Below are 56,250 nucleotides of genomic sequence, written 5' to 3'. Positions count from 1 at the left end.
GTCCGGCACCGCCTCCAGCGGGTCGCCGTGCGGGATTCCGGGCGCCGGCGGCCAGATCAGCGGCCCCTGCCAGTAGTCCAGTTCCAGGAACCGGGTCGAGCCCACGACCCGGTTGTCGGCCGTACTCACGGTGGCGTACGGCATCGACCGGCCCGCCGCCTGGTCGGCGAGGGCGCGCCCGATGTACTCCCGGGCGGCTTCCAGGCCGTGCGGGACGGGGGTGAAGGCGTAGGTCGTACGGTCCTCGGCGCCGGCTGCGGCAAGGGCCGCGGCGTGGTGTTCGGCGAGGGGCTCCAGCCGCACGGTGCGGCCGTAGAGGGTGACGGGTACGGGCACGGATCCTTCGGTCCTTCGGCTGTCGTCGGGGGCCCCGTGCCGGGTTCGCGGCGCGTGGGCAGTGGTCGTTCGCCCCGGCCCCGGACAACGGCCGCCCGGGCGCGCTACGCCAGAGGCTCGGGCGTGCGGCGGGTCGGCAGCCCGGAGGCGGGCAGCGCGGTGCCGGTACGGACACGGGTCGACGGACCGATCCGGCGGGATGAGCGACGGGACAGTGTGCGTCCGCGAGATGGCCGAGAGAGAAACGAGATCACGAAGCGAAGCAGGCGGCCAGATGAAGGCAAGGTGCGCAAGGGATGGCTGGCCGCGCAACGGACCGGGGCGTGGCCCACGACGTGACAGACGGCGTGGCGCGACGACGCGACGATGCGAGGCAGCGAGAGGACGATACCCGCCAGAAGGCGGTGCGTCACTTCGCGGCGCGCCAACGGGGGCGCGCGGGTCCTTTCGGCACGCCGAGACGCCCCGTCATATTACCGTTCGACCCTCCCGGCACGTCCACGACCAGCGGCTTTTCCACGAGGTGAGAGGATTTGCGAGACGGAGTGAAGACGCGTGCGCGGACGGGAATTCCGGCGAGCCGTCGCACGCTGGACTGATCAGATCCGAAAGCATTCCGAGACGACAAGACGGAACGGGGTTGGGTGCGCTGTGCGTGAGCCCAAGGAGCTGTACGAGCTGGAACCGCAGGGCGTGACCGCCCTGGCGGCGGCGCGCGCCGCCGCGGAGGCCGGTACCGGCCTGGTGCTGCTGTACCACTTCGAGGGTTTCATGGACGCCGGCGAGGCGGGCGGCCAGGTGGTGGCACACCTGCTGGAGCACGGTTCGCCGCAGGTGGTCGCCAGGTTCGACCACGACCGGCTGGTCGATTACCGGGCCCGTCGCCCCGCAATGACCTTCGACAAGGAGAGCTGGACGGACTACGAACCGCCGGAGATCCTCCTGCAACTGGTGCGCGACTCCGTCGGTGCGCCGTTCCTGGTGCTCACCGGCCCCGAGCCGGACACCGAGTGGGAGCTGTTCGCCGCCGCCGTCCGGGATCTGGTGGAGCGCTTCGAGATCCGCCTGGCCCTCTCCTTCCACGGCATCCCGATGGGCGTGCCGCACACCCGGCCGGTCAGCATCACCCCGCACGGGAACCGGATCGACCTGGCGGCCGGCCACCCCAAGTGGTTCGACCAGGCGCAGGTCCCGGGAAGCGCGCAGGCCTTGGTCGAGTACCGGCTCGCCGAGTCCGGCCACGACGTGCTGGGCTTCGCCGCGCACGTCCCGCACTACATCGCCCGCTCCGCGTACCCGGCCGCCGCCGTGGTGATCCTTGAGGCCGTGCAGTCCGCAACCGGCCTCGTCGTGCCGGGCAGCGAACTGCGCGCCCGGGTCAACGAGGTCTACGCCGAGATCGAGGACCAACTCTCCCAGGGCGACGGCGAACTGCGCTCCGCGATCCAGGGCATGGAGAGCCAGTACGACGCGGTCTCCGGTGCGGCCGACCGCGAGAGCCTGCTCGCCGAGACCACCGACCTGCCCTCGGCCGACGAGCTGGGGCGCCGTTTCGAGGAGTTCCTCGCCGAGCACGAGCGCGGCGCGGAGTAGGTGCGCCGCCGCCTGCTGGCCGCCACCGCCGCGGTGCTGATCGGCACCGCGGCGTGCAGTGCCACCGAGACCTCGCCGAAGCCGCGCCCCGACCGGTCGGTATCGCCCAGCCCCTCCGCCACGCCCATCACCGGGCCGTACGTGGCGCTCGGGGACTCCTACACCTCCGGCCTGCGCATCCCGCCGCAGGGCGGCTCACCGCTGGGCTGCGGCCGGTCCGGCGTCAACTACCCGTCCCTGGTGGCCCGGCAGCTCGGCCTGCAGGACTTCACCGACGTCAGCTGCAGCGGTGCCCGGACGGGAGACCTGACGGCCGCCCAACGGACCGACAACGGCACCAACCCGCCACAGCTGGACGCGCTCGGCCCGACGACCCGCCTGGTCACGCTCGGCGTGGGCGGGAACGACGCCGGATTCCTCGACGTCCTGGGCCGCTGCGCACTGGAGAACGTCAAGCACAGCCTGATCGGCGGCGGCAGCGACGCGCCCTGCCGCAGCTACTACACCACCGGCTCCGGGCGGGGCGAGGTCCAGCGGAAGATGCAGGACACCGGGGAGCGGCTCGCCGCCTCCCTCGGCGAGGTGAAGCGGCGGGCACCGGAGGCCAAGGTCCTGCTGATCGGTTACCCGGCGCTGCTGCCGCAGGACCCGACACGGTGCGCCGAGACCCTGGGCAACGGCATCGCGGCGGCCGACGTCGGATTCGTCACTGAGCAGGAGCAGCAGCTGAATGCCATGCTCCGCCAACGGGCCGAGGCGGCCGGCGTGACCTTCGTCGACACCTACAGCTCGTCCACCGGGCACGACATGTGCGAGGCGGAGGGCACCCGCTGGATCGAACCCCTCGGTGCGTCGGGCGGCCTGGCCCCGATCCATCCGAACGCACAGGGCCAGCAGGGCATGGCCACCGCCGTCCTGGCGTCCCTGCAGCAACGGCACTGACCCGTTCTGCGCCCGGCCCCCGCCAGGCCCGCGGAGCGCAGGGGCGCGTGCGGCGCCCGCGCGCCCGATCGGATCCGAGAGCCCCATACCAGGTCACGAGCCCGGATGAGGGCAGGATCGGCGATCCCGCAGGTGATTCCCGAAGAACCGGGTACGACGGGGTGCCGGAGTGCGTACCCTGCACGCAGAGGGGCTGATTCGAAGATCCGCTCCGAGTCCGGCCGGGGAGCTGGCATGGCAGTTGACGTGCGGGTGAGGGGCCGTGCCGCCCACTCCGTGGTGCTGCGCGAACTGCTCCTGCTCTGGCAGGCGGCCCGCCAAACCGGCGGTCGGACGATCACGCGGAAACACCTGGCCAGGCTGGGCGGAATCAACCCGTCCACCCTCAGCGGCTGGCTGTCCGGACGCTCCGTGCCCCGCGAGATCGATCGGCTCGTCATCGTGGCGGGGGAGTTGGCCCGCGCCGCCGGTCTCCCGGTGCGCCGGGCCCGCTACTGGGCCGCCCTGTTGGAGACCGACCGGGCCCACCGCAACAGGCGTGCGACAGCCTCGGGCCGGTCCGCGCGGAGGACGGCAACGGGTGCGCCGCCGGCCGGAGCGGCCCCGGCCGACGGCAGCGGACAGCCCACCGGGCGTCGGCGTGCGGGCGGCGGAGGACCGGCCGGCCCTCGGGCGGTGCACCGCTACTCCTCGGGCCCGCCCGCAGCCAGGGCGTTGGTCGACGCGGCACTGGACACCCTGCGCCTCGGTCACCGTCCGGCCCTGCCTGCCGCGCTACTGACGGCCGCCGCCCCGCACTACTTGACGGCACGTGAGCGCGCCATCCTCGGAGCGGCGTGGGCGGCCGAGGCGTGGGCGTACCTCCGGGCCGAGGCTCCGGAGATCGGCGGTGCCCTGGTGACCAGCAGCCGGACGTCGGCCGGCCCCGCCTCGGGCGCCGAGGTGCGGCTCGCCCCGGCGCTGGTCCGCGAGCTGAGGTCGGAGCGGGAGGGCCGCGCCGTGCCCGCCGGCCTGTGGGAGTGTCTGACGCGGTACGCCCACCCCTCCGACCGGCCCGCCCTCGCCCACGCCGCGTCGGTCCGCGGGCTCGACCGGGTCGCGCTCGATCTCTGCACCTCGGCGGCCGCAGCGGGCCACCACACCGCACTGCTGGACGCCGCCGAGCTGCTCGCCGGGACGGGCCGGACGGCGGAGGCCGTTGAGCGTTGCGGCGCGGCAGCCGAGCTCGGAGTGCCGGGGGCGCTGACGCGGGCAGCCGAACTGCTGGAGCGTGACCGGCAGTACCGGCAGGCCGTCGCCTGGTACGACCGGGCCGGCCGGGCCGGGGACGCCGAAGCGCTCTGCCGGTCCGCCGAACTCCTCGGCCGCACCGGCGAGATCGACGCGGCGCTGCGACGTTTCGACGCGGCCGCCGATGCGGGTCACCCGGCCGCCCATTACCGGGCCGGGCAGTTGCTCGCGGGGCTCGGCCGCGCGGACGAGGCCTTCGCCCGGTTCGAGTGGGCGGCGGTCGACGGACATCCGGCGGCACCCGCCGCCTGCGCCAGGGTCTGCGCGGAGGCCGGGAGAACGGACCAGGCCATCGCCTGGTGGGAACGCGCGTGGGAACAGGGGGTCACCACGGTGCACGAAGCAGCAGAGATGTGGGAGACAGCAGGCCAGGTCGACCGGGCGGCGGCGTGCTACGAACGGGCCGCAGTGGCCTGCGACGAGACGGCCTGGCACGAGGCCGCGGCACTGTTCGCCAGACACGGCTAGTACGGTGACCTGCCCTGGTACGCGCACATCGGCGACCACCAGGCCCTGCGGGAGCGCGCCGAACAGTGCGAGCGGGACGGCGACCCGGAGGGAGCACTGCACTGGTATCGAAAGGCGGCGGAGGCCGGCTGCGAGTCGGCCCTGTTCCAGGCGGCCGACATGCTGGAACGGAGCGGCGACAGCACTCGGGCCGTGCACTGGTACGAGCTCGCTGCCCACCGGGGCGACACCTACGCGATGCGCGAACTCGGCCGACTGCTGGCCGCACTCGGCCGGTCGCAGGAGTCCGTCAGCTGGTACCGCGCCGCCGTCCGGGCCGGTGACCGGCACGTGCTGCCCGAGACCGTCCGCGTGGTCGAGCAGCTCGACCGGCGGTCTGCCACCGTCGCCGACCACCCGCACCCCCGTCCACTTCTGCTCGCCGCACCGGCCGAACGCGCCGACACCGGTGCGCCGGTGCCACGGCTCGCCGCGCAGCAGGCCTCCACAGGCGCCGAGCTGCTGCGCGATGCGGTGGAGCTGTTGAAGGACGGCGGTCGGTACTTCGAAGCGGACCTGCTGCTGCGCTCGGCGGACCGTCCCGAGCCGGCCCGGCTGCGCGATGCGTCCCGGATGCTGTCCGATTCGGTGACCACGGACGAGGCCGTCGCGTGGGTGCAGCGGTTCGCCGACACCGGGGACCAGCAGGCACCGTCCGAGGCGGCCGAGATGCTGGAGAACCGGGGCCGGACCGACGAGGCGCTCGACTGGTATGCGCGGGCCGCCGACGCCGGCGACCGGGGTGCCCTGCTCGCGGCCGCCCGGATGCTGGCCGACTGCCGCCAGATCGAGCGTGCCCTGGACTGGTACCGGCGGGCCGCGGAAGCGGGCGTGCCGGCGGCACACCGTGAGTCGGTGATGCTGCGTCAGCAGACCGAGGCGGACGAAGCGGAAGCCACCCGCCGGAGCGGCGAGCGGGGACTGCGGTCCCTGCCCGGCGCGTCCGGTGCACCTGTCACGTCCGCCGCGCCCGGTGCACCCGCTGCGCCGGAGGCCGATGGTCGCCACCCCGAAGGCGCGGAGCCCGCACCCGTCGTACCTGCACCCGTCGTACCTGTACCGGCCCGCCGCGTACGCGTCCCGCGCCAGTCGGTCGCTCCTACCCGGACCGAGCACTGACCGACCGGGGATACCGGCCGGTGGGCGTCGCCGAGGGTCACCCCGGCGACGTACAGCAGGAGCAGGAGCGTCAGGGCGCGTCGGCAGGAGCCGGGCACAGGTCCTCGGTGTCGAGGACGCGGCGTTCGGTGGGCAGGTCGCGGACGCGGCGCATGGGGGAGCACCAGAGGATCAGCGCGGCCAGCGGTACGCCGATGGTCATCAGCCACATCGCGGGGCGCACGCCCAGCTGGGTGCCGAGGAAGCCGGCCAGTACGGCGCCGAGCGGGATGGAGCCGAAGTTGAGCACCGCGCTGCTGGCGGAGAGCCGTCCGAGCAGTTCCGGCGGGCAGTAGCGCTGCTGGAAGGTCGACTTGATGACGTTGCCCGCGACCACGCCGGCGGAGGCGCCGAAGCCGCCGATCAGGTACCAGGCCAGTCCGAGGCCGCGGCCGGTGAGCGGGATGAGGACGGTCAGGGCGGGCAGGACGAGTTCGAGCATCAGCATGGCGCGCGAGGTGCCGAGCCGGGCGGCGACCCGGCGGGCGAAGGCCGCGCCGAGGATGCCGCCGGTGGAGGCCAGGCCCACCAGCAGGCCGACGGTGCCCTCGCCGATGCCGACCTCGCGGATCAGGAAGACCACCAGCAGGGCCTGGTAACCCGTCAGCACCAGGTTGGAGGCGGCGCCGAACAGGGCGAAGGTGCGGAACCAGACGTCGGAGACGAGCAGCCGCAGGCCTTCGCCGATCTCCTTGCGCAGCGCCCGGCGGGGGCGGTCGGCGCGGCCGGTCTCGCGGTGGCCGATCCGCGCGGTGCACCAGAGCGAGAGCAGGAACGTCGCGGTGTTGGCGAGCAGCCCGTTGACCGGGCCGGCGAGCTGGGCGAGCAGGCCGCCGCTGCCGAGGCCGACGATGCCCGCAGCGGAGGCGCTGCCGTGCAGTTTGGCGTTGCCCTCGGGCTGGTCCGCGGGGTCGAGCAGCTGCGGCAGGTACGCGGTGTACGCGGTCTGGAAGAACACCCCGGCGGCCCCGGCGAGCAGCGCCACGGTCAGCAGGTGCCACAGGGTGAGCGTCCCGGCGAGGGCGGCCAGCGGGACGGTCGCGTACAGGACCAGCGAGAGGGCGGTCGAGATGAGCATGATCGGGCGGGAGCGCAGCCGGTCCACCCACACCCCGGCGGGCAGGCCGATCAGCAGCCAGGGCAGCCACCCGGCCGCGCCGAGCAGGCCGACCTGGAAGGTGCTCGCGTGCAGGGTGCTGACCGCGATCAGCGGCAGGGCCAGGCCGGTGACGGCGGATCCGTACTTGTTGGCGGTCTCGCCGATCCACAGCAGCCGGAAGTCGCGGTGGCGTCGCAGCAGTCCGGCGGGCCGGCGGGCGATCGGGTCGGTGGCGGGCTCCGGGTGGAGGGTCCCGGTGGTGGAGGGGTCCGCGACCGGCTCGGCGGGGCGGGAGTCGGCGGAGGTGGTCGACGTCATGGCCGGTCGGGTTCCTTTCGGGGCAGTACCTGGATCTGGACGATGGCCGGTCGCGCTTCGGGGTCGGGGGCGGCGGTCGGGTCGGGGGTGTGGCGGGCGACGACTTCGGCGAGTTCGTCGCCGAGGGCCTTGAGCTGGGTGGGCGTCAGGCGCAGGTTGCTCCAGTCGCTGACCAGGCCCACGTTGCGCCAGTCGCCCTCCCACTCGGCGGTCAGCGCGTCCGCGACCAGCTGGTACTGGCGGCGCAGGTTCTCCGCCAGGTAGACGGAGGCCGCCGCCTTGGTGCTGGGGTCCTGGGTGAACTCGGTGGCGGTCAGCGTGATCGTGCCGCGCACCGGGCGCCACCAGCGCTCCCGCTTGGTGCCGCGGCCGGTCTCCTCCTCGATGAACCCGTGTTCCGCGAGGTGGCGCAGGTGCCAGCTGATGGTGCCGGTGGACTCGCCGGTGCGCTCGGCGAGCCGGGCGGAGGTCGAGGGGCCGTGCAGCCGGAGTTCGTCCAGCAGCCGCATTCGCAGCGGATGGGCCAGCCCGCGCAGGCTGTTGGCGTCGAGTTGGCGTCGCGGGGTCTCGTCCTCCGGTGCGGGGGTGGTGGCGGGGTGTTCTTCGGGGCGGTGCTCGTTCATGAGGGCAACACTAGAGTGCAGAGACTTCTCTGCATAGACCTCTTTGCAGAGGAGTCTCTGCATTTTGCTCGGGCGGTGGCCGGCGTTCGCGCGGCGCACGTCCGAATGTCCGTCATCCGGCGTACGGTGGCGGACATATGAAGACCACCACTCCGTACGATCCGCAGTCCGAGGCACGCTGGGTGCCCGAGCCCGACAAGCGGCCCGGCCGCACCGCCTTCCAACGCGACCGCGCCCGGGTGCTGCACTCGGCCGCGCTGCGCCGTCTGGCGGGGACGACCCAGGTGGTCGCCCCGATGCGCAGGGACTTCCCGCGCACCCGGCTCACCCACTCGCTGGAGTGCGCGCAGGTCGGCCGGGAGCTGGGTGCGGCGCTCGGCTGCGATCCGGATCTGGTGGAGACCGCCTGCCTGGCGCACGACATCGGCCACCCGCCGTTCGGCCACACCGGCGAGGAGGCGCTCGACCAGGCCGCCGAGGCCTGCGGCGGGTTCGAGGGCAATGCCCAGTCGCTGCGCATCCTGACCAGGCTGGAGCCCAAGCGCTTCGCCCCGCTCGACGAACCCGAGGTCCGGCTCGCCCCCTGGCCCGGCCGCAGCGTCGGCCTCAACCTGTCCAGGGCCGCCCTGGACGCCGCCACCAAGTACCCGTGGGCCCGCGGCGGCCACCCCACCGACCCGGCCTCCACCAAGTACGGCGTCTACGGCGACGACCTGCCGGTCTTCCGCTGGATGCGCACCGGCGCCCCGGACGGCCGCAAGTGCTTCGAGGCCACGGTGATGGACTGGTCCGACGACGTCGCGTACTCCACCCACGACGTGGAGGACGGCCTGCAGGCCGGCCACATCGACCCGGCGGCGCTGCGTGCCCCGCAGGAGCGGGCCGAGCTGTTCCGGATCGCCGAGCGGTTCGCCCCGGAGACCGGGCCGGAGGAATTCGGCGCCGCCCTCGACCGCCTCCAGGCCGAGGACTGGTGGCCCACCGCGTACGACGGCACCGCCCGCGCCCGGGCCGGTCTCAAGGACCTCACCAGCCAGCTGATCGGTCGCTTCTGCCTGGCCGCCGAGCAGGAGACCCGGGCCCGCTACGGCCCCGGCCCGCTCACCCGGTACGCCGCCGAACTGGTCGTCCCGCGCGGCGTCCGGCTGGAGTGCGCGGTGCTCAAGGCGGTCGCCGTCCAGTACGTGATGCAGCGCGACGAGCAGGCCCAGCTCCGCTCCCGCCAGCGCGTGGTGATCGCCGAACTCGCCGACGCCCTGCTGCGCACCGCCCCGGACGGGCTGGACCCGGTGTTCGCCGCCCAGTACGCGGAGGCCGAGGACGACCGCGCCGCGCTGCGCACCGTGATCGACCAGATCGCCACCCTGACCGACGCCTCCGCGCTCGCCCTGCACGCCAAGCTGATCGGCTGAGCCCACGGATTGTCCGGCCCGCTCCCGTAGACTTTCCCAGTGGCCGGGAGGATCAGGGACGAGGATGTGCAGGCGGTGCGTGCCGCCCTGCCGATCGACGCCGTGGTCGGCGACTACGTGCAGCTGGCCAGTGGCGGCGGCGCCCAGCTGAAGGGCGTGTGCCCGTTCCACGACGAGAAGTCCGCGTCGTTCTACGTGCACCCGGGCAAGAACGTCTTCCACTGCTTCGGCTGCGGCGAGTCCGGCGACACGATCACCTTCCTGATGAAGATCGAGCACTGCTCGTTCGCGGAGGCGGTCGAGCGGATGGCCGCCCAGGCAGGCATCACCCTGCGTTACGAGGAGGGCGGCTACAGTCCGCGCCACCAGCAGGGCGAGCGGACCAGGCTGGTCGAGGCGCACAAGGTCGCCGCCGCCTGGTTCGAGGAGCAGCTGGCCACCCCGGAGGCGGAGATCGGCCGCCGTTTCCTCGCCGAGCGCGGCTTCGACGAGGCCGCCGCCAAGCACTTCGGGGTGGGCTACGCTCCGGTCGGCTGGGAGCACCTGGTGCGTTTCCTGCGCGGCCGCGGCTTCACCGACAAGGAGATCTCGGTCGGCGGCCTGGCCTCGCAGGGCCAGCGCGGCGGCCTGATCGACCGCTTCCGCGGCCGCCTGGTCTGGCCGATCCGGGACAGCTCGGGCGACGTGGTCGGCTTCGGCGCCCGCCGGCTGCGCGAGGACGACAACGGCCCGAAGTACCTGAACACCCCCGAGACGCCGATCTACAAGAAGTCGAACGTCCTGTACGGCATCGACCTGGCCCGCAAGGAGATCGCCAAGTCCGGCCGGGCGGTGGTGGTCGAGGGCTACACCGACGTGATGGCCTGTCACCTGGCGGGCGTCACCACGGCAGTGGCCACCTGCGGCACCGCGTTCGGCGAGGACCACATCAAGATCATCCGTCGGCTGCTGATGGACACCTCCACCTACCGCGGTGAGACGGTCTTCACCTTCGACGGTGACGCCGCCGGACAGAAGGCCGCCCTGCGGGCCTTCGAGGACGACCAGAAGTTCGCGGCCCGCACCTCCATCGCCATCACCCCGGGCGGCATGGACCCGTGCGAACTGCGCCTCGCCCAGGGCGACGAAGCGGTCCGCGACCTGGTGGGGAACCCCGTCCCGCTGTTCGAGTTCGCGCTCCGCTCGGCGGTCGCCCGACACCGGGTGGACACCGCCGAGGGCCGCGCCGCCGCGCTCGAAGAGGCCGCCGGGATCATCGTCAAGATCAAGGACCGCTCGATCCAGCACGAGTACGCCGTCCAGCTGGCCGGCATGGTCGGCATCCTGGACGAGCAGTTCGTGGTCCGCCGGATCTCCCAACTCGCCCGCTGGCAGCGGGAGAACCAGCAGAACGGCCAGCGCCGGCCGCTGCGCCGCGCCGAACCCGCCGGGCAGCAGCCGGCCGGTCCGGAGCGTCCGACGTTCCGGCTCAACCCGCGCGACCCGGCCCAGTTCGTCGAACGCGAACTGCTCAAACTCGCCCTCCAGCACCCCGAGTTGGTCAGCCCGGCCTTCGACCAGTACGGCGAGGACGAGTTCCCCACCCCGCCCTACCGGGCCGTCCGCCGAGCCATCGGCCAGACCGGCGGCGCCGCGTACGGCGCGAGCCTGCCGGACTTCACCGCCGCCGTCCGCGAGGCCAGCCCGGACGACCAGGTCCGCAGCCTGGTCACCGAGCTGACCGTGGAGCCGATCCGGTCCCGCCGCAAGGCCGACGAGCTGTACGCGGGGGAGTTCCTGGTGAAGCTGCGCATGCAGGCCGTGGACCGCCGCGTCGACGAGGTCCGCGCCCACCTGCGGCGGCTGGGCGACCGGGCCACCGCCGAGGAACTGCACCCGGTGCAGAGCGAGTTGTGGGCTCTTCAGCAGTACGGGCAGCAGCTGCGTTCGCGCGGCGCGACCGCCCTCTGACCGCCGCCTGACCGCCCGTCACTCCCCGGGCCGCCCCCGCCTGCCCGGTGGCACCCGCGCGTGCGCCGGGTGCCACCCGTCCGGCTCGCGGCCGCCCGCAGGTGCCCGGGCGCGCCGCGCTGGGTATCCCCTTCGGTGTGGCGCGGCAACCCCCAGGCCGCGCGCGGTCCCTGGAGGGATGCCCGTGGAGCTCTCAGTCGCCCGCCCGCACCGCACCGCCCCCGCCCGGGACGCCGCGATCCCGGTCCAGCCCGGCTCGCAACTCCCCACCGGGGCCGAGCCCGTGGCCGAAGCCCCCGCCGCCGGAACGGCCCCCGTATCCGAAGCCCCCGCGCCCGAAGCCCCCACGCCCGCGCCCGAGGCCGCCGACCGGCCCGAGAGCGAGCCCACCGCCGAGGACCTCGTCGACGAGCCCCCGGAGGCGCCCCTGGACGAGGGCGCCGGCCCGGCCGCCGACCTGCTGCGGCAGTACCTGCGCGAGATCGGCCGCATCCGGCTGCTGACCGCCGCCGAGGAGGTCGAGCTGGCCTGCCAGATCGAGGCCGGCCTGTTCGCCGAGGAGGCGCTCTACCGCACCGACCCGGACGGCGACGGGCGGCTCGCGGACGACCTGGACCGCCTGGTGGTGCTCGGCCGGATCGCCAAGCGCCGCCTGATCGAGGCCAACCTGCGGCTGGTGGTCTCGGTCGCCAAGCGCTACGTCGGGCGCGGCCTGACCCTGCTCGACCTGGTCCAGGAGGGCAACCTCGGCCTGATCAGAGCGGTGGAGAAGTTCGACTACGCCCGCGGCTACAAGTTCTCCACCTACGCGACCTGGTGGATCCGGCAGGCGATGAGCCGCGCCCTCGCCGACCAGGCCCGCACCATCCGCGTCCCGGTGCACGTGGTCGAGCTGATCAACCGGGTGCTGCGGGTGCAGCGCGCCCTGCTGCAGGAGCGCGGCGTGGAGCCGACCGCAGCCGAGGTCGGGCTGGTGCTCCAGCTGCCCCCGGAGCGGATCCGGGAGGTCCTCAAGCTGGCCCAGGAGCCGGTCTCGCTGCACACCCCGGTCGGCGAGGAGGACGACGTGGCCCTCGGCGACCTGATCGAGGACGCCGACGCCGCCTCCCCGCCGGAGAGCGCCGCCTTCCTGCTGCTGCGCGAGCACCTGGAGGCGGTGCTGGCCACCCTCGGCGAACGCGAACGCCAGGTGGTCCAGCTCCGCTACGGCCTCGACGACGGCCGCCCCCGCACCCTGGAGGAGATCGGCCACCTGTTCGGCGTGACCAGGGAGCGGATCCGGCAGATCGAGGCGAAGACCCTCCGCAAGCTCCGCGAGCACGCCTTCGCCGACCAGCTCCGCGGCTACCTGGACTGACCTGCCGCCCGACCGGCCGTCAGTGGTGGAAGCCGCTGCGCTGCGGCATGCCCAGCTCGCTGAGCGGCGCGGGCTGGCGCTCCAGCTCGGGCAGCAGCCGTCGCAGGTCGTTGAGCAACAGGTCCGCCAAGTCCCGGGTGAACCCGTTGCGGCACACCACCCGCAGCACCGCCAGGTCGGTCCGCCCCTCCGGGAAGGTGTACGCGGGCACCTGCCAGCCGCGTTCGCGCAGCCGCCGCGAGACGTCGAACACGTCGAACGAGCCGCCCTCGACCGTGGTGAAGGCGAACACCGGCAGCTGGTCGCCCTTGGTGATCAGCCGGAACGGGCCGAGCTTCCCGATCTGCTCGGCCAGGTACTCGGCGACGTCCCGGCAGGCCTGCTGCACTGCGCGGAACCCGGCGTGCCCGAGCCGCAGGAAGGCGTAGTACTGGGCGACCACCTCCGCGCCCGGCCGGGAGAAGTTCAGCGCGAAGGTCGGCATCTCGCCGCCCAGGTAGTTGACCTTGAACACCAGCTCCTCGGGCAGCGCCTCGCCGTCCCGCCACAGCGCCCACCCCACCCCCGGGTACACCAGCCCGTACTTGTGGCCGGAGGTGTTGATCGACGCCACCCGGGGCAGCCGGAAGTCCCACTTCAGGTCCGGGTCCAGGAACGGCGCGACCATGCCGCCGGACGCACCGTCCACGTGCACCGGAATGTCGAGCCCGGTGCGCTGCTGGAGGTCGTCCAGCGCGGCGCAGATCTCGGCGATCGGCTCGTAGGAGCCGTCGAAGGTGGAGCCGAGGATGCCGACCACGCCGATGGTGTTCTCGTCGCAGTGCGCGACGGCCTGGTCGGCGGTCAGGTGGAAGCGGTCGCCCTCCATCGGGACGAGCCGCGCCTCGACCTCCCAGAAGTTGCAGAACTTCTCCCAGCAGACCTGCACGTTGATGCCCATCACCAGGTTGGGCCGCGCCCCGGCCGCGTACCGGTCGGCGTTGCGCCGCATCCAGCGCCGCTTGAGCGCCATCCCGGCGAGCATGCAGGCCTCGCTGGAGCCGGTGGTCGAACAGCCCACCGCGGCACCGGGATCGGGCGCGTGCCACAGGTCGGCGAGGATCGCCACGCAGCGCCGCTCCAGTTCGGCGGTCTGCGGGTACTCGTCCTTGTCGATCATGTTCTTGTCGCTGCACTCGGCCATCAGCCGGTCCGCGTACTCGTCCATCTGCGTGGTGACGAAGGTCGCCAGGTTGAGCTTGGCGTTGCCGTCCAGCATCAGTTCGTCGTGGATCAGCTGGTACGCGATGGAGGACGGGATCGGCATCCGGGGCAGCCGGTGCAGCGGCGGGGCGACCTGCATCGCGCCCACCGGATCGGTCAGCACGTGCAGTGGGCTGAACGGCAGCCGGCGGTCGTCCTGCCCGTGTGCCTGTCCCTTGTGCAACGCCATGACGGAACGTCCCTCCACTCGTGGAGCCCCCACGCTGCCATCCCTTACGGGCCGACGCACCCTCAACAGCCGCTCGACGGACGGCTCCGGACGCCCGGTCAGACGCTCGCGGCGGTCTCCGGGTGGTACTGCTCGCGCATCGCCGCGTACTGCTGGCGCACCGCGTTGCCGACCGCCAGGTCGTGCTCCTGGTCGGGGGCGAGCAGGGTGACGTCCGGCAGTTCCCACTGCGGGGGCTCGGCCGTCCCGGCGAGTGCCCAGGCCGCCTGGCGGGCCGCGCCGCGCGCCGCGTGGTCGCCGCGCGGCGGTATGACCACGGGCAGCCCGAACACCAGCGGGGCTGTCTGCTGCACGGCGGGCAGCCGACCGGCCGTCCCCAGCAGGAACACCCGGTTCACCGCGACGCCGTGGCCGCGCAGCACGTCCAGCGCCTCGGCCAGGTTGCACAGCATGCCCTCGACCGCGGCCCGCGCCACGTGCTGCGGCGCCATCGACTCGGCCCGCAGCCCGGTCAGCGTGCCGGCCGCCTGCGGCAGCTTCGGGGTGCGCTCGCCGTCCAGGTACGGCAGGAAGACCATCCCGTACGCGCCCGGCGAGGACTGCAGGGCCAGCTCCGACAGACCCTCCAGGTCGGTGCCGAGCATCGCCGCGGTGGAACGCAGCACCTGCGCGGCGTTCAGCGTCGCCACCATCGGCAGGTGCCGGCCGGTGGCGTCCGCGAACGAGGACACCAGGCCGGACGGGTCGACGACCGCCCGGTCGTGCACCGCGAAGATCGTGCCGTTGCCGCCCAGCGACACCACCGCGTCGCCCGGGCCCAGCCCGAGGCCCAGCGAGGCCGCCATGTTCTCCCCGGTGCCGGCCGAGATCAGCAGCCCCTCCGGGGTGTGCCCGGCAGGCTCGGCCGGGCCGAGCACGTCCGGGACCTTCAGCTCGTGGCCGAGCGCCAGCTTGATCAGGTCCTGCCGGTACTCGCCGGTGATCGGCGACCAGTAGCCGGTGCCGGAGGCGTCGCCGCGGTCCGTGGTGCGCCGCCGGGTGCCGCCCAGCAACTGCGAGACCAGCCAGTCGTGCGGCAGCAGCACCTCGGCGATCCGCTGCGCCGACACCGGTTCGAACTCGGCCAGCCAGCGCAGCTTGGCGATGGTGTACGCCGGGCCGGGGACGGCGCCGATCGCCTCCACCCAGGGCTCCGCGCCGCCCAGCGCGTCCAGCAGCGCGGCCGCCGAGCCCGCCGACCGCGGGTCGTTCCAGAGCAGCGCGGGCCGCACCAGGACACCGCCGGCGTCCAGGCCGATCAGACCGTGCTGCTGGGCGGACACCCCGATCGCGCGGACGCCCTCCAGCAGGCCCCCGGCGGCGGCGTCGCCGAGCGAGTGCAGCCAGCTCTGCGGGTCGACCTCGGTGGAGCGGGCGTCGTCGCCCTCGGGCAGCGGATGGGGAGCGCGGCCCTGCCGCAGCACGGCGCCGGTGTCGGCATCGCACGCGACGATCCGGGTGCGAGTGGTGGAGCTGTCGATGCCCGCGACGATGGCCATGCCGAGATCATGCCGCAGTCGACGGTCGGGGCGGGCCCGACTGCCGCAAGTGTTGCCCAGTCGGTACCGGAACCAGCCCCGCCGCCGACCCTCCGTGCCTGGTCGGGGGCGTTCCGTGCCCGGCCGGAGACGTTCGGTGCGATGTTCGCGCGATGCGCTTTGCGATGCCCTTTTGCGATGCTCCGTGCGCTCAGGGGCGGACGGTGCCCCAGCCGTCGTCCTCGCCGTGGTGCTTGGCGAAGTACGGGACGCGCTCGGTCAGCGCGTTCGGCAGCTTCTCGCCGACCTTGTCGGCGACCGCCCCGGCGGCCTTCCCGGCCACCGCGCCCGCCTGCTGCTTGGCCTTGCCGGCCGCGTCCTGCACCCGCGGGTTCTCCCGCAGCTGCCGGGCCGCACCGGCCAGCTGGTCGTACCGCTCACGCCCGGCCCGGGTACCGAGGACGTACCCGATCCCGATGCCAACGATCAACGACACCTTCCACATGCCCTGGTTCCACCCTTCGTCGCCGCGCGATTGTGTGCCGCGTCTACCCGTCCGGCCGGGCCGTGAACCGCCCTGCCGGTGGCGGGTCCGGGCCAGCCGGAACCGCCGTGCACCAGCATCCCCGTCCGTACCGTGAGGCGCGCGCGGGGCACGCCGGACCGGCCCGGGGCCGAGGTGGGGGAGGCTGCTGCCGAAAGCGATTGGCGGAACACCCCCCTGAGTGCGCTAATGTATGTCCCGCAGCGAGCACCGTGGGCCCGGGGAGATCCGGAGACCGGGGTGAGCGAGGCGAAGAACGATCCTCCATAGCTCAATTGGCAGAGCAGCCGACTGTTAATCGGCAGGTTATTGGTTCGAGTCCAATTGGAGGAGCGCGGTCCCCCATAGCTCAATTGGCAGAGCAGCCGACTGTTAATCGGCAGGTTATTGGTTCGAGTCCAATTGGGGGAGCTTCACCGGAATTCGCGGTGATCAGTACAGAGCGAAGGCCCTTCGGTGAGACCGAGGGGCCTTCGTGTTTCTTCCCGCGGCCGAGCCCTCCACAGGGCCTGCGGTTCCTCTGCAGGGCCGTGGCCGCAGGGGCTCAGCCGCCGGCCTGCCGGTAGAGGTCCGCGAGGCGGCTGCCGAAGGCCACGCTGTAGGAGATCTCCGGGCTGTCGCCGCCCTGCTGGTAACCCCCTATGACGCCGACGACCTGACCCTGCCCGGTCACCCAGGGGCTGCCGCTGGTGCCGTCGGTGAATCCGGCGCAGTCGAAACGCTGCTGGGTATTGCTGCGCGAGGTGGTGCGGCCCTGGCAGGTGATCGGGGACACGGCGCTGTTGGGATATCCGGTGACGGTGACGTCCAGGCCGAAGCCGAGACCGGTGGCGAGGGTGTAGGCGCCCATCGCGTCCTCGACCTGCCGACCGTTCAGCGTGCCGACCGTGAGGAACGCCACGTCGTACCCCTCGTTCTCGTCGGGCCCCCACCGCGGGTCCACCAGCACCCCGGTGACGGGCCAACTTCCGTACGGGGCGCGCTGGTCGCGGTAGCCCGGGGCGAACACCAGGCCGTCGATGGGCGTGCCGTGCGGGGCCGCGCAGTGGGCGGCGGTGATCAGCAGGTTGCGGCCCCGGCTGTGCACCACGGCGGCCGTGCAGGCCCGCATGCCGTCGGTGTCGTCCAGGAACAGCGGCCCGATCCGGTTGCCCACGGCGTCCGCCGGCGCGGGATGCGCGGTCGGACGGTTGTCGGCGGGCGTGGCGGAATCGCAACCGGTCGCCGCCGCCAGCAGGAGCAGGAGTGCGCAGGCCGCAGCGGCCGGGCCACGGCCGGTTCGGGGAGAGCTGCGCGGCACCGTCACTCGCTTCCGCTCGGCGACCCGCCCGGGGGTGCCGGGCGGCGGATGCAGCAAGATCTACCAGGGCCCGCGCCGCACCGGCAACCGCCCTCGACAGCGGGCCCGCCCGACCGGGTGTCAGGAGCCCTGGGGCAGCCGCCGGTGGAACGCCTGCGCCGGGACGCCGGAGCAACTGCCGTACGGGATGCCTGGGGTGTCGCCGCCCTGCCGCCCTGCCGTCGATCACCTCGACCGCAGTGCCGGGGGGGTCGTTCGGGGCCGCCTGCGGGCGGTCGCCTCCTCGGAGTGTACGGACAGCCGGCCTCACCGGTGCGGTGCCGCATCGGCTGTGCGGGCTCGGACCGGCGCAAGCTCTGACGGGGTGTCACCGGTGTGGGCGTGGGCACGAACGCCGACACCGCGCGGGAGGTGCCGAGGCCTGGGGCGATCATTTTCCGGGCCGTCGCCTCGACCGCGCCGGCCTCCCGGTTCGCTCGTCGGGGTGACCGTCGGACGGATGCGACCGCGTCCACGAATGGGCGGCGCGGGTGGGAGGGGGCGGGCGTCCCCGGATGCGCCCCCGGCGCGCACCACGGGTGACCGACCGGCTATGCTGCCGGGGGCGTCCCTGAGGGGGCGTCCGCTACTGCCAGGGCCGCCCGTCGGCCCCGGCGGGTCGAGTCGGGGGGCGGTAGCTCAGCCGGTTAGAGCAGGGGACTCATAATCCCTTGGTCGTGGGTTCGAGTCCCACCCGCCCTACCTCGGCCGCTGACCGACCGTCAGCCAATGGGGCTCTCTGACCAGGCGAAACGCCGGACTTGTCGAGCTCTGAGCGTAGATTAGCGTCCCCGGCAGCTCCTGTGTGCAGCGCCGCGAGCGCGCGCCGGGGAATTCCGGGGAACTCGGCCAGGGCCCGAACCCGGGGCGGTGCTTCCGGGTGACCCCGGCGACCTGGGCCGTATCGCCGTCCGCCCTTGCCGGGGCCCGTGGTTCCTCCTGGGCGTCGAAACGGTCCGGCGGTTGGCCGCAGCGGGGAGATTCACCCCATCGGGAATCGCTGCACGGTGACCGTTCGGGCACGTATTGTTCGGCGCGGGAACTCGGGGCAGGGACGGCGATCGCCGGGTGCGGAAGGTGTGGATGGCCGGGGAGTCCGGCGGCCGGGCCGGATGCGGCGCGAGGCCCGCGGTCCTGGGATCCGCGGGCCTCGGGTGTCACCGGGTGGGTCAGTACTGCGTGGTGACGGTGACTCCGGAGAAGGAGTTCTGGGCGTAGAGGCTGAAGTACACCCAGCCCGCGGGCGGGTTCGTGATGGTCAGGGTCTCACCGTTGCCGCTGTTGGTGGACTTGGCGGCGTAGGAGCCGGTGGTGGCCCAGCCGGCGGGGTTCCAGTAGAGGTCCGCGTTGCCGGTGCCGCCGGTGGTGGTGATGGTGAGCTGCTTCACGCCGGCCGGCAGGTTGAGGAAGCTGTAGCTGTAGTTGCCGGAGGTGGCCGCGACGTTGTCGCGGCGGCAGTTCTTCCCGTACGAGCGGGTGTCCGGGTCGGCGCAGAGCGGGGCGGCGGGGGCCAGGGTGCCGCAGTTGCCGGTGCCGCAGGCGCTCAGGTAGGTCGCGAAGTCGGCGTCGTACGAGGTGCCGATGCCGGTGAGGACGGCACGGGCGCCGGTGAAGTCGCCGGTGCGGGTCTTGGCCAGGTAGGCGGCGACGTCCTGCGGGTGCGACTGCAGCATGTAGCGGACGGCCAGGTAGCCCCAGTTGTAGGTTCGGGTGGAGTCGGTGTTCTGGTAGGTGGTGTCGAACAGCGTGCTCAGCTTGTAGGTGCCCTTGGCGGCCTGCGCGATCGCGTCGTCGTAGCGCACGTCCCGGTACGTGTAGGACATGTACTCGGCGAAGCCCTCGATCCACCAGATGTTGGGGACGGTCTGTCCGGCGTCGAAGTCGCCGTAGAAGTTGAAGCGGCCGTCGAGGTAGTGCGCGTACTCGTGGTTGAGGTTCCAGATCGAGAACGCCGGGCGCAGCCACTCCGCCTCGTGGGCGATGAAGCGGGCCTGGTTGCCGGGCTCGTCGGGCTTGCCCTCCAGGTACATGCCGCCGTTGTCCACGTCGATGTCGAACATCGACCAGGCGTACAGGCGGTAGTCGTAGGAGGAGTCGTAGACCACGACCTCCAACTGGGTGTTGAGGTCACCGGGGACGGGGCCGTTGTCCTTGACCACGCTGTGGAACAGGGCGTCTTCGTTGGCCAGACTGGAGCAGGTGCTGTCCAGTTCGGCGGTGGTCAGTGCCTGGGCGCGGATGTGCAGGGTCGGGCTGCAGATTCGGTCCACGGTCAGGACCAGCGGGGCGAGCCGGGTCGGCAGGTCGCACAGCCCGTAGTAGGAGCAGTGGCCCTCGTCCTTCTTCTCGGTGAACCAGGCGAGGTTCATCGTGAGCGGGCCGGTGGCGCCGATCAGCGGGAAGGCGTTGACCAGATCCTTGACCAGCGGGCGGGCCTGGGCCTGCAGCACCGGCTGCTCCAGGAAGGAGCCGAGGTCGATGCCCAGGCCGGTGGCCAGGTCACTGCCGTTGAGCATCCGGCTGTTGCGCTTGACGAAGGCGGAGATCGAGGCGGCCACCGACGGGTCGGCGGCCAGCGCGGCGTTGAAGGAGTCGACGCCGAGGCCGTTCTCCAGCACCAGCTTGGTGTTGGAGACGGCGTTCCACATGCCGCCGGTCCAGGAGCTGGTGTAGCGGTCCAGCAGGTCCTTGATCACGCCGGTGTAGCGGGCGTTCTCCTGGGCGGAGTCGATCAGGATGACCGCCTCGGAGAGGATCTGGCCGTTGGCTTCGGTGGCGTCCTTGGCGTGCGGGGCGGCGTAGAACGCGTCCAGTGCGCCGCGGATCGAGGTCTGCAGTGCGGTGCCGTACGGGCCGACCGCGTCGGGGTGGTACCACTGGACGTAGTAGCCGGCCCGCAGGAAGGCGATCAGCTGGGCGGCGGACGTCGAGTCGGTGCCGTCGTAGTTCGCCGACGCGGTGCGCAGGGCGTCGGCGACGGCGACCATCTGCGGCTCGCGGAAGGTGTTCTTCGCGTCGGTGCCGGTGATCGAATAGAGCTTGCCCAGGCAGTCCAGGCCGGCCGACTTGACCGTGTTGACCAGGGTGGTGCCGCCGGCGGAGCCGAACGACGAGGTGTCGCAGCCGGTGGCGTCGGCGGCGCGCGCGCCGAGCTTCTTGGCCGACTCGGCGGCGGTGGCCTGCCGTGGTGCGGACTTGGTACCGGTCTCGACCTGACCCGGGGTCGGGCGGGCGTCCTTCGGCTCGTCGGCCGACTTCGGGACGGGGTGCGAGACGGGGGCGGTGGCCGTGTCGGCGGGGGTGGTGCCGGCGGCGGGTTGGGTGGGGGCGGCGAAGGCGCGGCCCTGTGGGGCGAACAGTCCGATGGTGAGGACCAGCGCGAAAGCGAGCGCGAGCAGCCGACCCAACTGGGCGGCGGATATCCGGATATGACGCACGGTGGGGGACTCCGAGCGGTAGTGGCCGGGCTGGGGGGCCCGACCATCTGACGTGTGACATGTAAAATGGCACAGAATGGGGGCGGGTGGAAGAGAAAGATCGCCATGGTGATCGAATCTCTATGTTCGCGGCCCCGCCAGGCCTCCTCGGCCGCCCCGTCTGCGTCGACCGATCGGATGACGTCGGTATCAGCCGGAAGGCTCGCGGGGACTGGCCGGTTCGACGACGAATCGGGCCCGGGAACGGGGCAAATATGGAGGTGAGAGGTTCGTCGGAGGCATTCGTCGGGCCCACTGTTCGGCCCGGTCCGACCTCGCCTGTGCCGAGGGCTGCCCGTGCCGTACCTGCCGTCCCTTCAGGAGGAGGACTGTGATGACGACCGCAATCGACCAACGCCTGCTCGGCGCTGCGCACGTGGGCGACCTCGCTGCCGCCAGGGCCGCCCTGGCGGCCGGCGCCAATCTGGAGGCGCGCGATCCACAGGGGCGGACGGCGCTGCTGGCGGCCGCGCTCGCCGACCAGGTGGCCGTCGCCGAGTTCCTGGTCGCGGCCGGCGCGGACCCGGACGCACAGGACCACCGGGAGGACAGCCCGTGGCTGGTCACCGGCGTCACCGGCAGCGTCGCCATGATGCGGGCGCTGCTGGTCGCCGGGCCGGATTTCGGGCTGACCAACCGGTTCGGCGGGGTGAGCCTGATACCTGCGGCCGAGCGTGGCCATGTCGCGTACGTGCAGGCGGTGTTGGAGGAGACCGACCTCGACGTCGACCACGTGAACCGACTGGGCTGGACGGCTCTGCTGGAGGCCGTGATCCTCGGCGACGGCGGCCGCCCGCACATCGAAATCGTCCGCCTGCTGCTCGCTGCGGGCGCCGACCCGCAGCTCGCCGACGGCGACGGCAGGACGGCGCTCCAGCATGCCGAGCGCCGCGGTTTCAACGGCATCGCCGCCCTGCTGCGAGCCGCCGCATCCGACGCGTGGAAGGGAGACGCCTCATGAACGTCCGCCGGTGATGTACCGCGCGCCGGTTGGCGACGATCCTCGGGTCGCCTCGGCCTCCGACGGTCCCGCCGCAGCTCGATATTCCCGGTCGGCCGGTCGGCCGGTCGGCCGGTCGGCCGGTCAGCCGCGGGGCAGCGTGGTGAGGGTCTGGCAGAGGGCGTCCAGGGCGGCGGGGAAGGCGTGGTCGGGCGGGGTGCCGTAGCCGATCACCAGGCCGTCGCGCGGCGGCATGGTGCTGTCGGGGTGGCGGTAGGGGCGCAGCCCCTCCAGGGCCAGGCCCAGGCGGCGGGCGGTGCCGAGCGCCAACGGCTCGGTGTTCTCGGGGAGTTCGAGTACCGCGTGCAGCCCGGCGGCGATGCCGCTGACCCGGATGTCCGGAGCCCGGTCGGCCAGGGTGCGGACCATCAGGTCGCGGCGGCGGCGGTAGTGGCGGCGCATCCGGCGCAGGTGGCGGTCGTAGGCGTCGTGGGCGAGGAAGTCGGCCAGGGTGAGTTGGTCGATCACCCCGGAGGTCAGTTCGCGGGAGCCCTTGGCCGCGAGCACCGGGTCGACCAGCTCGGCGGGCAGCACCATCCAGCCGAGCCGCAGCGCGGGGGAGAGGCTCTTGCTGGTGGAGCCGAGGTAGACGACGCGGTCCGGGTCGAGCCCCTGGACGGCGCCGATCGGCTGGCGGTCGTAGCGGAACTCGCCGTCGTAGTCGTCCTCCAGCAGCAGCCCGCCGTGCGTGCGGGCCCAGTCGACGGCCAGGGCGCGGCGTTCGGCGTGCAGCGGGCCGCCGGTGGGGAACTGGTGGGCGGGCGTGAGCAGGGCGGCCCGCGCGTCGGTGGCGGCCAGTTCGGCGGTGCGGGCCCCGGCCCGGTCGACGGTCAGCGGGACGGTCCGGCGGCCGGCCTCCGTCAGCAGGCCGCGGTGGAAGGCCAGGCCGTACGCCTCGACGGCGACGGGTCCGTCCAGGATGCCGCCCAGCAGCCGCAGGGCGTGGGCGAATCCGGCGCACACCACGATCCGGTCCGGTTCGGTGCGGACGCCGCGGGCGCGGGCCAGGTACTCGGCCAGCGCGGTGCGCAGTTCGGGCCGGCCGCGCGGGTCGCCGACGCCGAAGGCGTCGTTGGGGGCGGCGGAGACGGCCCGGCGGACGGACGTCAGCCAGTCGGAACGCGGGAACGCGGAGGCATCGGGAGAGGAGGGCGCCAGGTCGTGGACGACCGGCCGCGCGGCCGTCGGGCGGGTGGGGGCGTCCCGGCCGGAGGGCGCCGGTGCGGCCCGGTGGGCGACCCGGGTGCCGGACCCCTGGCGGGCCGACAGCCGGCCCTCGGCGACGAGTTCGGCGTACGCGTCGGCCACCGTGTTGCGGGCGATGTCCAGGTCGCGGGCGAGGCTGCGGTACGGAGGCAGGCGGGTGCCGGGGGCGAGCCGCCCGGAGTCGACGGCCTCGCGCAACGCCCGCATCAGCTGGGCGCGCCGACTGCCGCCGCCGGACAGCTCCAGGAACAGGTCGGTGCCGAGCGGCCCGGCGGGCGTCTCGACGGGTGTCTCGACGGGTGCCTCGGCGAGTGGCTCGGCGGGCGTCTCGGCGGCGGGGGGTGTCGGCGTCTCGGCCGTCCCGGGGGCGTCGGCCGGCGGATTGACCCATGGTTCTGGCATGGGAATGCACCCTATCCCGGGTCGATCGGGCTTCTAGGGTTGAGGCATGACAACGCATCAGGTCCCGCAGCGCATGAACTTCTCCGCCGTCGCCCCGAAGGTTTTCAAGGCCGTCCTGGCTCTCGACGCCGCCGCCCGCGAGGGGCTGGACCCCGAACTGCTGGAGCTGGTGCAGATCCGGGTCGCGCAGGTCAACAAGTGCGCCTACTGCATCGGTTACCACACCGTGGACGCCCGGAAGGCCGGGGAGAGCGAGGAGCGGATCTACCAGCTGACGGCGTGGGAGGAGTCCAGCCTCTTCACCGCCAAGGAGCGGGCGGCGCTGGCCCTCGCGGAGGCGGTGACGCTGCTGCCCTCCGGCGTCTCGGACGAGGTGTACGCGGAGGCGGCGAAGTACTTCGAGGAGCAGGAACTGGCCCAGCTGATCGCCCTGGTGTTCACGGCCAACGCGTGGAACCGGATGAACGTCACCATCCGCAAGACGCCCGGCACGCTCTGACCGGAGCGGCCCCGGCCGCCCGGGCCGCCGAGGCCGGGGCGGGGCGCCTCGGGGGTCGGTGGGCGGCGGCCGGGCCCGGTTAGGGTGAGGGGATGCTCATGCCCGCCGACCTGCCCACACCACTGACGGTGGTCGATGATCCGGAGCTCGCCGCTGCGGGGGTCGAGTTGCGGTTGAAGCGGGACGACCTGGCGCATCCGACGGTCCCGGGCAACAAGTGGCGCAAGCTCGCGCCGAACCTGGAGCGGGCGGTCGCGGAGGGCTGCGGGGCGCTGCTCACCTACGGCGGGGCGTACTCCACGCACGTGCGGGCGGTGGCCGCGGCGGCGCGGGCGCTCGGGTTGGCGAGCGTCGGGGTGATCCGTGGGGCCGAGTTGGCGGGGATGCCGCGGAACTGGTCGCTGGCCCGGGCCGAACGGGACGGCATGGCGCTGGAGTTCGTCGAACGTTCCGTCTACCGGGAGGTCGCCTCCGGGCGGCAGGAGCGTCGGGCGGGGCACTTCGTCCTGCCCGAGGGCGGGTCGAACGCGGAGGCGGTGCGCGGCGCCGCGGTGGTCGCCGAGGAGTTGGCGGCGCAACTGCCGGGCCTGGGCGCGGGAGACGTGGTGTGCTGCCCGGTCGGCACCGGGGGAACGTTGGCGGGGATCGCCGCGGGCCTGCCGCCGGGTGCACAGGCGCTCGGGGTGGCGGTGCTGCGCGGCGAGGGCTACCTGGAGCGTGAGGTGGCGGCGCTGCAACTGGCCGGGTACGGGCGGGAGTTCGGCAACTGGCGAGTGGTGCACGGTTGGCACGGCGGCGGGTACGGGCGGGTGCCGCAGGAGTTGGAGCGGTTCGCCGCGCGGTTCGAGAGCCGGCACGGGGTGCCGGTGGAGCGGCGGTACGTGGCGAAGGCGCTGTCCGCGGTGTACGACCTGGCCCGGGCGGGCGAGTTGACGGACCGTCGGGTCACCCTCGTGGTGACGGGCCTTCCGGATCCGGTCGCGGAGACGGTGTGACCCCCGCCCGCGCCGCCGGGGGCGGCGTGCGGGCGAGGGTCGAGGGGCCGGTCAGCCGAAGCTGAGGTCGCTGCAGAGATCGCTGTCGGCGGCGCGGGTGTTGCCCGTGATGCCGTCCGGGATCGCGGACGGGATGGCGCCGGGGGAGGACCCGGGGTCGGGAGTGTCGGCGCCGACGCGGTCCTGGCCGAGGGTCAGGGTGAGGGCGCTGCCGCCGGAGGCGGCGCGGAGTTCCGCACCGGGGTAGAGCTGGGCGAGGCGTTCGGCGGCGGGACGCAGATCGGGCGCGTACTCGATCAGCGTGGTGGACCGGGCGGGGGAGTTCCCGCCGACGGTGATGTCGCGGTAGCCGTTGCCGCGCAGCGCGAGTTCGGTGCGTCCGGCCAGCCCGCCGGACTTCGCGGCGTTGTGGATCACGATCGACACGTCCGTGTTCCCGGCGCCGGGGCTGCTGCCGGCGGACGGGCCGGTCGAGGCGTCGGGAGACGCGCTCGCGGAGGCGCCGGCCGAGGAGTCCGCGGACGGGTCGCCCGAGGACCCGGCGGAAGGGCGCGCGGGGTCGTCGGTGAGGTGGCCGTCCAGGGTGCGGTCCTGGCGGAGCAGGTTCCACAGGATGCTCGCGTCGGGCTGCACGATCGCGACCCGGGCGCCCTGGAAGCGCCAGGGCAGGGTGACGAACTGGATGTCGCCGAGCTTGATGTTCTGCAGCGACTGGGCGAACTCGGCGAGCTTGTACGGCGATCCGAGGTCCGGGTCGACGGTGAGCGACTTGGTGGCGGCGTCGGTCAGCGGCAGCAGCGTGGTCAGGTCGAAGCCGTCCTTCTGCACCTTGCTGATCAGCGAGGACATGAACGCCTGCTGACGGCGCATCCGGCCGATGTCGGAGCTGTCGCCGAGGCCGTGCCGGGCCCGGACGTAGTCGACGGCCTGCTGTCCGGCGACGGTCTGCCGCCCCTTGGTCAGGTGGATGCCGTAGGAGTCGACGTCGTTGGGGACGCACACGTCCACGCCGCCGACGGCCTGGGTGATGGAGGCGAAGCCCTTGAAGTCGACGACCAGGGTGTGGTCCACCCGCAGGCCGGTCAGTTCCTCCACGGTGTTCTGCGTGCAGGCGGGGTTGCCGTTCTCGAACTCGCCGATGGTGAAGGCCGAGTTGAACATCTGGTTGGTCCGGGCGGTGGTCCAGCGGCCGTCCGCGAGGCGGCACGGCGGGATGGTGACCAGGGTGTCCCGGGGGATCGACACGCCGACGGCGTGTTTGTGATCGGCGTAGACGTGCAGCAGGATCGCGGTGTCGGAGTGCCCGACCCCCACGTCGCCGCCGCCGAGGTCGTCGTTGCCGCCGCTGCGGGTGTCGGAGCCGAGCAGCAGCACGTTGACGGGGCGTCCGCCGGTCGGTGCGGGCGGTGCGACCGGCGGGCGGCTGGTGGCGATGCCCTCCGGGGCGAAGGTCGTGATGTTGTGGTCGAGCCGCTGGTAGTACCAGGCGCCGAGTCCGGCGGCGACGACCACCAGCACGGCGGTGGTCGCCCCGAGGCCCTGGGCTATTCGGCGGGCTCTTCGCCGGCGGGGCTTGGCCGCGGCGGGGCTCTGGGTGGCGTCGGTCATCGGTCCGGCATCTCTCTGCGCGCAACGGGAACTGGTGCCCGAGGGCAGGCACTTGCCGCCCCCGCGACACTGCGGAGGGGGCGTTCGTCACCACTTAGACGGTGCGGCGACGGGAATGGTTACACGCGAACCATCATTTACGAGAGATTTTTCGACCCTCGAACCGGGGTACCTCCGAACCGCCTGGTGGCAGCTCCGGAGGGTGGTCCGACAAGGGGTCAGGCGGGGGTCGAGGAGTCGAGCATCCGCCGCAGCAGGTCCCGCAGTTGGGCCCGTTCGGCGGCGTCCAGCGCGGCCAGCGGCTCGCGGGCGAAGTTCAGCGATTCGCGGAGCTCGGTGGAGGCGGACAGCCCCGAGTCGGTGGCGGCCACCAGCTTCACCCGGCGGTCCTGCGGGTCTGCCTCGCGGGTGACGAAGCCGCGACCCTCCAGCCGGTCGACGATGCCGGTGACGTTGGACGGCTCGCAGGAGAGGGTCTGTGCGATGTGCCGCATCGGCATCGGCCCGCGCCGCAGCAGGGCCAGCACCTTGGCCTGCGCGCCGGTCAGCGAGCGGGCGGCGGCGGCCTCCTCGTACTCACGGTGGAACAGCCCGACCAGGCGTGCCATGAGGTCGACGACCTCCACGGTGATCGGGTCGGCGGTCGGGACGGGTGCCTGCTCCATGACCTGCTCCTTCCGCTCCTGCTCCATGGCACCGAGTCTAGCTGAACAGTTGACAACATGAACCTTTCATCCGCAGGATTACTTGAGTTGCTGAATGTTTCAGGTTGATAAGGAGTGTGTGATGACAGAGCAGGACCTTCCCGCCACCGGCCGTGAGTGGCACCTGGCCGCCCGTCCGCAGGGCTGGCCCGACCCCGCCGACTTCGCCCTGGTCGAGGCCCCTGTCCGGCAGCCCGGACCGGGCGAGATCACTGTGCGCAACGCCTACCTGTCCGTGGACCCGTACATGCGCGGCAGGATGAACGATGTGCCGTCGTACGTCCCGCCGTTCGCGCTCGGGGCCGCGATGGACGGTGGCGCGGTCGGGCACGTGGTCGCCAGCAACACCGAGGGCTTCCGGGTCGGCGACGCCGTGCTGCACGGGCTCGGCTGGCGCGAGTACGCCACCCTGGACGCCGCGCACGCCGTCAAGGTGGACCCGGAACTCGCCCCGCTCTCCGCCTACTTGGGCGTGCTCGGCATGCCGGGCCTGACCGCGTACGCCGGCCTGCTGGAGGTCGCCTCGTTCCGGGCCGGCGACACCGTGTTCGTCTCCGGCGCGGCGGGGGCGGTCGGTTCGCTGGTCGGCCAGATCGCCCGGCTCAAGGGTGCGAAGCGGGTCATCGGCTCGGCCGGCTCGGCGGAGAAGGTCGCCACCCTGGTCGACGACTACGGGTTCGACGCCGCCTTCAACTACAAGGACGGCCCGGTCGCCGAGCTGCTCGCCCCGCTCGCGCCCGACGGCATCGACGTCTACTTCGACAACGTCGGCGGCGAGCACCTGGAGGCCGCGATCGGCGCCCTGCGGGTGCACGGCCGGGCCACGCTGTGCGGCGCCATCGCCCAGTACAACGACATCGACGCCCCCGCCGGGCCGCGCAACCTGGCGCTGGCCATCGGAAAGCGGCTGCGCCTGCAGGGCATGCTGGTCGGCGACCACAGTGCGCTGCGCGGGCAGTTCCTGGAGGAGGTCGGCGGCTGGCTGCGGGACGGCTCGCTGCGGTACGACGAGACGGTGGTCGAGGGCGTGGAGAACACCGCGGAGGCCTTCATCGGCATGCTGCGCGGCGCCAACATCGGAAAGATGGTCGTGCAGATCTGATCCGACAAGCAGTCGACCTGACGGTGCGTCACTTGGCCCTCCGTCAACACGCCCCCACCGGTAGCGCGATCCGGTGGGGGCGCGCGGTTAGGGCCGTTCGGGGGAGGTGGGCGCTGTGGGGGTAGACCTCCCGGGGGAACCGACTAGCATGGAGTGAAAGCTTGTCCGTTTTGCTCGATTTGATGACCTAATGTCGAATAAGTTGAGCGTCACGGGGTAGCCACTGGTCAGTACCTACCGGCGACGGCGCGAGGCAGCTGGGGAAGGCGACCCTCGTCCACAGCCAGGAGGTCCCGGTGACGACACGTGGTGTGCTCTACATCCACTCCGCGCCACGCGCGCTGTGCCCGCACGTCGAGTGGGCGGTGGCGGGCGTTCTCGGCGTGCGGGTCAACCTCGACTGGATCCGGCAGCCCGCCGCGCCCGGCCACTGGCGGTCCGAACTCTCCTGGCAGGGAGAGGCCGGTACCGCCTCCAAACTCGCCTCCGCGCTGCGCGGCCGGCAGTTGATGCGCTACGAGGTGACCGGCGAGCCCAGCGCCACGGCCGAGGGCGAACGGTACTCCTCCACGCCCAGCCTCGGCATCTTCCACGCCGTCACCGGCATCCACGGCGACATCCTGATCCCCGAGGACCGACTGCGGGCCGTGCTGCTGCGCTCCCGCAGCGAGGGCAGCGACCTGGAGGCGGAGATCGGCCGGCTGCTCGGCAAGCCCTGGGACGACGAGTTGGAGCCGTTCCGGTACGCGGGCGAGGGCGCGCCGGTCAGGTGGCTGCACCAGGTGGTGTGATGCGGACGCGACCGGCCCGGCACTCGAAGCGAGTGCCGGGTCGGTCGCGCGGTCGTTCGCGCGTGGCTGTCAGGCGGTTCAGACGGTGCGGAAGGCCAGCACCACGTTGTGGCCGCCGAAGCCGAAGGAGTTGTTGAGGGCGGCGACGCGACCCTCGACCGGGAGCTTGCGGGGCTCGTCGCGGACGATGTCGGCGTCGATGTCGTCGTCCAGCTCGACCACGTTGACGGTCGGCGGGGCGATCCGGTGGTACAGGGCCAGGACGGTGGCGACCGTCTCGATGCCGCCGGCGCCGCCGAGCAGGTGGCCGGTCATCGACTTGGTGGCGGAGATCGCCACGTGCTCCAGGTGGTCGCCGAGTTCGCGACGCAGCGCCTTGATCTCCGCGGTGTCACCCTGCGGGGTGGAGGTGGCGTGCGCGTTGACGTGCACCACCTCGGACTTGTCGAGGTCGTTGCGGTCGAACAGGTCGGCGATGGCGCGGGCCACGCCGGCGCCGGTGGGCTCCGGCTGGGCGATGTGGTGGGCGTCCGAGGACAGGCCCTGGCCGACCGCCTCGCAGTACACGCGGGCGCCGCGGGCAGCCGCGTGCTCGGCGGACTCCAGCACGACCACGCCGGCGCCCTCGCCGAGGACGAAGCCGTCACGGGCCTTGTCGTACGGACGGGAGGCGTGCTCGGGGTCGTCGTTGTTCTTGGACATCGCCATCATGTTGGAGAAGGCGACGAGGGGCAGCGGGTGGACCGCCGCCTCGGTGCCGCCGGCCACCACGATGTCGGCGCGGCCGTTGCGGATCATCTCGATCGCGTAGCCGATCGCCTCGGCACCGGAGGCGCAGGCGGAGACGGGGGTGTGCACGCCGGCCCGGGCGCCGACCTCCAGGCCGACGTTGGCGGCCGGGGAGTTGGGCATCAGCATCGGGACGGTGTGCGGGGAGACCTTGCGGACGCCCTGCTCCTTGAGCACGTCGTACTGGTCGAGCAGGGTGGTGACGCCGCCGATGCCGGAGGCGATGACCGCGCCCAGGCGCTCGGGGACGAGCTCGTTGGAGTCGCCGGTGGCCGGGCCCTCGAAGCCCGCGTCCTTCCAGGCCTCGCGGGCGGCGATCAGCGCGAACTGGGCCGAGCGGTCCAGCTTGCGGGCCAACGGGCGGGGCAGGATCTCGGACGGCTCGACGGCGACCCGGGCGGCGATCCGGACCGGCAGGTCGGCGGCCCACTCCTCGGTGAGCGCGCGGACCCCGGACTTGCCGGCCAGCAGGCCCTCCCAGAAGGTGGCGGCGTCGCCGCCCAGCGGCGTGAAGGCGCCGATACCCGTGACGACCACGGTGCGATGTTCAGCAGTCACTGGTTTCTTCTTCTTTCACGTTGAGCGGAGGGCCGGACGGGCCGGGGGGAAAGGGGGACGGTCGGGGCGCGACGGGCGCGCCCCGACCGGCAGCCTGACGACTGGTCAGACGTTGGCGACGATGAAGTTCACCGCGTCGCCGACGGTCTTCAGGTTCTTGACCTCGTCGTCCGGGATCTTCGCGCCGAAGCGCTCCTCGGCGGCGACGACGACCTCGACCATGGACAGCGAGTCGACGTCCAGGTCGTCGGTGAAGGACTTGTCGAGCTCGACGTCCTCGACCGGAATGCCGGCGATCTCGTTCACGATCTCGGCGAGACCTTCGAGAACCTCGGTCTGGGTAGCCATATCGGCTGCTCCTCTTCGGTGGTGACGGCGGACGGTCCGGCGGACCGCCGCGGGTTTCATGTGGTGCGGAGAAAAACGCCTAGGGGAGAGTAACGACTGCTGCGGCGTAGACCAGACCGGCCCCGAAGCCGATGATCAGCGCGAGATCGCCGCTCTTGGCCTCGCCGCGCTCCAGCATCCGCTCCATGGCGAGCGGAATGGAGGCGGCGGAGGTGTTGCCGGTCTCGACGATGTCGCGCGCCACCGGGACCTCGGCGGGCAGCTTCAGCGTCTTGATCATGGCGTCGATGATGCGCATGTTGGCCTGGTGCGGGATGAACGCGCCGAGCTGGTCGGCGGTGATCCCGGCGGCGTCCAGCGCCTGCTGGGCGACCTTCGCCATGTCGTACACCGCCCAGCGGAAGACCGTCTGGCCCTCCATCCGCAGCGCGGGCCACTTGGTCTCCTCGCCCGCGCCGTTGACGGCGTCGGGCTTGGCGAAGGCGGTGTCCCAGGCCTTGGTCTGCGAGATGACGTCGGACTGCGAGCCGTCCGCGCCCCAGATCACCTTGCCGATGCCGGGGGTGTCGGACGGGCCGACGATCGCGGCGCCCGCGCCGTCGCCGAAGATGAACGCGGTCGAGCGGTCCGACTTGTCGGTCAGGTCGGAGAGCCGCTCCACGCCGATCACCAGCACGTACTCGGCGGAGCCGCCGCGCACCATGCCGTCGGCCAGGCTCAGGCCGTAGCCGAAGCCCGCGCAGGCGGCGGAGATGTCGAACGCGGGGGCGGTGCCGCAGCCGAGCCGCTGGGCGATCTCGGTGGCGATCGCCGGGGTCTGCTTCAGGTGCGAGACGGTGGCGACGATGACGCCGCCGATCTGCTCCGGAGCGATCCCGGACATCGCGACGGCCCGGGTGGCCGCCCGCACCGACATCTCGGCGACGGTCTCCTCCGGACCGGCCCAGCGGCGCTCCGCGATGCCGGACCGGGAGCGGATCCACTCGTCCGAGGAGTCGATCCAGTTCAGCACCTCCGAGTTCGGGATCACCCGGGTCGGGCGGTAGCCGCCGACACCGAGGATGCGCGAGAACTGGGCGCCGGTGGCCGGCTTGATGGTGGCACTCATGCGGACTTCTCCTGGCTGCCGTGCTCGGCCACGAGCTCGCGGGCCCGGTCGAGATCGGCGGGGGACTTCAAGGCCAGCGTGGCGACGCCCTTGACGTTCCGCTTGACCAGGTTGGTGAGGGTTCCGGCGGGGGACAGCTCGATCACGGCGGTCGCGCCCAGCTGCTGCAGGGTCTCCATGCACAGGTCCCAGCGGACCGGGTTGGACACCTGCGCGACCAGACGGGCCAGCACCTCGGCGCCGTCGCCGACCACCTCGCCGTCCTTGTTGGACACGTACGCGACCGACGGGTTCGCCGTGGTCAGCGTCGGCGCCAGCTTCTCCAGCCGGGCCACGCCCGGGGCCATGTGCTCGGTGTGGAACGCGCCCGCGACCTTCAGCGGGATCAGGCGCGCGCCGGCCGGCGGGTCCGCCTTCAGCGCGGCGAGCTGCTCCAGCGTGCCGGCCGCGACGATCTGGCCGCCGCCGTTGTTGTTCGCCGGGGTGACGCCGTGCTCGGCGAGCTTCGCGGCGACCACCTCCGGGTCACCGCCGAGCACCGCCGTCATGCCGGTCGCGGTGGCCGCGGCGGCCTCCGCCATGCCGAGGCTGCGCTCGCGGACGAAGGCCAGCGCGTCCTGCTCGGACAGCACCCCGGCCAGCGCGGCGACGGTGATCTCGCCCACGCTGTGGCCGGCCACCGCGCCGACGGACGCGGACACGCCCTGCGGCAGCAGCGCCTGAGCGGTCACCAGACCGGCGGCCACCAGCAGCGGCTGGGCGACGGCGGTGTCCTTGATCTCCTCCTCGGAGGCCTCGGTTCCGGCGCGCACCAGATCGAGGCCGGCCACCTCCGACCACTGGCGCAGCCGGTCGGCGACGCCGTCCAGTTCGAGCCAGGGGTTGAGGAAGCCGGGAGTCTGGGCACCCTGTCCAGGGGCGACGATAACGAGCACGGTTCAACCCTCTCTCGCCGGACGCCGTGGGGCGGGTAGGCGACGATGACGAAGAAAAGCACGTCGGATTGTGGATTCCCTACAGTTCGATCAGCCCTGATCAGGACCGGAACCGAGACGCCCCAGGGCAAGGGCGATGCGCAGGGTGAATGCCGAACGGACGTCCGACGGAGCATAGCCGGTGACGTCAGTCACACGACGTAGCCGGTAGCGGACGGTGTTCGGGTGGACGAAGAGCATCCGGGCCGCGCCTTCCAGGGAGGACGCCTGCTCCAGATAGACACTCAGCGTCTCCAGGAGTGCCGAACCGGCCTCCTCCAGAGGTGTGTAGATCTCCTCCACCAGCTGACGGCGCGCCACTTCGTCGCCCGCCAGCGCGCGTTCCGGCAGCAGGTCGTCGGCGAGCACCGGGCGGGGCGCGTCCGGCCACGCGGCGCACGCCTTCAGGCCCTGCGCCGCCGCGTGCGCCGAGCGCGTCGCCGACAGCAGGTCGCCGACCGTCGGACCGACCACCACCGGGCCCGGCGCGAACTGACCGATGAGCGCCCGTGCGGCGTGCACGGGCTCCTTGTCGCCGCCGACCACCACCACCAGGCGGCGGCCCAGCACACCCGTCAGCACATGCAGCTTGGCGTACCGGGCGGCGCGGCGGATGGCCTCCACCACCAGCTCGCTGTCGCCGTCCGGGGCGCTGCCCATCACCACCCGCACCTGGCTCGGCTGACCCCAGCCCAGCGCCGCCGCCCGGGACAGCACGCCCTCGTCGGCGTCACCGGACAGCAGCGAGTTGACGACCAGCGCCTCCAGCCGGGCGTCCCACGCGCCGCGGGCCTCCGCGGCCTGCGCGTACACCTGGGCGGTGGCGAAGGCGATCTCCCGGGCGTACACGAGCACCGACTCGCGCATGCCCGCCTCGTCGCCGGGCGCGGCCACCTCCTCGATGGCCTCCTCCATCACCTCGATCGTGGTGCGGATCAGCTCCACCGTCTGCCGCAGCGTGATCGCCCGGGTCAACTCCCGGGGCGCGGTCCCGAACACATCGGTGGAGATCGCCTGCGGCGCCTCCGGATGCCGGTACCACTCGGTGAACGCCGCGATGCCCGCCTGCGCGACCAGGCCGATCCACGACCGGTGCTCCGGCGGCATCCGCCGGTACCAGGCCAGCTGGTCGTCCATCCGGGCGATCGCCGCGGACGCCAGCTTGCCCGCCGACTTCTCCAGCCGCTTGAGCGTCGCCGCCCGCAACTCGGCGCGATCGGCGGCGAGTCGGCGCTCCTCGGCGGTCATCCGGCCGCGACCGGGCACCGCGGCGGCGCGGGCCGGCTGCGCCGCACGTTTCGCGGGCTTCTTCTCCGGGCCCCGGTCGGCGGACCGCTCCGGGGAGGGGGGCTCGCCGGATGTCCGGTCGGATGCTTTGTCGGGTTTCGCTGAAGCGGATGGCACGGCACTAGCCTGCCTCACGCGGACGGGTGCTCGTGCACACCCCGCGCCGAGAAGGCCGGTGGCACCCGTCACACCGGCTACCGTAATGCCCGTGAGCGTGGATTCCTCGGCCCGGGACGGGCAGCCCTCTGACAGCTCCGAACCCGCGTCCGGGGGCGGACGGAAGGAACGCGGGCGCGCCGACCTGCGCCGCAGCGCCGAGCGTTACCTGTCGGAACCCGCCGAAGGCATCACCACCCGGCACGCGTTCTCCTTCGCCGGGCACTACGACCCGAAGAACACCTCGTTCGGGGCACTCCTCGCCTGCAACGAGGAGAAGCTCGCACCCGGCGCCGGGTACGAGGCGCACCGGCACACCGACACCGAGATCGTCACCTGGGTGACCGGCGGGGCGCTCGCCCACCGCGACGACGCGGGGCACGCGAGCGTGGTGCGGCCCGGGATGGTCCAGGTGCAGTCGGCGGGGGCGGGCATCACGCATACGGAGCGCAACCTCGGCGGGGCTTCGGAGGCTGTGACGTTTCTTCAGATGTGGCTCCAGCCCGACGAGTTCGGGGGTGCGCCCGGGTTCGGGCTGCGGGCCGTGCCGGTGGCGGACGGGCTGACGTTGCTGGCTTCGGGGCGGGAGTCGGACGAGGCGCTGCTCCTGCGGCGGGCGGACGCGGCACTGTGGCTGGTCCGGGCCGGGGCGTGGGCTCCGCTGCCGGAGCTGCCGGCTGCGCCGTTCCGCTACGTGCACGTGGTGGCCGGCTCGGTCGGCTACCGGACTGTCCCGGGGCCGCAGGGGGGTGGGCGCTCGGCGGGCGCGGGGGACGCGATTCGGATCACGGGGGACGCGTTCGCGGACCCGACGGCGGGGGAGGACGGGGTGGAGTTGCTGCTCTGGGAGATGCACACCCCGCTGCAATTCGGCTAGCGGGCGCGAGAACAGGGGCGCGGGGAACTGACGCGACAAGCGCAAGGTCCGTCCGCAAGGTCGCGATCACGTGCAGGTCATTGTCCTGCGTCGCGATCTTGCGGACGTGGCGCGTTCCCCTCCGCGCAGTTCCCCGCGCCCCTGGTTGCGCTCTCCCTGGTTTCGCACCCGCTACATCTCGGCGAGGACCGCGTCGGAGAGCTGGGGCCAGGCCTCCGCTGCCCAGGGGCCGAAGTCGCGGTCGGTGAGGGCGAGGCAGGCGAGGCCGGCGGTGGGGTCGACCCAGAGGAAGGTGCCGGACTGGCCGAAGTGGCCGAAGGTGGCGGGGGAGTTGGCGGTGCCGGTCCAGTGGGGGGTCTTGTGGCTGCGGATCTCGAAGCCGAGGCCCCAGTCGTTGGGGCGGCGGTGGCCGAAGCCGGGGAGGACGCCGTTGAGGCCGGGGAAGGCGACTTCGCGGGTCGCGGCGTGGAGGGTGCCGGGGTCGAGGAGCTTGGGGGACTGGAGCTCGGCGGCGAAGCGGGCGAGGTCGGCGGCGGTGGAGAGGCCGCCCGCGCCGGCAGGTGCACGGTGGGCGGTGTTGATGAGGGAGGCGTGCATGCCGAGGGGCTGGAGGACGGCCTCGGCCACGTACTGGGCGAACGGGATGCCGGAGGCGTGTTCCAGGGTGGTGGCGAGGACGTCGAAGCCGGCGTTGGAGTAGAGGCGGCGGTTGCCGGGGGCGGCCATCACGCGGTGCTCGTCGAAGGCGAGGCCGGAGGTGTGGGCCAGCAGGTGGCGGACGGTGGAGCCCTCGGGGCCGGCCGGGTCGTCGAGTTCGAAGACGCCTTCCTCGACGGCGATCAGCGCGGCGTAGGAGCTGATCAGCTTGGTGATGGAGGCGAGCGGGAACAGGTGGTCCTGCGGCCCGTGCGTGCCGAGCAGGGCGCCGTCGCTCCGTACGACCGCCGCCGCGGCGTTCGGTACCGGCCAGTTGTCGATCGTGCGCAAGCTCTGCATGGGGCGCACTCTAAACGACGGGTGCGGAGATCCGGTGTGCCAGGCTTGCTTGGAGTGCGCTCCAACTGAGTAGCGTCGGAGTCGTCGTCGCCGAGACCGGGGGTCAAGTTCCAGATGGCAGCGTCAATCCAGCGTGGTTCTCAACTGTCGCCGTGCGAGCGGGCGTTCGGTGCGCCGCTCGCGGTGCCGGACCGGACGCCGCGGCACGGGATCAGTGAGGTGTCCGCGATCAGCGGGCTGTCGGCGCACACACTGCGCTGGTACGAGCGGATCGGCCTGCTGGACCCGGTGGACCGCTCGCACGCGGGGCAGCGCCGGTACAGCGACGCGGACCTGGCCCGGCTGGCGTTCCTGACCAAGCTCCGGCTGACCGGGATGCCGGTGGCCGACATGGTCCGGTACATCGAGCTGGTGCGGGACGGGGACGCCACCCGGGCGGCGCGCCGGCAGCTGCTGGTGGACCACCGGGCGGAGGTCCGGCAGCGCCTCGCGGACCTGCATGCCACGCTCGCCGTGATCGATCGGAAGATCGACCTGTACGGCGAGCAGGAGGAGGCGGCCGCGGCCGGTGCGGACGGCGACGAGACGAATGGGACAACGGGGTACCACCCGATCGAGGACAGGAAGAGCGCATGAGCAGCATCGAGACCACTCGGCTCGGCAGCAACGGCCCCGTCGTGGGCGTGCAGGGCCTGGGCTGCATGGGGATGAGCGAGTTCTACGGCCCGACCGACACCGAGGAGGCGCTGGCCACCCTCGGCCGGGCGCTGGAGCTCGGGGTGACCCTGTTCGACACCGCCGACATCTACGGCTCGGGCGCCAACGAGGAGCTGATCGGCCCGTTCGTCCGGGCGCACCGCGACCAGGTGGTGCTGGCCACCAAGTTCGCGATCGAGCGGCGCGCGGACGACCCGTCCTACCGGGGCGTGAACAACGACCCGGCGTACATCCGGCAGGCGGTGGACGCCTCGCTGCGCCGGCTCGGGGTGGACGAGATCGACCTGTACTACATGCACCGGCGCAACCCCGAGGTGCCGCTGGCCGAGTCGGTCGGGGCGATGGCGGAGCTGGTCGCGGCCGGCAAGGTGAAGCACCTGGGCCTGTCCGAGGTGACCGGCCCGGAGCTGCGGGAGGCGTACGCGGTGCACCCGATCGCGGCGCTGCAGTCCGAGTGGTCGCTGTTCTCCCGCGGTCCGGAGCGCAGCGCGGTGCCGGTGGCGGCGGAGCTGGGTGTGGCGCTGGTGCCGTACTCGCCGCTCGGCCGGGGCTTCCTGACCGGGGCGTTCGCCGACGCCGGGAAGCTCGGCGCGGACGACTTCCGGCGCCACCTGCCGCAGTTCACCGGCGAGAACGCGGCCGGGAACGCGGAGCTGGTCGAGCCGATCCGGAAGATCGCCGCGGAGCGCGGGGCGGCGGCCGCGCAGGTCGCGCTGGCCTGGGTGCAGCAGCGGGCCGAGGTGCACGGCCTGGCGGTGGTGCCGATCCCGGGCACCCGCAAGCGCAGCCGGCTGGAGGAGAACGCCGCGGCCACCGCGCTGAAGCTGACCGCCGAGGAGCTGGCCGAGCTGGACCTGATCGGCGGCCGGGTGCAGGGCTCCCGCTACGCCGACATGAGCAACACCTCGGACGCCCGCGAGGTCTGACGGACCGTCAGTTCGTCCAGGGCGACGGGTGGGTGACGTCGTCGTAGTGGCCGAGGGCGATCGCCGCGAAGTTGTGCCGGCTGGCGGTGCCCTCGGCCAGGTAGCCGTTGTGGCCGCTGGCGCCCGCCGAGGAGACGGTCGTCGCACCGAACGCCTGGGTGGTCGGGTCGGAGCCGTGGCCGAGGCCGCCGACCTCCAGGTACGGCACGTTGCCGATCCAGTCGCCCGGGTTGCGGGCCGCCCATACCTGGACGCCGGTGCCGAGCTCGGCGGCCGAGCCGACGCCCATCCCGGGGCTGCCGAACGCCACCAGGTCGATCGGCTGCCCGGCGTGCAGGGTCGGGGCGGCGGTGCCGCACACCACCGAGCCGTACGAGTGGCACAGCAGCGCGGGCGGCGCCTCCGGGTGGCTGGTCTGCCGCAGCCCGCCGAGCAGGCGCTCCAGGCGCGGCGCGGCGGCCTCGGCGAGCCGGGAGGTGGCCGCGTCCGGGCCGAGGCCCTGCGGGGTGACGTAGCCGGTCCAGGCGACCACCGCGGTGCGGGTGCCGGGCGACTGGGCGTGTTCCTCGGCGAGCAGGGCGCGGGCCATGCCGGCGGGGGAGCGCAGCGGCTCGCCGGACTGGTCGAAGTGGCCGAGGTCGGCGTCCGAACCGGGCACCAGGACGGCCACCCGCCGGGCGGCGGCCAGGTCGCCGTACACCTCGGTGACCAGGCCGCGGCCGCGCGGGTCGAAGGCGAGGATCTGTCGGCCGGGGGCCAGCAGCGCCTCGGAGTCGTGGGCGCGGGAGACGGCCAGCGCCCGGGCGGTCGGGTCCAGGGCGCGGTCGTCGGCGCGCTGCCGGGCCCGGTCGCGTTCGGCGGCGATCGCCTCCCGGTTGGCCCGGTACCGGACGGCCAGCGGCGCACCGTCCAAGTTGCCGACCACCAGCGGGTATTCGAGGATCAGCCGGTCGATCTCGGGGCCCGTCAGCGAGGCGAAGAAGGCGGCGACGGCGGCCGGGTCGGCGGTGGCGGGATCCGGCAGGGCCTTGCCGAAGGAACCGTCGGCGACCCAGGCGGCGCTGCCGGCCGGCGGGGTGGTGATCGCCAGCTGTTCGCCGGCCGCGGTGGCCTGGGCGACCGCGGCCCCGGCGTCCACCAGGGCGGCGCAGCCGGCGAACACACCGATAAGAATTCGCTTGACCCGCCTGCGGTGCATGGCGTCCACTCCCTCGGGCCGGTACATCGCAGCGGGCCGGGCCCGGTGGTGCTACGACTGCCAACTACTAGTCAGCCAGACTAGAGGGCGGCAGACGCGCCGGGCAGGGGCCAAACAGTGTTCCGCGTCACATTCCCTCGGACGCTACCCCTGGTACCCGTCCCGGACCCGCTTCGGCGCGACCGAACGCCAGGCCTCGGCGAGCAGTTCACGCAGCTCCTCCGGCTCCACCCGGGCGAGTCGGACCCGCACCCAGCCGAACCGGCCGGTGTACGGCGCCACCGAGTACACCTCGGGCGCGGCGGCGATCAGTTCGGCCTGCTCGGGCACCGTCGCCTTCACCGAGACCTGCCCGGAATCCGGGTGCCCCATCGCGAAGATCTTCCGACCCACCCGGAAGGTCTGCTGCTCCCAGGTGGTCTCCTGGTGCGCCTGCGGCAGCTCCAGGGCCAGCGTGGTCAGTTCGTCGAAGGTCGCCATGGCGGTCAGGGTAGGTCCCGGCACCGACAGGCGGCGGGTGATCGGTCGTCAGGCGATTGACGTGGCGTCAGACCGCGCCGAGCGCGTACACCGCGAACAGCGCGGCGCCCGCCGTCGCCGCCGCCCGCCAGGCCCGGGACGGCCACGGGGCGTCGAAGCGACGGGCCCAGCGGCCGATCAGCGCCAGCACCACGGCGAACACCGGCAGCCAGGCCAGCCGGCCCAGCGCCCACAGGCCGGAGTCGGGGGCGGTGGTCAGGCCCGGCACCTCGCCCAGTCGCGAACCGGCCAGCGCGGTCAGGAACATCGCGGTCTGGTGCCAGCAGAAGATCGTCATCGCGCCAAGGTTGACCACCACCACCGGCAGCCACAGCAGCGGCCGGCGCAGCGCCCGGCCCAGCCGGTCCTTCAGCAGCATCGCCGCACCGCCCTGCACCGAGGCCAGCGCCAGCACCAGCAGGGACGGCGGGTGCGAGTTGGTGCGGGCCGCGCCCGGCACGCCGACCATGCTCGCCGGGTAGTGGAAGACCAGGAGCAGCACCGCGAACAGCACCGCACCGCCGACGGCCGTCAGCCACGCCCCGGCCCGGGAGATCCGGCCGTGCGCCCAGTCCACGCCCAGCTGGTAGGCGAACAGCCAGCCCGGCAGCAGGTTCAGCAGGCTCAGCCAGCCCGGCATCGACGCGCCCCACGGGCCGTAGCGCAGCAGGTCCACCGCCGCGACGGCCGCCAGCAGCCCGGCCGAGGCCCACCCCTTCGTCCGCGCGCCGAACGTGACGCAGAGCGGGGTGAGCGCGGTCAGCACCAGGTACATCGCGATGTACCAGAGCGGCTGCACCATCAGCACCGCGCCCGTGCGCACTGTGTCGGCCGGCACCCCGAGCATCCGGAGCACCGGGATCAGCGCCGCCCACACCGCGGCCACCCCCAGCACCGGCCGGGCCAGCCGTAGCACCCGGCCGCGCAGCCACGTCGTGGCGCTCACCCCGCGCTCGGCCGACCGGCGCCAGGAGAGCGCCGACGCCCGGCCGCCGACCAGGAAGAACACCCCCAGCATCTGCAGCAGCCAGCTCAGCGGCGCCATGAACGACAGTGCCGCCAGCGGGCTGGCGTTGTGCAGCACGCCGTCGGAGAGGGTGAATCCGCCGAGCATCCAGTGCCCCAGCGGCACCGAGAGCAGCGCGACGGCACGCAGCGCGTCCAGCGCGCGGTCGCGGGTGGCGGGGGTCTTCGCGTCGACGGTCGCCGCGGCGCGACGGACGGAAACAGGCAGCATCGGACGTCTCCTACTTTCTTTGGCGGCGCGGGTCAGGCGGAGGTGGGGGAGCCGGTGGCGGCGAGCGCGGCGAAGGCCGCGAGGGAGGCCGAACCGGGGGCGAAGTAGCCGCTGTGGCCGTGCGAGCCGGCGGACGGCAGGAGGTGGGCGCCGAACGCCTCGGAGGTCGGGTCGGCGCCGTGGCCGAAGCCGAGGACGGAGACGTTCGGGACCTCGGAGATCCAGTCCTCCGGGTTGCGGGCCACCGCCCACACCGGCACCCGCAGTTCGTCCGCCCGCGCCAGGCCCATCCCCGGCGAGCCGAGCACCACCACCCCGGCGACCTGCGCCGGGTCCGGCGCGGACCGGCCGCAGACCACCGAGCCGTAGCTGTGGCAGAACAGCGTCACCGGGCCGGTGGCGGGGGCGAGGCCGGCCACCAGGCGCTCCAGGCGGGGCGCGCCGGCCTCGGCGAGGTCCTCGCGGGCCGCGTCGATGCCGACGCCGACCGGCGTGGTGTAGCCGGTCCAGGCGACCACGGCGACCTTGTCGTCGCTCGCGCTGCGCAGGGCCTCGGCCATGCCGGCGAGGCGGTCGGAGGTCGCGAGGTCGGTGTCGGAGCCGGGGACCAGCACGGCGGTGCGGGAGTCGTGGGCCAAGTCGCCGAAGACCTCGGCGAGTTGGCCGCGACCGCGCGGGTCGAAGGCGAGCAGCCGGTGGTCGGCCAGCTCGCGGTAGCGGGCGGCCTTGGCGGCGGCGAGCCTGCGTTCCTCGCGACGGAGGGAGGAGTCGTCGGCGCGGGCCTGCTGGGCCCTGGTCTCCTGGGCGAGGGCCAGGGAGTTGGCCAGGTAGCGGAGCGGGATCGGGGCGCCGTCCAGATTGCCGACCACCTGGGGGTGACGGAGGGCGAGGTCGCGCTGCTGGGCGTCGGTCAGCTCGGCGAAGAACGTCGCCACTTCGGCCGGGGAGGCGTTGGCCGGGTCGGGGAGTCCGCGGCCCAGGCCGGTGTCCGCGACCCACTCCGCGGAGCCCGGCGGGGGGCCGGTCAGCGGGGTCTGCGCATCCGCCGACGCCCACGAACCCGCCCCCAGCACGGCCGCCAGCACCAACCCGGCAACGGTTGTGCCTCGACGCAGACGCGACAGCATCGCTTCCTCCTTCTCCAGTCCGGTGACGAGGAGGAAGGTAGGAAGGAGGTGGGTGACCGGGCATCAACCTGCGGAGCCAAGAGGGGTGTCATACCGCAGCGGGAGACACCCCCGGTTCGTGCAATTCAGCTGCCGGGCTGGACGAGGCCGCTCTCGTAGGCGAGGACGATGGCCTGGGCGCGGTCGCGGAGGTTGAGTTTGGCGAGGATGCGCCCGATGTGGGTCTTGACGGTCTGTTCGGCGAGGACCAGATCGGCGGCGATCTCCTGGTTGGAGAGGCCGCGCGCGATGAGTTCGAGGACTTCGGTCTCGCGGGGGGTGAGGCCGTTGAGGCGGAGCCGGGGGTCGCGGCGGGGGGCGGGGCGGTTCTGGGCGAAGTCGGCGATGAGGCGGCGGGTGACGGACGGGGCGAGCAGCGCGTCGCCGGCGGCGACCACGCGGACGGCGGAGATCAGGTCGGCCGGCGGGGCGTCCTTGAGGAGGAAGCCGGAGGCGCCGGCCCGGAGGGCCTCGTAGACGTAGTCGTCGACGTCGAAGGTGGTGAGCATCAGGACACGCGGGCGGTGGACGACGCCGGGCGGGGGGTCGAGGAGGTGGCGGGCGGCTTCGAGGCCGTCCATCTCGGGCATCCGGACGTCCATCAGCACGACGTCGGGGTGGGTGCGGCGGCTGACGTCCAGTGCCTCGCGGCCGTTCGCGGCGTCGCCGACGACGTCGATGTCGGTCTGGGCGTTGAGCAGGGCGGCGAAGCCGGCGCGGACCATCGCCTGGTCGTCGACGATGAGGACGCGGATGGTCATGCGGTGGTCTCCCCTGGGGTGGCGTCGGTCGCCGTGATCGGCAGGACGGCGGCGACCCGGTAGCCGCCGTCGGCGGTCGGGCCGGTGTCCAGGGTGCCAGCCAGCAGGCGGACGCGCTCGCGCATTCCGGTCAGCCCGTGCCCGGTGGAGGCGGAGGTCTCGACGGCGGGGGCCTTGCCGGGCGAGGGGTCGTTGTCGACGTCCACGGTCAGCGCGCCGTCGGAGGCGGTGACGCGGACCCGGGCGGTCGCGCCGGGGGCGTGGCGGACGACGTTGGCCAGCGCCTCCTGGACGATCCGGTACGCGGACAGGCCGACCGCCTCGGGGACGGGGCCGAGGGCCAGGACCTCGTCGGCGAGGTCGAGTTCGGCGTGCACGCCGGCCTGGGCGACGGTGGAGAGCAGGCCCGGCAGGTCGGCCAGGCCCGGCTGCGGGGCCTTGTCGGCCTCGGTGTCGGCGGCCCGCAGCACCCCGAGCAGGCGGCGCATCTCGGCGAGCGAGCCGCGGGCGGCGTTGGCGATCTGGCCGAACTCGGCGACGGCGGGCTCGGGCAGGCCCGCGATCCGGTACGGGGCGCTGTCGGCCTGGACGGTGATCACCGACATGTGGTGGGCGACCACGTCGTGCAACTCGCGGGCGATCCGGGCGCGTTCCTCCAGCAGCGTGCGCCGGGCGCGTTCGGTCTCGGAGATCTGCTCCTGGGCGGCGAGCAGCCGCTGCGCCTCGCCGCGGCCGCGCAGGCTCCAGCCGAGCAGCATGATCACACCGGAGAGGGCGGTGACCACCACCGAGGTGCCGTCGAAGTACTCGCTGAAGGCAGTCCAGCTGAGGCTGTTGCCGAGGAAGGTGACGGCCCAGACGGCGAGCAGGGTGCGGCCGCGTTCCCGGATGGCCAGGAACACCATCAGGAACAGGTAGCAGAGCAGCGTGGGCGCCGGCCACGGCCAGGGCTGGTCGGCGGCCGCGCCGTGGGTGGCGATCGCGCCGATCAGCACCGTGGGCGCCATCAGCTGCCAGCCGGTCAGCGGCCGGACCAGCCCGAGTGCCAGCGCCCCGGTCTGGACGAGGGCCAGGGAGGCGGCCAGGCCCCCGTTCACGTCGTAGAACTGCGTCAGCGCGACCACGCCGGTGGGCAGCAGGGAGCCGACCATGGCCAGCACCACCAGGAAGGGCAGCGCCCGGACCCATGGCCGGCGGGCGTTGTGCAGTGGCGGCCGGTGGTCCGGGACGGGCTCGACGAGGGCGCGGAGGAAGGTGTTCCAGGTGGTCACCGGGCCGAGGGTAGAACGCGGAACGGCCGCTGTCCTCATACTCCGGTCGGGCAGCGGCCCTGATACCGCAGTACTACCCGCGCCGGCGGTCAGCGCCAGGAACCGGCCAACGCCGGTCCGAGCTGGTCGAAGTGGCGCTCGATCAGGGCCAGCATGCCGTCCATGCAGTGGCCGTGCCGGTCGGGTTCGGCGGCGTACGACAGGTGCGAGAGCCGCACCACACTGCCGAGCACGGCGGCGAGCAGTCGGGGGCGCAGGTCGAGCGCCGGGTCGAGGCCCTCGCGTTCGGCGAGGATCCGGGCGACCTCGATCTCCTGCTGCAGGGAGTGCCGCAGGTGGGCGGCGAGCAGGGTCGGGGTGGACTCGATCAGCTCGAAGAGCTCCAGTGCGCCCTCGACGGAGCCGCGTTCGGCGACCCGGCCCTCGTCGAGGTTCTGCCACACCTGGCGGACCGCGCCGCGCATCGCCTGCAGCGGGTTCTCCTCGGCGGGCCGGGCCCGCAGCAGGGTGAGGAACGTCTCCTCGGCGTCGGCCAGCACCGCGAGGGCGACCTCCTCCTTGTTGGCGAAGTACCGGAAGAAGGTGCGCTGGGAGACCTCCACCGACGCCGCGATCTCGTCCACCGTGGTCTTCCCGTAGCCCTGCCGCAGGAACAGGCGGTGGGCGGCGTCGACCAAGGCGTCCCGGGTGCGCTGCTTCTTGCGTTCGCGCAGGCCCGCGGGCTGCGGTTCGGCGGCGATGGAGGTGCTGGCCATGGCTCAACTTTAGCGCTCTGCCACTTGTCGCCAAGTGTCACAAGTCACCATTTGTCGTTTGTCAGCGACTGACATAATGTTCGAGCCGCTCTTCTCGCCACACCACACGAACGGGGAAGTCCGAGTCATGAGCCAGTCCGTCGTCATGGACAAGGAGGCGGCGCCCGCCGCCGGAGGGAAGCTGCGGGGACACCCCTGGCTGACCCTGCTCACCGTCGCCGTCGGCGTCATGATGGTCGCCCTCGACGGCACCGTCGTCGCCATCGCCAACCCGGCGATCCAGACCGACCTGCACGCCAGCCCCGCCGACATCCAGTGGGTCACCTCCGGCTACCTGCTGGCGCTGGCGGTCTTCCTGATCACCGCCGGCAAGATCGGCGACCGGTTCGGCCACAAGTCCACCTTCCTGGTCGGCGCGGTCGGCTTCGCCGCCACCTCCGCCGCGATCGGCTTCGCCGGCTCGATCCAGCAGGTGATCTTCTTCCGGGTGCTGCAGGGCCTGTTCGGCGCGCTGCTCCAGCCCGCCGCGCTCGGCCTGCTGCGCGGCGCCTTCCCCGCCGAGAAGCTCAACATGGCGATCGGCATCTGGGGCGGCGTCATCGGCGCCTCCACCGCGGCCGGCCCGATCGTCGGCGGCCTGCTGGTCGAGCACGTCAACTGGGAGTCGGTGTTCTACATCAACATCCCGGTCGGCATCGTCGCGGTGGTGCTGGGCGTGCTGATCCTCAAGGACGTGCGCTCCGAGAAGTCCGCCAAGTCCTTCGACATCCCCGGCATCGTGCTGCTCTCCGGTGCGATGTTCATGCTGGTCTGGGGCATCATCAAGGCCCCCAGCTGGGGCTGGGCCGACGCTTCGACCCTGATCTTCCTGGGCGGCGCGGTGGTCGCGCTGATCGCCTTCGCGGTCTGGCAGAACTACGCCAAGGAGCCGCTCGTCCCGCTGGCGCTGTTCCGTTCGGTGTCGCTGTCGGCGGGCACCCTGCTGATGGTGCTGATGGCGTTCGCGTTCTTCGGCGGCATCTTCTTCGTGACGTTCTACCTCCAGAACGTCCACGGGATGGCGCCGGTGGACGCCGGCGTCCACCTGCTGCCGATGACCGGCATGATGATCGTCGGCGCTCCGGTGGCCGGATTCCTGATCGGCAAGGTCGGCCCGCGCATACCGATCGTCGGCGGCATGGTGCTCACCACCGGCGCGATGCTCGGCATGTCCACCCTGGACATCCACTCCGGTAACGGCGCCATGTCGCTCTGGTTCCTGCTGATGGGCCTCGGCCTCAGCCCCGTCATGGTCGGCGCCACCGAGGTCATAGTCGGCAACGCCCCGATGGAGCTGGCCGGCGTGGCCGGCGGCCTCCAGCAGGCCGCGATGCAGGTCGGCGGCAGCCTCGGCACCGCAGTGCTCGGCGCGGTGATGGCGTCCAAGGTCACCAGCGTGCTGCCGGGCAACTGGGCCGCCACCGGTGTTCCGTTCCCGACCGGTGAGCAGGGCGAACAGCTCAAGCAGGCCGCGCAGTTGGGCATCGCCCCGCCGATGCCGGAGGGCACCCCGGCGCAGATCGCCAACGGGGTCGCGGACGCGGTCCACTCGTCCTTCGTCAGCGGCATGGGCGTGGCCTTCACCGTCGCCTCGATCGTCGCGCTGGCGGCGGCGGGGCTGGGGCTGCTCACGAAGCGCGGCGCGAATGACGCCGGGCCGGCCGTGCACATCTGACGCGACGGCACCACGAGATCCGCCCGAGGAGGGGAGTCCCCGTCCTGGGCGGATCTTTGCGTTGTGCCCTGCCGCTTCGCGCAGTTCCCCGCGCCCCTGACGGGGCGCGGGGTTCAGTGCGGACCTCTCCACCGCACCCCGCAGGGGCGCGGTGAACTGCGCGAGCAACCACGTGCGAATGCAAAGATCCGCCCGGGGACAGAACTTCGTTCCTCGGGCGGATCTCTGTGGTGGAGCGGGCGGAGCGGCTAGCGCTTAGGCGTCGCCGCCGGCCGCGCCGGGGTGGGCGGCGGTGACGTCGAGGAGCTGGTAGCGGTCGATCGCGTCCTTCAGCGCCGAGCGGTCGATCTTGCCCTGCTTGGCCAGCTCGGTGAGGGTGGCCAGGACGATCGACTGGGCGTCGATGTGGAAGAAGCGTCGGGCCGCACCGCGGGTGTCGGCGAAGCCGAAGCCGTCGGCGCCCAGGGACTGGTACTGGCCGGGGACCCAGCGGGAGATCTGGTCCGGGACGGCGCGCATCCAGTCGGAGACGGCCACGAACGGACCCTCGGCCCCGGAGAGCTTCGAGGTCACGTACGGGACGCGCTGCGGCTCCTCCGGGTGGAGGAGGTTGAACTCCTCCGCCTCGACGGCGTCGCGGCGCAGCTCGTTCCAGGAGGTGGCCGACCAGACGTCCGCCTTGACGTTCCACTCCTCGGCGAGGATGCGCTGCGCCTCCAGGGCCCACGGCACCGCCACGCCGGAGGCGAGGAGCTGCGCGGGGATCTGGCCGGCGGTGCCGTCGGAGAGCCGGTAGAGGCCCTTGAGGATGCCGTCGACGTCCACGCCCTCCGGCTCGGCCGGCATCTTGATGGGCTCGTTGTAGACGGTCATGTAGTAGAAGACGTCCTCGCCGTGCGGGTGCTCGGCGGAGGAGCCGTACATGCGGCGCAGGCCGTCCTGCATGATGTGGGCGATCTCGTACCCGTAGGCCGGGTCGTAGGCGACCACACCGGGGTTGGTGGAGGCCAGCAGCTGGGAGTGGCCGTCGGCGTGCTGCAGGCCCTCACCGGTGAGGGTGGTGCGGCCGGCGGTGGCGCCGATCACGAAGCCGCGGGCCAGCTGGTCGGCCATCTGCCAGAACTGGTCGCCGGTGCGCTGGAACCCGAACATCGAGTAGAAGACGTAGACCGGGATCAGCGGCTCGCCGTGCGTCGCGTAGGACGAGCCGGCGGCGATCAGCGAGGCGGTGCAGCCGGCCTCGGAGATGCCGTCGTGCAGCATCTGGCCGGACGGGGACTCCTTGTACGCCAGCAGCAGCTCGCGGTCGACCGACTCGTAGGTCTGGCCGAGCGGGTTGTAGATCTTGGCGGACGGGAAGAGCGAGTCCATGCCGAAGGTGCGGTACTCGTCCGGCGCGATCGGCACGAAGCGGTTGCCGATGCCCTTGTCCCGCATCAGGTCCTTGAGCACCCGGACGAACGCCATGGTGGTGGCGATGGTCTGGTTGCCGGAACCCTTCTTGACCGCCTTGTACGCGTCGTCGCCCGGGAGTTCGAGCTTGCGCGGGCGGACCTTGCGGGTGGGCACGTAGCCGCCGAGCTCCTCGCGGCGGTCGTGCATGTACTGGATCTCTTCCGAGTTGCGGCCCGGGTGGTAGTAGGGCGGGTAGCCCTCGTCGAGCTGCTTGTCGGTGATCGGCAGGTGCAGCCGGTCGCGGAAGCGCTTCAGGTCCTCGACCGTCAGCTTCTTCATCTGGTGGGTGGCGTTGCGGCCCTCGAAGTTGGGGCCCAGCGTCCAGCCCTTGACGGTCTGCGCCAGGATGACGGTCGGCTGGCCCGTGTGCTCGCGGGCGGCCTTGAACGCGGCGTACACCTTGCGGTGGTCGTGACCGCCGCGGCCCAGGTGCTGGATCTGGGAGTCCGTCATGTTCTCGACCATGGCGCGCAGGCGCAGGTCGCCGCCGAAGAAGTGCTCGCGGATGTACGAGCCGGACTCGGTGGCGTAGGTCTGGAACTGGCCGTCCGGGGTGGTGTTCAGCTTGTTGACCAGGACGCCGTCGCGGTCCTGGGCCAGCAGCGGGTCCCAGGTGCGGTCCCAGACCAGCTTGATGACGTTCCAGCCGGCGCCGCGGAACTGCGACTCCAGCTCCTGGATGATCTTGCCGTTGCCGCGGACCGGGCCGTCGAGGCGCTGCAGGTTGCAGTTGACCACGAAGGTCAGGTTGTCCAGGCCCTCGCGGGCTGCCAGCGAGAGCTGGCCGAGCGACTCGGGCTCGTCCATCTCGCCGTCGCCGAGGAAGGCGTACACCTGCGAGTCGGAGGTGTCCTTGATGCCGCGGTGCTCCAGGTAGCGGTTCATCCGGGCCTGGTAGATCGCGCCGAGCGGGCCGAGGCCCATCGAGACGGTCGGGAACTCCCAGAAGTCCGGCATCAGCCGCGGGTGCGGGTAGCTGGACAGGCCGAACGGCGCCTTGGACTTCTCCTGGCGGAACGCGTCGAGCTGCTGCTCGGTCAGTCGGTCCAGCAGGAAGGCGCGGGCGTAGATGCCCGGCGAGGCGTGGCCCTGGAAGAAGACCTGGTCGCCGGACTCCCCGTCGCCGTCCTTGCCGCGGAAGAAGTAGTTGAAGCCCACGTCGTACAGCGACGCCGAGGAGGCGAAGGTGGCGATGTGGCCGCCGACGCCGATGCCCGGGCGCTGGGCGCGGGAGACCATGACGGCCGCGTTCCAGCGCGTCGCGTTGAGGATCTTCCGCTCGATCTCCTCGTTGCCGGGGAAGAACGGCTCGTCCTTGGTGGCGATCGTGTTGACGTAGTCCGTGCTGCGCATCTCGGGCACGGCGACACGCTTTTCACGGGCGCGCTCGATCAGCCGCAGCATCAGGTAGCGGGCACGCTCGCGCCCGCGCTCGTCGATGGCAGCGTCAAGCGACTCCAGCCATTCCGCGGTCTCCTCGGGATCGAAGTCCGGGACCTGGCTCGGGAGGCCGCCAATGATGATCGGGTTGCGATCGGATCCGGAAGCCACGCTGTTCCTTCACTGTCGGTCGAAACTGATTTGTCGCGCCGCCTCCATCGTGCTACCGCTTTCGGAGATCCGTCATCTCTACCGATCGGTAACCGTTCCGCCGGTTGGGCGGTACGGTCAGGAGGTGGTCCGACCTGGATCCCGTCCGGTCGATGGCGGCCGGTCGGGATGAGGGCCAACAGGAGACTTTACGCCCGCACACAGGGCTGGCCCGAATGCCGTTCGTATCTCGGGCAGGCGTGCGGCCTGCGCGCGGGTGGGCGACGAAGCATCCTCGTCCGGTACTGATGCGGACATTTCCGTGTGATTGCCCACACGGAGGGCGGCGTGTCGGCCCCCGACACGTCAACCTTTGGGTGGGATCGGGGGTCGGGTACTTGCGCGAACAGCCGCTCCCGTGTGGACTACGGCCACAGCCTCGGCATGGATGCCGAGCCGAATACTGGAGGTTATTCCCGTGAGCGCGACCGCGGACCCCGCGGACAAGTCCAACCCGGCACTTCGTCTGGGCTTCCAAGAGGGCCAGATCATCCAGGAGCTCGGGTACGACGACGACAGTGACCAGGAGCTCCGCGAGGGCATCGAGGACATCACTGGCACCGAACTCGTCGACGAGGACTACGACGACGTCGCCGACGGCGTCCTGCTGTGGCACCGCGACGAGGACGGGGATCTCACCGACGTCCTGGTCGACGCCCTGGAGTACCTCGCGGAGGGCGGCCTGATCTGGCTGCTGACGCCGAAGACCGGCCGTGGCGGGCATGTCGAGGCGCACGAGATCGCCGATGCTGCGAAGACCGCCGGTCTGTCGCAGACCAGCTCGGTGGCGATCGCCAAGGACTGGGCGGGCACCCGCCTGGCCACCCCGAAGGCCTCGAAGACCAAGCGCTGAGCTTCGGACCGCGAGTGATGCGTGGGCCCCGGGCGGGGGAAACTCCGCCCGGGGCCCACGCGCGTTCTGGCCGCCATAGTGTTCGCTGAGGGCTGAACATTGCGTCGATCGGCCCGATGGCTCACCCGAACGGCCGAACAAGGGTTGGCCGGATGGGAGGATTTCCCTGCCCGCACCACCACGTTCCGGCAGGAAGGTCCCTCCATGGCCATCGAGATCGGCGCCCAGGCCCCCGACTTCGAGCTGAAGAACCAGCACGGCGAGTCGGTCAAGCTGTCCGACTTCCGCGGCGAGAAGAACGTCGTCCTGGTCTTCTACCCGTTCGCCTTCACCGGCGTCTGCACCGGCGAGGTCTGCGAGATCCAGAAGGAGCTGCCGCGCCTGCAGAACGACCAGGTGCAGGTGCTCGCAGTCTCCGCCGACTCGCCGTTCTCGCTGCGCGTCTTCGGCGACCAGCAGGGCCTGGAGTACCCGCTGCTGTCGGACTTCTGGCCGCACGGCGAGGTCTCCCGCGCCTACGGCGTCTTCAACGAGGACAAGGGCTGCGCGGTCCGCGGCACCTTCGTGATCGACAAGGAGGGCGCCGTCCGCTGGAGCATCGTCAACGGCCTGCCGGACGCCCGTGACACCCAGGAGTACCTGGCCGCCCTCGGCGCGCTCTGATCGCCTCCCGGCCCGGCGACGCGCCGATTTCCGTCGCGCGCCGGGCCGAGTCGCCGCCCCCGGCCGGGAACCCCGCACTACGATCGGGCCGTTGACGGATCGGGAAACCGACTTCTTGGAGGACCACGTGGGTGTCAGCCTGAGCAAGGGCGGAAATGTCTCGCTCACCAAGGAGGCGCCCGGCCTGACCGCCGTGGTCGTCGGCCTCGGATGGGACGTTCGCACCACCACCGGCACCGACTTCGACCTGGACGCCAGCGCGCTGCTCTGCACCGAGCAGGGCCGGGTGCGCTCCGACGCCGACTTCATCTTCTTCAACAACCTGAAGAGCGCCGACGGCTCGGTCGAGCACACCGGCGACAACCTCACCGGCGAGGGCGAGGGCGACGACGAGCAGATCAAGGTCAACCTGGCCGGCGTCCCGGCCGACGTGGCCAAGATCGTCTTTCCGGTGTCGATCTACGACGCGGAGAACCGGCAGCAGAGCTTCGGCCAGGTCCGCAACGCGTTCATCCGGGTGCTCAACCAGGCCGGCGGCGCGGAGATCGCCCGCTACGACCTGTCGGAGGACGCCTCGACCGAGACCGCGATGGTCTTCGGCGAGCTCTACCGCAACGGCGCCGAGTGGAAGTTCCGCGCCATCGGCCAGGGCTACGCCTCCGGCCTGCGCGGCATCGCCCAGGACTTCGGCGTCAACGTCTGAGACACCGTGCAGGGAAGTGCGGGCCGGATCCGTTCGCGGAGCCGGCCCGTCGCCGTTCCTGCCCCGCCGACCGGGTGCCGGGGCAGGGGGCGACCGACTCGCCGAGCAGCGCACCGAGTCCGGCGGGGGAGGGGTGCTGCGTCGGGTCCTTGACGAGGCGGGCGGGTCGAACGGCGTCGCTCTGATGGTCCCGTGTTCGTTCTGGTGCGTCCGTGCCCGCGCGACGGCTCCTCCGGCGGTGGCGGCAGTGTGCCGGGTGGGTTGCGGCCGGTTGCGGTCGAACAGGAATCGGATGCGCGCTTGATAGATTCGGCCGCGATCCGCCCCCGGCCGGGGCGCGTGCGCGGACGGTTTCGGTCCCGCGCGGGGTGTGGCGGTCGGCCCGGGCGGAGAGCGGAGTTCAGGAAGTTCAGTCGGGTGTGCAGCACTGTACGGCCGTCGAGGAGCGTAGATCTCTTGAGGTGCGTCCCTTCGGGCGCGCCCCGCCGGACCGGCCCTCCCGGGCGGTCCGACGGTCGACGACCACAGCACACCCCGGGAGCCCCGGAGACGGGAGCTGGGAGGAAAGTCCGATGACCGTCACCCTTGCCAAGGGCGGAAACGTCTCGCTGACCAAGGCCGCGCCGAACCTGACCCAGGTTCAGATCGGCCTCGGCTGGGACGCCCGGTCCACCACCGGCGCGCCGTTCGACCTGGACGCCAGTGCACTGCTGTGCTCCGGCGGCCGGGTCCTCGGCGACGAGTACTTCATCTTCTACAACAACCTGCGCAGCCCCGAGGGCTCGGTCGAGCACCAGGGCGACAACCTCACCGGCGACGGTGACGGCGACGACGAGGTGGTCGAGGTCCACCTCGACCTGGTGCCGGTGCAGATCGACAAGGTCGTCTTCGCCGTGTCCATCTACGACGCCGACGCCCGGCTGCAAAGCTTCGGGCAGGTCTCCAACGCGTACATCCGCGTGGTCAACGTGGCCGACGGCAGCGAGATCGCGCGCTACGACCTCACCGAGGACGCGTCCGGCGAGACCGCGATGATCTTCGGCGAGCTGTACCGCTACCAGGGCGAGTGGAAGTTCCGTGCCGTCGGCCAGGGCTACGCGTCCGGCCTGCGCGGCATCGCGCTCGACTTCGGCGTCAACGTTCAGTAAGCAGCCCGGAATCGGTCAATTCCGGCAGCAAGAAAGGTAACCGACCCCGTGTTCCTCCGTACGTTCGGATGGTCCTTCGCCATCACGATCGCCGGCCTGATCGCCGCCGGCCTGATCTGGGGGGCCGAAGGATTCGGCGTCGTCCTGATCCTCTCGATCCTCGAGATCTCCCTGTCCTTCGACAACGCCGTCGTGAACGCCACCGTCCTGAAGCGGATGAACCCGTTCTGGCAGAAGATCTTTCTGACGGTCGGCGTGCTGATCGCGGTCTTCGGCATGCGGCTGGTCTTCCCGCTGCTGGTCGTGGCCCTGACCGCGCACCTCAACCCGACGACCGTGGTGCAGCTGGCGCTCGACTCCAGCAAGACCCACGAAGGCCACACCTACGCGCAGTACCTGGAAGCCGCCAACCCGGCGATCGCCGCGTTCGGTGGCATCTTCCTGCTGATGATCTTCCTCGACTTCATCCTGGAGGAGAAGGAGTTCAACTGGCTGCGCTGGCTGGAGAAGCCGCTGGAGAAGATCGGCAAGCTGGACGCCCTCTCCTCGGTCGTCGCGCTGGTCGTGCTCGCGGTGTCGGCCCGGCTGTTCGCCGGTGACCGTGCCGAAACGGTCCTGCTCGCCGGCGTCTGCGGCCTGGCCACCTACCTTGCCGTGAACGGCCTGTCCGGGGTGTTCGAATCCGGCCTGGAGGAGCAGGAGGAGGCCGAGGAGGCGGCCGAGCGCAAGGGCAAGTCGATCGTCCAGGTCGGCGGCAAGGCCGCGTTCTTCCTCTTCCTCTACCTGGAGGTCCTGGACGCGTCCTTCTCCTTCGACGGCGTGGTCGGCGCGTTCGCCATCTCGCAGGACATCTTCCAGATCACCCTGGGCCTCGGCATCGGCGCGATGTACATCCGTTCGCTGACCGTCTACCTGGTCCGCAAGGGCACCCTGGACGACTACGTCTACCTGGAGCACGGCGCGCACTACGCGATCGGCGCGCTGGCGACGATCCTGCTCGTCTCGATCGAGTACCACATCCCGGAGATCGTCACCGGCCTGGTCGGCGTCGCCTTCATCGGCGCCGCGCTGGCCTCCTCGATGGTCCGTAACAAGCGGGAACAGGCACTGGAACTCGCCGGTCCCGGCGAGAACTAGTCGCGCAGCGACACAGCAGAGCCGCCCACCGGGGAGATTCCCGGTGGGCGGCTCTCGTGCGTGCGGCGGCCGTCAGCCGAGCTGCTGCTCGATCGCGCGGAGCTTGCGCTCCAGCGAGTCCAGCTTCGGCATCGACAGGGTGTCCTCGTCCATCGTCAGGTCGATGCTGGACGAGTACAGGCTGCTGGACGGCGATTCGACGGCGGCGCGGGGGCGACGGCCGGCGTTCAGGGCGGCGGGCTCCAGGGCGGAGGGGCCGACCCGGTCGAGGGAGGATTCCTCGGCGGCTAGGGCAGGCTCCGTAGCGGACGACGGGGAGTCGCCCGCGGCGGTCAGGGCGGGCACCTGACGGCCGCCCCGGGAACGGCCCAGCACGCCGTTCTGGCGGGAGATCGCCTTCAGCTCGGCGCGCTCGCGGCGGTCGGCGCTGCGGGCGCGGATCTTCGCGTCCATCTTGGCCTGGCGCTCCTCGCGCACCTCCTCGACGGCCTCGTCCAGGCTGCGGACGTTCTCCAGCAGCATCAGCGACCAGGCCGCGTAGGTCTCGCGCGGCGCGCGCAGCCAGCGGACCACGCGGATCTGCGGCAGCGGGCGGGGCACCAGGCCCTGCTCGCGCAGCGCCGCCACACGGGTCTGCTTCAGCGCCCGGTCGAACAGCACCGCCGCCGAGATCGACATGCCGGCGAAGAACTGCGGGGCGCCGTCGTGCGAACCGCCACGCGGGGCGTGCACCCAGTTGAACCAGGCCGAGGCGATGGCGAACAGCCACACCAGCATGCGGGAGCCGAGCGCCGCGTCACCGTGGCTGGCCTCGCGCACCGCGAGCACCGAGCAGAACATGGCCGCGCCGTCCAGGCCGAACGGGACCAGGTACTCCCAGCCGCCGGACAGGTTCAGGTTCTGCTGGCCGAAACCGACCAGGCCGTGGAACGACAGCGCGGCCGCGACGCCGGCGCAGCAGAACAGCAGGACGTACGACGCACCGCCGTAGATGGCCTCCTTGCGGCGGCGGCGCTCCTCGCTGCGCTCCCAGGAGTCGCCGGACTCCTCGGCCTTGTTGTTCTTGAAACGCAGGAAGGCCACCAGGATGGCGGTGAACAGCAGAGCTGCGCCGCCGACCACGGCCCAGACCAGCTGTATGGAGGAGAGGTTCATCGCGGGCAGGGCCTCGGCTTTCCGCAGGGCAGGGGGAAGTAGGAGGTGACGTGACGCACGGGGCAACGCACGGGACACCTGTGCGGAGAGACGATATCGCGTCCGGGGCGCGGGCATCGTACGGGAGTGACGAACCCTCTGTCAGCAGACCCCGTCGGCGGGTTGACGTTGACTCAGCACCCCTCGGGTGGGTATTGGAGAGGCGAAGGACAGAACCGGCGCTGGGGGAGGACACGATGGTCTCGGTGTGGGAGTTCCTGAAAGGGGACCGCAACAACAGCTTCGACACCGGAGGGCAGTTCAAGGTCACACTGACCAAGTCCCAGCCGCAGCACGCCATCACGGGCTCGGCAGCGACCACCGGTTACCTGTACATCAACCTGCACTGGTCGACCCGCAGCGCCGAACGCCCCACCGCGGGCAGCGCGTTGCGCCGCTTCTTCGACCCGCGGATCCTGCGCCCACTGGCCCCGGCCACGGCCGGCACCGCGCCCGTCGGCGTCGACCTCGACCTGGCGTGCCTGTACGAACTCGCCGACGGCACCCGGGGCGTGGTGCAGCCGCTCGGCCGGCTGTTCGGCGACCTCAACCGGCCGCCGTACATCAAGCTCTCCGGCGACGACGTGTCAGGTGCGCCGTCCGGCGAGACCATGCACATCAACCTGGAGAAGAAGGACCAGTTCAAGCGGCTGCTGGTGTTCGTCTACATCTACGACGACACCCCGGCGTTCGACCGCACGCAGGCCGTGCTCACCATCGTCCCGCAGAGCGGCCCGCGGATCGAGATCAAGCTGGACGAGCGGGCCCCGGCGGCCCGCTCGTGCGCGGTGGTGCTGATCGAGAACGACGGCGACGGCCAGCTGACGATCCGTCGCGAAGTGCGGTACGTGCACGGCTTCCAGTCGGACCTGGACCGGCTGTACGGCTTCGGCATGCAGTGGGAGCGGGGGTACAAGACCCCCGACCAGCCGGGGAGTTAGGGCCTGTCC

At 72.2% G+C, this 56,250-nt stretch carries 48 protein-coding genes, 3 tRNA genes and 1 pseudogene (1 of these 52 cut by a window edge); 26 read left to right on the top strand and 26 right to left on the bottom strand.

Annotation, left to right across the window (positions count from 1 at the left end; all coding sequences use genetic code 11):
* Positions 1-336, bottom strand: the 5' end (the start) of a protein-coding gene (locus tag AMK19_RS16150; protein ID WP_073812233.1) for a GNAT family N-acetyltransferase. It extends 420 nt beyond the left edge of the window; the window shows 336 of its 756 coding nt (coding positions 1-336); its start codon is at positions 334-336; its stop codon lies beyond the left edge, outside the window.
* Between the two features lie 651 nt (positions 337-987).
* On the opposite strand from AMK19_RS16150, the gene AMK19_RS16145 reads away from it, so the two are divergent.
* From AMK19_RS16145 to AMK19_RS16125, 5 genes and pseudogenes are all read left to right on the top strand, one after another.
* Entirely contained in the window at positions 988-1,929 is a 942-nt protein-coding gene (locus tag AMK19_RS16145; RefSeq protein WP_073812232.1) for a PAC2 family protein, read from the top strand.
* Positions 1,930-2,871, top strand: a complete 942-nt coding sequence (locus AMK19_RS16140; RefSeq protein WP_073812231.1) for an SGNH/GDSL hydrolase family protein — start codon at positions 1,930-1,932, stop codon at positions 2,869-2,871.
* Positions 2,872-3,105: 234 nt separating this feature from the next.
* Positions 3,106-4,629, top strand: a complete 1,524-nt coding sequence (locus AMK19_RS16135; RefSeq protein WP_143200230.1) for a tetratricopeptide repeat protein — start codon at positions 3,106-3,108, stop codon at positions 4,627-4,629.
* 9 nt (positions 4,630-4,638) lie between these two features.
* Positions 4,639-4,758, top strand: a pseudogene (locus tag AMK19_RS38610) (hypothetical protein); the annotation flags it as partial.
* 30 nt (positions 4,759-4,788) lie between these two features.
* Positions 4,789-5,787, top strand: coding sequence for an SEL1-like repeat protein (locus tag AMK19_RS16125; protein WP_073812227.1), 999 nt, complete (start codon positions 4,789-4,791; stop codon positions 5,785-5,787).
* 70 nt (positions 5,788-5,857) lie between these two features.
* On the opposite strand, the gene AMK19_RS16120 is transcribed toward AMK19_RS16125, so the two are convergent.
* Both AMK19_RS16120 and AMK19_RS16115 read right to left on the bottom strand, forming a co-directional pair.
* Positions 5,858-7,243 carry an MFS transporter gene (locus AMK19_RS16120; RefSeq protein ID WP_083646882.1) on the bottom strand — a complete coding sequence of 462 codons (1,386 nt, stop codon included), beginning with the start codon at positions 7,241-7,243 and terminating at the stop codon, positions 5,858-5,860.
* Positions 7,240-7,866, bottom strand: coding sequence for a winged helix-turn-helix domain-containing protein (locus AMK19_RS16115; RefSeq protein WP_073812226.1), 627 nt, complete (start codon positions 7,864-7,866; stop codon positions 7,240-7,242). Before AMK19_RS16115 ends, AMK19_RS16120 begins: the two co-directional genes overlap by 4 nt.
* Before the next feature lie 137 nt (positions 7,867-8,003).
* Between AMK19_RS16115 and AMK19_RS16110 the strand changes: the two genes are divergently transcribed.
* From AMK19_RS16110 to AMK19_RS16100, 3 genes are all read left to right on the top strand, one after another.
* Positions 8,004-9,278 (top strand): deoxyguanosinetriphosphate triphosphohydrolase, encoded by a 1,275-nt coding sequence (locus AMK19_RS16110; protein ID WP_073812224.1) that lies wholly within the window; start codon positions 8,004-8,006, stop codon positions 9,276-9,278.
* 39 nt (positions 9,279-9,317) lie between these two features.
* Entirely contained in the window at positions 9,318-11,228 is a 1,911-nt protein-coding gene (dnaG, locus tag AMK19_RS16105; protein WP_073812223.1) for a DNA primase, read from the top strand.
* A 178-nt stretch (positions 11,229-11,406) separates the two neighbouring features.
* Positions 11,407-12,585, top strand: a complete 1,179-nt coding sequence (locus tag AMK19_RS16100; RefSeq protein WP_083646880.1) for an RNA polymerase sigma factor — start codon at positions 11,407-11,409, stop codon at positions 12,583-12,585.
* Positions 12,586-12,604: 19 nt separating this feature from the next.
* Here AMK19_RS16100 and AMK19_RS16095 read toward each other — a convergent pair whose 3' ends face one another.
* From AMK19_RS16095 to AMK19_RS16085, 3 genes are all read right to left on the bottom strand, one after another.
* Positions 12,605-14,017, bottom strand: coding sequence for a glutamate decarboxylase (locus tag AMK19_RS16095; RefSeq protein ID WP_073812221.1), 1,413 nt, complete (start codon positions 14,015-14,017; stop codon positions 12,605-12,607).
* Between the two features lie 98 nt (positions 14,018-14,115).
* Entirely contained in the window at positions 14,116-15,555 is a 1,440-nt protein-coding gene (locus tag AMK19_RS16090) for an FGGY family carbohydrate kinase (protein ID WP_073812220.1), read from the bottom strand.
* Between the two features lie 190 nt (positions 15,556-15,745).
* Entirely contained in the window at positions 15,746-16,039 is a 294-nt protein-coding gene (locus AMK19_RS16085; RefSeq protein WP_073812218.1) for a hypothetical protein, read from the bottom strand.
* A gap of 299 nt (positions 16,040-16,338) precedes the next feature.
* Here AMK19_RS16085 and AMK19_RS16080 point away from each other — a divergent pair.
* Positions 16,339-16,411 (top strand) — tRNA-Asn (locus AMK19_RS16080).
* A gap of 5 nt (positions 16,412-16,416) precedes the next feature.
* A tRNA-Asn gene (locus AMK19_RS16075) sits at positions 16,417-16,489 on the top strand.
* A gap of 133 nt (positions 16,490-16,622) precedes the next feature.
* Here the strand turns inward: AMK19_RS16075 and AMK19_RS16070 are convergent.
* Positions 16,623-17,234: a trypsin-like serine peptidase gene (locus tag AMK19_RS16070; protein ID WP_143200229.1), complete on the bottom strand. Its 612-nt coding sequence runs from the start codon at positions 17,232-17,234 to the stop codon at positions 16,623-16,625.
* 811 nt (positions 17,235-18,045) lie between these two features.
* Between AMK19_RS16070 and AMK19_RS16065 the strand changes: the two genes are divergently transcribed.
* A tRNA-Ile gene (locus tag AMK19_RS16065) sits at positions 18,046-18,119 on the top strand.
* A 467-nt stretch (positions 18,120-18,586) separates the two neighbouring features.
* Here AMK19_RS16065 and AMK19_RS16060 read toward each other — a convergent pair.
* Positions 18,587-20,854: a collagenase gene (locus AMK19_RS16060; RefSeq protein ID WP_241844428.1), complete on the bottom strand. Its 2,268-nt coding sequence runs from the start codon at positions 20,852-20,854 to the stop codon at positions 18,587-18,589.
* A gap of 373 nt (positions 20,855-21,227) precedes the next feature.
* Between AMK19_RS16060 and AMK19_RS38075 the strand changes: the two genes are divergently transcribed.
* Complete coding sequence (locus AMK19_RS38075) at positions 21,228-21,854, top strand: ankyrin repeat domain-containing protein (protein WP_073812214.1); 627 nt, start codon at positions 21,228-21,230, stop codon at positions 21,852-21,854.
* 123 nt (positions 21,855-21,977) lie between these two features.
* Here AMK19_RS38075 and pdxR read toward each other — a convergent pair whose 3' ends face one another.
* On the bottom strand, positions 21,978-23,501 hold the full coding sequence (pdxR, locus tag AMK19_RS16050) for a MocR-like pyridoxine biosynthesis transcription factor PdxR (protein WP_083646878.1): 1,524 nt from the start codon (positions 23,499-23,501) through the stop codon (positions 21,978-21,980).
* Between the two features lie 46 nt (positions 23,502-23,547).
* On the opposite strand from pdxR, the gene AMK19_RS16045 reads away from it, so the two are divergent.
* Entirely contained in the window at positions 23,548-24,000 is a 453-nt protein-coding gene (locus AMK19_RS16045) for a carboxymuconolactone decarboxylase family protein (RefSeq protein WP_241844427.1), read from the top strand.
* Positions 24,001-24,092: 92 nt separating this feature from the next.
* Positions 24,093-24,995: a 1-aminocyclopropane-1-carboxylate deaminase/D-cysteine desulfhydrase gene (locus tag AMK19_RS16040; RefSeq protein WP_073812211.1), complete on the top strand. Its 903-nt coding sequence runs from the start codon at positions 24,093-24,095 to the stop codon at positions 24,993-24,995.
* A 51-nt stretch (positions 24,996-25,046) separates the two neighbouring features.
* Here the strand turns inward: AMK19_RS16040 and AMK19_RS16035 are convergent, their stop codons facing one another.
* Complete coding sequence (locus tag AMK19_RS16035; RefSeq protein ID WP_073812209.1) at positions 25,047-26,603, bottom strand: LCP family protein; 1,557 nt, start codon at positions 26,601-26,603, stop codon at positions 25,047-25,049.
* Positions 26,604-26,821: 218 nt separating this feature from the next.
* Positions 26,822-27,295 carry a MarR family winged helix-turn-helix transcriptional regulator gene (locus tag AMK19_RS16030; RefSeq protein ID WP_083646876.1) on the bottom strand — a complete coding sequence of 158 codons (474 nt, stop codon included), beginning with the start codon at positions 27,293-27,295 and terminating at the stop codon, positions 26,822-26,824.
* A gap of 94 nt (positions 27,296-27,389) precedes the next feature.
* Between AMK19_RS16030 and AMK19_RS16025 the strand changes: the two genes are divergently transcribed.
* Both AMK19_RS16025 and AMK19_RS16020 read left to right on the top strand, forming a co-directional pair.
* Entirely contained in the window at positions 27,390-28,409 is a 1,020-nt protein-coding gene (locus AMK19_RS16025; RefSeq protein ID WP_073812207.1) for an NADP-dependent oxidoreductase, read from the top strand.
* Between the two features lie 296 nt (positions 28,410-28,705).
* Positions 28,706-29,200, top strand: coding sequence for a DUF3145 domain-containing protein (locus tag AMK19_RS16020; protein WP_073812206.1), 495 nt, complete (start codon positions 28,706-28,708; stop codon positions 29,198-29,200).
* A 78-nt stretch (positions 29,201-29,278) separates the two neighbouring features.
* On the opposite strand, the gene fabF is transcribed toward AMK19_RS16020, so the two are convergent.
* From fabF to AMK19_RS15995, 5 genes are all read right to left on the bottom strand, one after another.
* Positions 29,279-30,547: a beta-ketoacyl-ACP synthase II gene (fabF, locus tag AMK19_RS16015; protein WP_073812204.1), complete on the bottom strand. Its 1,269-nt coding sequence runs from the start codon at positions 30,545-30,547 to the stop codon at positions 29,279-29,281.
* Positions 30,548-30,652: 105 nt separating this feature from the next.
* Positions 30,653-30,895: an acyl carrier protein gene (locus tag AMK19_RS16010; RefSeq protein WP_073812203.1), complete on the bottom strand. Its 243-nt coding sequence runs from the start codon at positions 30,893-30,895 to the stop codon at positions 30,653-30,655.
* A 79-nt stretch (positions 30,896-30,974) separates the two neighbouring features.
* Positions 30,975-32,003, bottom strand: coding sequence for a beta-ketoacyl-ACP synthase III (locus AMK19_RS16005; RefSeq protein WP_073812201.1), 1,029 nt, complete (start codon positions 32,001-32,003; stop codon positions 30,975-30,977).
* Positions 32,000-32,938 (bottom strand): ACP S-malonyltransferase, encoded by a 939-nt coding sequence (locus AMK19_RS16000; RefSeq protein ID WP_073812200.1) that lies wholly within the window; start codon positions 32,936-32,938, stop codon positions 32,000-32,002. Before AMK19_RS16000 ends, AMK19_RS16005 begins: the two co-directional genes overlap by 4 nt.
* A 90-nt stretch (positions 32,939-33,028) precedes the next feature.
* Positions 33,029-34,225, bottom strand: coding sequence for a PucR family transcriptional regulator (locus AMK19_RS15995; protein WP_043913828.1), 1,197 nt, complete (start codon positions 34,223-34,225; stop codon positions 33,029-33,031).
* Between the two features lie 247 nt (positions 34,226-34,472).
* Here AMK19_RS15995 and AMK19_RS15990 point away from each other — a divergent pair, with 247 nt between their 5' ends.
* Positions 34,473-35,297: a pirin family protein gene (locus tag AMK19_RS15990; RefSeq protein ID WP_241844426.1), complete on the top strand. Its 825-nt coding sequence runs from the start codon at positions 34,473-34,475 to the stop codon at positions 35,295-35,297.
* Positions 35,298-35,468: 171 nt separating this feature from the next.
* On the opposite strand, the gene AMK19_RS15985 is transcribed toward AMK19_RS15990, so the two are convergent.
* Complete coding sequence (locus AMK19_RS15985; protein WP_073812198.1) at positions 35,469-36,293, bottom strand: serine hydrolase domain-containing protein; 825 nt, start codon at positions 36,291-36,293, stop codon at positions 35,469-35,471.
* 114 nt (positions 36,294-36,407) lie between these two features.
* On the opposite strand from AMK19_RS15985, the gene AMK19_RS15980 reads away from it, so the two are divergent.
* Both AMK19_RS15980 and AMK19_RS15975 read left to right on the top strand, forming a co-directional pair.
* Positions 36,408-36,929 (top strand): MerR family transcriptional regulator, encoded by a 522-nt coding sequence (locus AMK19_RS15980; protein ID WP_083646873.1) that lies wholly within the window; start codon positions 36,408-36,410, stop codon positions 36,927-36,929.
* Complete coding sequence (locus AMK19_RS15975; protein WP_073812195.1) at positions 36,926-37,936, top strand: aldo/keto reductase; 1,011 nt, start codon at positions 36,926-36,928, stop codon at positions 37,934-37,936. The genes AMK19_RS15980 and AMK19_RS15975 overlap by 4 nt, the downstream gene beginning before the upstream one ends.
* A 7-nt stretch (positions 37,937-37,943) precedes the next feature.
* Here the strand turns inward: AMK19_RS15975 and AMK19_RS15970 are convergent, their stop codons facing one another.
* The 7 genes from AMK19_RS15970 to AMK19_RS15940 all read right to left on the bottom strand — a co-directional run bounded on the left by AMK19_RS15970 (position 37,944) and on the right by AMK19_RS15940 (position 44,843).
* The gene (locus AMK19_RS15970) at positions 37,944-39,134 is read right to left on the bottom strand and encodes an alpha/beta hydrolase (RefSeq protein WP_073812194.1); all 1,191 of its coding nucleotides are present in this window, start codon (positions 39,132-39,134) and stop codon (positions 37,944-37,946) included.
* 144 nt (positions 39,135-39,278) lie between these two features.
* The gene (locus tag AMK19_RS15965) at positions 39,279-39,614 is read right to left on the bottom strand and encodes an MmcQ/YjbR family DNA-binding protein (RefSeq protein ID WP_073812192.1); all 336 of its coding nucleotides are present in this window, start codon (positions 39,612-39,614) and stop codon (positions 39,279-39,281) included.
* A 67-nt stretch (positions 39,615-39,681) separates the two neighbouring features.
* Complete coding sequence (locus tag AMK19_RS15960) at positions 39,682-40,890, bottom strand: acyltransferase family protein (RefSeq protein WP_073812191.1); 1,209 nt, start codon at positions 40,888-40,890, stop codon at positions 39,682-39,684.
* A 32-nt stretch (positions 40,891-40,922) separates the two neighbouring features.
* Entirely contained in the window at positions 40,923-42,017 is a 1,095-nt protein-coding gene (locus tag AMK19_RS15955) for an alpha/beta hydrolase (RefSeq protein ID WP_073812189.1), read from the bottom strand.
* Between the two features lie 125 nt (positions 42,018-42,142).
* Complete coding sequence (locus AMK19_RS15950; protein ID WP_073812187.1) at positions 42,143-42,817, bottom strand: response regulator; 675 nt, start codon at positions 42,815-42,817, stop codon at positions 42,143-42,145.
* Positions 42,814-44,088, bottom strand: a complete 1,275-nt coding sequence (locus AMK19_RS15945; RefSeq protein WP_073812186.1) for a sensor histidine kinase — start codon at positions 44,086-44,088, stop codon at positions 42,814-42,816. The genes AMK19_RS15950 and AMK19_RS15945 overlap by 4 nt, the downstream gene beginning before the upstream one ends.
* Positions 44,089-44,177: 89 nt before the next feature.
* Complete coding sequence (locus tag AMK19_RS15940) at positions 44,178-44,843, bottom strand: TetR/AcrR family transcriptional regulator (protein ID WP_073812184.1); 666 nt, start codon at positions 44,841-44,843, stop codon at positions 44,178-44,180.
* Between the two features lie 127 nt (positions 44,844-44,970).
* On the opposite strand from AMK19_RS15940, the gene AMK19_RS15935 reads away from it, so the two are divergent.
* Positions 44,971-46,557, top strand: coding sequence for an MFS transporter (locus AMK19_RS15935; RefSeq protein WP_073812182.1), 1,587 nt, complete (start codon positions 44,971-44,973; stop codon positions 46,555-46,557).
* A gap of 255 nt (positions 46,558-46,812) precedes the next feature.
* Here the strand turns inward: AMK19_RS15935 and aceE are convergent, their stop codons facing one another.
* A complete protein-coding gene (aceE, locus tag AMK19_RS15930) occupies positions 46,813-49,563 on the bottom strand; it encodes a pyruvate dehydrogenase (acetyl-transferring), homodimeric type (RefSeq protein ID WP_073812181.1) in 2,751 nt (916 codons plus the stop codon).
* A 457-nt stretch (positions 49,564-50,020) separates the two neighbouring features.
* Between aceE and AMK19_RS15925 the strand changes: the two genes are divergently transcribed.
* The 5 genes from AMK19_RS15925 to AMK19_RS15905 all read left to right on the top strand — a co-directional run bounded on the left by AMK19_RS15925 (position 50,021) and on the right by AMK19_RS15905 (position 54,106).
* Positions 50,021-50,455, top strand: a complete 435-nt coding sequence (locus AMK19_RS15925; protein WP_198953339.1) for a DUF3052 domain-containing protein — start codon at positions 50,021-50,023, stop codon at positions 50,453-50,455.
* A gap of 204 nt (positions 50,456-50,659) precedes the next feature.
* Positions 50,660-51,118, top strand: coding sequence for a peroxiredoxin (locus tag AMK19_RS15920; RefSeq protein WP_073812177.1), 459 nt, complete (start codon positions 50,660-50,662; stop codon positions 51,116-51,118).
* A 127-nt stretch (positions 51,119-51,245) separates the two neighbouring features.
* On the top strand, positions 51,246-51,821 hold the full coding sequence (locus tag AMK19_RS15915) for a TerD family protein (protein WP_073812480.1): 576 nt from the start codon (positions 51,246-51,248) through the stop codon (positions 51,819-51,821).
* 572 nt (positions 51,822-52,393) lie between these two features.
* Complete coding sequence (locus AMK19_RS15910) at positions 52,394-52,969, top strand: TerD family protein (RefSeq protein WP_073812176.1); 576 nt, start codon at positions 52,394-52,396, stop codon at positions 52,967-52,969.
* A gap of 48 nt (positions 52,970-53,017) precedes the next feature.
* Positions 53,018-54,106, top strand: a complete 1,089-nt coding sequence (locus tag AMK19_RS15905) for a DUF475 domain-containing protein (protein ID WP_073812174.1) — start codon at positions 53,018-53,020, stop codon at positions 54,104-54,106.
* Between the two features lie 72 nt (positions 54,107-54,178).
* On the opposite strand, the gene AMK19_RS15900 is transcribed toward AMK19_RS15905, so the two are convergent.
* Entirely contained in the window at positions 54,179-55,261 is a 1,083-nt protein-coding gene (locus AMK19_RS15900) for a DUF2637 domain-containing protein (protein WP_073812172.1), read from the bottom strand.
* 236 nt (positions 55,262-55,497) lie between these two features.
* On the opposite strand from AMK19_RS15900, the gene AMK19_RS15895 reads away from it, so the two are divergent.
* Positions 55,498-56,241 (top strand): TerD family protein, encoded by a 744-nt coding sequence (locus tag AMK19_RS15895; protein ID WP_073812170.1) that lies wholly within the window; start codon positions 55,498-55,500, stop codon positions 56,239-56,241.
* The last annotated feature ends 9 nt before the right edge of the window (positions 56,242-56,250 follow it).

Origin of the sequence: Kitasatospora sp. CB01950, from assembly GCF_001905465.1 — a bacterium.
Taxonomy (GTDB): Bacteria; Actinomycetota; Actinomycetes; order Streptomycetales; family Streptomycetaceae; genus Kitasatospora.
Note: the sequence above shows the minus strand (reverse complement) of the source record. Positions and strands in the feature narration are given on the sequence as shown.

Bases quoted from the DNA above. Each gene is read 5' to 3' on its own strand.
- AMK19_RS16135 (WP_143200230.1), top strand. From the start codon at position 3,106: ATGGCAGTTGACGTGCGGGTGAGGGGCCGTGCCGCCCACTCCGTGGTG.
- AMK19_RS16125 (WP_073812227.1), top strand. From the start codon at position 4,789: ATGCTGGAACGGAGCGGCGACAGCACTCGGGCCGTGCACTGGTACGAG.
- AMK19_RS16120 (WP_083646882.1), bottom strand. From the start codon at position 7,243: ATGACGTCGACCACCTCCGCCGACTCCCGCCCCGCCGAGCCGGTCGCG.
- AMK19_RS16115 (WP_073812226.1), bottom strand. From the start codon at position 7,866: ATGAACGAGCACCGCCCCGAAGAACACCCCGCCACCACCCCCGCACCG.
- AMK19_RS16110 (WP_073812224.1), top strand. From the start codon at position 8,004: ATGAAGACCACCACTCCGTACGATCCGCAGTCCGAGGCACGCTGGGTG.
- AMK19_RS16100 (WP_083646880.1), top strand. From the start codon at position 11,407: ATGCCCGTGGAGCTCTCAGTCGCCCGCCCGCACCGCACCGCCCCCGCC.
- AMK19_RS16095 (WP_073812221.1), bottom strand. From the start codon at position 14,017: ATGGCGTTGCACAAGGGACAGGCACACGGGCAGGACGACCGCCGGCTG.
- AMK19_RS16090 (WP_073812220.1), bottom strand. From the start codon at position 15,555: ATGGCCATCGTCGCGGGCATCGACAGCTCCACCACTCGCACCCGGATC.
- AMK19_RS16085 (WP_073812218.1), bottom strand. From the start codon at position 16,039: ATGTGGAAGGTGTCGTTGATCGTTGGCATCGGGATCGGGTACGTCCTC.
- AMK19_RS38075 (WP_073812214.1), top strand. From the start codon at position 21,228: ATGACGACCGCAATCGACCAACGCCTGCTCGGCGCTGCGCACGTGGGC.
- pdxR (WP_083646878.1), bottom strand. From the start codon at position 23,501: ATGCCAGAACCATGGGTCAATCCGCCGGCCGACGCCCCCGGGACGGCC.
- AMK19_RS16045 (WP_241844427.1), top strand. From the start codon at position 23,548: ATGACAACGCATCAGGTCCCGCAGCGCATGAACTTCTCCGCCGTCGCC.
- AMK19_RS16040 (WP_073812211.1), top strand. From the start codon at position 24,093: ATGCTCATGCCCGCCGACCTGCCCACACCACTGACGGTGGTCGATGAT.
- AMK19_RS16035 (WP_073812209.1), bottom strand. From the start codon at position 26,603: ATGACCGACGCCACCCAGAGCCCCGCCGCGGCCAAGCCCCGCCGGCGA.
- AMK19_RS16030 (WP_083646876.1), bottom strand. From the start codon at position 27,295: ATGGAGCAGGAGCGGAAGGAGCAGGTCATGGAGCAGGCACCCGTCCCG.
- AMK19_RS16025 (WP_073812207.1), top strand. From the start codon at position 27,390: ATGACAGAGCAGGACCTTCCCGCCACCGGCCGTGAGTGGCACCTGGCC.
- AMK19_RS16010 (WP_073812203.1), bottom strand. From the start codon at position 30,895: ATGGCTACCCAGACCGAGGTTCTCGAAGGTCTCGCCGAGATCGTGAAC.
- AMK19_RS16005 (WP_073812201.1), bottom strand. From the start codon at position 32,003: ATGAGTGCCACCATCAAGCCGGCCACCGGCGCCCAGTTCTCGCGCATC.
- AMK19_RS15995 (WP_043913828.1), bottom strand. From the start codon at position 34,225: ATGACCGCCGAGGAGCGCCGACTCGCCGCCGATCGCGCCGAGTTGCGG.
- AMK19_RS15985 (WP_073812198.1), bottom strand. From the start codon at position 36,293: ATGCAGAGCTTGCGCACGATCGACAACTGGCCGGTACCGAACGCCGCG.
- AMK19_RS15980 (WP_083646873.1), top strand. From the start codon at position 36,408: ATGGCAGCGTCAATCCAGCGTGGTTCTCAACTGTCGCCGTGCGAGCGG.
- AMK19_RS15975 (WP_073812195.1), top strand. From the start codon at position 36,926: ATGAGCAGCATCGAGACCACTCGGCTCGGCAGCAACGGCCCCGTCGTG.
- AMK19_RS15970 (WP_073812194.1), bottom strand. From the start codon at position 39,134: ATGCACCGCAGGCGGGTCAAGCGAATTCTTATCGGTGTGTTCGCCGGC.
- AMK19_RS15965 (WP_073812192.1), bottom strand. From the start codon at position 39,614: ATGGCGACCTTCGACGAACTGACCACGCTGGCCCTGGAGCTGCCGCAG.
- AMK19_RS15960 (WP_073812191.1), bottom strand. From the start codon at position 40,890: ATGCTGCCTGTTTCCGTCCGTCGCGCCGCGGCGACCGTCGACGCGAAG.
- AMK19_RS15955 (WP_073812189.1), bottom strand. From the start codon at position 42,017: ATGCTGTCGCGTCTGCGTCGAGGCACAACCGTTGCCGGGTTGGTGCTG.
- AMK19_RS15950 (WP_073812187.1), bottom strand. From the start codon at position 42,817: ATGACCATCCGCGTCCTCATCGTCGACGACCAGGCGATGGTCCGCGCC.
- AMK19_RS15940 (WP_073812184.1), bottom strand. From the start codon at position 44,843: ATGGCCAGCACCTCCATCGCCGCCGAACCGCAGCCCGCGGGCCTGCGC.
- AMK19_RS15935 (WP_073812182.1), top strand. From the start codon at position 44,971: ATGAGCCAGTCCGTCGTCATGGACAAGGAGGCGGCGCCCGCCGCCGGA.
- AMK19_RS15920 (WP_073812177.1), top strand. From the start codon at position 50,660: ATGGCCATCGAGATCGGCGCCCAGGCCCCCGACTTCGAGCTGAAGAAC.
- AMK19_RS15910 (WP_073812176.1), top strand. From the start codon at position 52,394: ATGACCGTCACCCTTGCCAAGGGCGGAAACGTCTCGCTGACCAAGGCC.
- AMK19_RS15900 (WP_073812172.1), bottom strand. From the start codon at position 55,261: ATGAACCTCTCCTCCATACAGCTGGTCTGGGCCGTGGTCGGCGGCGCA.
- AMK19_RS15895 (WP_073812170.1), top strand. From the start codon at position 55,498: ATGGTCTCGGTGTGGGAGTTCCTGAAAGGGGACCGCAACAACAGCTTC.